This window comes from Enterococcus sp. BWR-S5 (genome assembly GCF_016745255.1).
Lineage (GTDB): Bacteria > Bacillota > Bacilli > Lactobacillales > Enterococcaceae > Enterococcus_L.
The window spans coordinates 1-54,560 of sequence record NZ_JADOEQ010000021.1; the positions used below are offsets into that span (position 1 = coordinate 1).

The 54,560-nt window shown below is 37.0% G+C and carries 68 protein-coding genes (1 of these 68 running past the window's edge); 11 read left to right on the forward strand and 57 right to left on the reverse strand.

The genetic code is table 11. The features are described from left to right. Positions 1 to 173: 173 nt before the first annotated feature. From topB to IW510_RS19020, 19 genes are all read right to left on the reverse strand, one after another. Entirely contained in the window at positions 174 to 2,339 is a 2,166-nt protein-coding gene (gene topB / locus IW510_RS18930) for a type IA DNA topoisomerase (RefSeq protein ID WP_202062327.1), read from the reverse strand. Between the two features lie 6 nt (positions 2,340 to 2,345). Beyond that, on the reverse strand, positions 2,346 to 3,536 hold the full coding sequence (locus IW510_RS18935) for a hypothetical protein (protein ID WP_202062329.1): 1,191 nt from the start codon (positions 3,534 to 3,536) through the stop codon (positions 2,346 to 2,348). After that, positions 3,533 to 4,600 (reverse strand): hypothetical protein, encoded by a 1,068-nt coding sequence (locus tag IW510_RS18940; protein ID WP_202062331.1) that lies wholly within the window; start codon positions 4,598 to 4,600, stop codon positions 3,533 to 3,535. Before IW510_RS18940 ends, IW510_RS18935 begins: the two co-directional genes overlap by 4 nt. Further along, positions 4,597 to 4,878, reverse strand: a complete 282-nt coding sequence (locus tag IW510_RS18945; protein WP_202062333.1) for a hypothetical protein — start codon at positions 4,876 to 4,878, stop codon at positions 4,597 to 4,599. The genes IW510_RS18940 and IW510_RS18945 overlap by 4 nt, the downstream gene beginning before the upstream one ends. A 4-nt stretch (positions 4,879 to 4,882) precedes the next feature. Next, positions 4,883 to 5,446 (reverse strand): hypothetical protein, encoded by a 564-nt coding sequence (locus IW510_RS18950; protein ID WP_202062335.1) that lies wholly within the window; start codon positions 5,444 to 5,446, stop codon positions 4,883 to 4,885. A gap of 20 nt (positions 5,447 to 5,466) precedes the next feature. Next, positions 5,467 to 6,549: a lysozyme family protein gene (locus IW510_RS18955; RefSeq protein WP_202062337.1), complete on the reverse strand. Its 1,083-nt coding sequence runs from the start codon at positions 6,547 to 6,549 to the stop codon at positions 5,467 to 5,469. A gap of 15 nt (positions 6,550 to 6,564) precedes the next feature. Then, positions 6,565 to 7,455: a conjugal transfer protein TrbL family protein gene (locus tag IW510_RS18960; protein ID WP_202062339.1), complete on the reverse strand. Its 891-nt coding sequence runs from the start codon at positions 7,453 to 7,455 to the stop codon at positions 6,565 to 6,567. A gap of 2 nt (positions 7,456 to 7,457) precedes the next feature. Then, a complete protein-coding gene (locus tag IW510_RS18965) occupies positions 7,458 to 8,705 on the reverse strand; it encodes a hypothetical protein (protein ID WP_202062341.1) in 1,248 nt (415 codons plus the stop codon). A 24-nt stretch (positions 8,706 to 8,729) separates the two neighbouring features. After that, positions 8,730 to 10,736, reverse strand: coding sequence for a VirD4-like conjugal transfer protein, CD1115 family (locus IW510_RS18970; protein WP_202062343.1), 2,007 nt, complete (start codon positions 10,734 to 10,736; stop codon positions 8,730 to 8,732). Positions 10,737 to 10,740: 4 nt separating this feature from the next. Beyond that, complete coding sequence (locus IW510_RS18975) at positions 10,741 to 12,636, reverse strand: VirB4 family type IV secretion system protein (RefSeq protein WP_202062345.1); 1,896 nt, start codon at positions 12,634 to 12,636, stop codon at positions 10,741 to 10,743. After that, on the reverse strand, positions 12,614 to 13,312 hold the full coding sequence (locus IW510_RS18980; protein WP_202062347.1) for a hypothetical protein: 699 nt from the start codon (positions 13,310 to 13,312) through the stop codon (positions 12,614 to 12,616). Before IW510_RS18980 ends, IW510_RS18975 begins: the two co-directional genes overlap by 23 nt. Positions 13,313 to 13,350: 38 nt before the next feature. Then, complete coding sequence (locus IW510_RS18985; RefSeq protein WP_202062349.1) at positions 13,351 to 13,713, reverse strand: hypothetical protein; 363 nt, start codon at positions 13,711 to 13,713, stop codon at positions 13,351 to 13,353. Between the two features lie 9 nt (positions 13,714 to 13,722). Next, entirely contained in the window at positions 13,723 to 14,079 is a 357-nt protein-coding gene (locus IW510_RS18990; protein WP_202062351.1) for a hypothetical protein, read from the reverse strand. Beyond that, complete coding sequence (locus IW510_RS18995; RefSeq protein WP_202062353.1) at positions 14,066 to 15,931, reverse strand: immunoglobulin-like domain-containing protein; 1,866 nt, start codon at positions 15,929 to 15,931, stop codon at positions 14,066 to 14,068. The genes IW510_RS18990 and IW510_RS18995 overlap by 14 nt, the downstream gene beginning before the upstream one ends. 184 nt (positions 15,932 to 16,115) lie before the next feature. Continuing rightward, entirely contained in the window at positions 16,116 to 16,448 is a 333-nt protein-coding gene (locus IW510_RS19000; RefSeq protein WP_202062354.1) for a hypothetical protein, read from the reverse strand. 49 nt (positions 16,449 to 16,497) lie between these two features. Then, entirely contained in the window at positions 16,498 to 17,814 is a 1,317-nt protein-coding gene (locus IW510_RS19005) for a glucosaminidase domain-containing protein (RefSeq protein ID WP_236674823.1), read from the reverse strand. Positions 17,815 to 17,921: 107 nt separating this feature from the next. Continuing rightward, positions 17,922 to 20,441 carry a SpaA isopeptide-forming pilin-related protein gene (locus tag IW510_RS19010; protein ID WP_202062356.1) on the reverse strand — a complete coding sequence of 840 codons (2,520 nt, stop codon included), beginning with the start codon at positions 20,439 to 20,441 and terminating at the stop codon, positions 17,922 to 17,924. 249 nt (positions 20,442 to 20,690) lie between these two features. After that, positions 20,691 to 22,166 carry a hypothetical protein gene (locus IW510_RS19015; protein ID WP_202062358.1) on the reverse strand — a complete coding sequence of 492 codons (1,476 nt, stop codon included), beginning with the start codon at positions 22,164 to 22,166 and terminating at the stop codon, positions 20,691 to 20,693. A 554-nt stretch (positions 22,167 to 22,720) separates the two neighbouring features. Continuing rightward, a complete protein-coding gene (locus IW510_RS19020; protein ID WP_202062360.1) occupies positions 22,721 to 23,053 on the reverse strand; it encodes a hypothetical protein in 333 nt (110 codons plus the stop codon). A gap of 1,019 nt (positions 23,054 to 24,072) precedes the next feature. Between IW510_RS19020 and IW510_RS19025 the strand changes: the two genes are divergently transcribed. Continuing rightward, a complete protein-coding gene (locus IW510_RS19025) occupies positions 24,073 to 24,981 on the forward strand; it encodes a helix-turn-helix domain-containing protein (protein WP_202062362.1) in 909 nt (302 codons plus the stop codon). A 71-nt stretch (positions 24,982 to 25,052) separates the two neighbouring features. Continuing rightward, a complete protein-coding gene (locus IW510_RS19030; protein ID WP_330932673.1) occupies positions 25,053 to 25,148 on the forward strand; it encodes a type I toxin-antitoxin system Fst family toxin in 96 nt (31 codons plus the stop codon). 175 nt (positions 25,149 to 25,323) lie between these two features. Here the strand turns inward: IW510_RS19030 and mobQ are convergent, their stop codons facing one another. Beyond that, positions 25,324 to 28,356, reverse strand: a complete 3,033-nt coding sequence (gene mobQ / locus IW510_RS19035; protein WP_202062364.1) for a MobQ family relaxase — start codon at positions 28,354 to 28,356, stop codon at positions 25,324 to 25,326. A 187-nt stretch (positions 28,357 to 28,543) separates the two neighbouring features. Between mobQ and IW510_RS19040 the strand changes: the two genes are divergently transcribed. The 3 genes from IW510_RS19040 to IW510_RS19050 all read left to right on the forward strand — a co-directional run bounded on the left by IW510_RS19040 (position 28,544) and on the right by IW510_RS19050 (position 30,776). Next, entirely contained in the window at positions 28,544 to 28,894 is a 351-nt protein-coding gene (locus IW510_RS19040; protein WP_202062366.1) for a hypothetical protein, read from the forward strand. Continuing rightward, on the forward strand, positions 28,872 to 29,171 hold the full coding sequence (locus tag IW510_RS19045) for a hypothetical protein (RefSeq protein WP_202062368.1): 300 nt from the start codon (positions 28,872 to 28,874) through the stop codon (positions 29,169 to 29,171). Before IW510_RS19040 ends, IW510_RS19045 begins: the two co-directional genes overlap by 23 nt. Before the next feature lie 459 nt (positions 29,172 to 29,630). Further along, positions 29,631 to 30,776, forward strand: a complete 1,146-nt coding sequence (locus IW510_RS19050; protein WP_202062370.1) for a replication initiation protein — start codon at positions 29,631 to 29,633, stop codon at positions 30,774 to 30,776. A 111-nt stretch (positions 30,777 to 30,887) separates the two neighbouring features. Here the strand turns inward: IW510_RS19050 and IW510_RS19055 are convergent, their stop codons facing one another. From IW510_RS19055 to IW510_RS19080, 6 genes are all read right to left on the reverse strand, one after another. Further along, positions 30,888 to 31,241 carry a hypothetical protein gene (locus IW510_RS19055; RefSeq protein WP_202062372.1) on the reverse strand — a complete coding sequence of 118 codons (354 nt, stop codon included), beginning with the start codon at positions 31,239 to 31,241 and terminating at the stop codon, positions 30,888 to 30,890. Next, positions 31,228 to 32,337, reverse strand: coding sequence for a ParM/StbA family protein (locus tag IW510_RS19060; protein WP_202062374.1), 1,110 nt, complete (start codon positions 32,335 to 32,337; stop codon positions 31,228 to 31,230). Before IW510_RS19060 ends, IW510_RS19055 begins: the two co-directional genes overlap by 14 nt. 37 nt (positions 32,338 to 32,374) lie before the next feature. Further along, entirely contained in the window at positions 32,375 to 32,911 is a 537-nt protein-coding gene (locus IW510_RS19065) for a hypothetical protein (RefSeq protein WP_202062376.1), read from the reverse strand. A 141-nt stretch (positions 32,912 to 33,052) separates the two neighbouring features. Next, a complete protein-coding gene (locus IW510_RS19070) occupies positions 33,053 to 33,400 on the reverse strand; it encodes a hypothetical protein (RefSeq protein WP_202062378.1) in 348 nt (115 codons plus the stop codon). Then, positions 33,384 to 34,418, reverse strand: a complete 1,035-nt coding sequence (locus IW510_RS19075) for a DUF3991 domain-containing protein (protein WP_202062380.1) — start codon at positions 34,416 to 34,418, stop codon at positions 33,384 to 33,386. The genes IW510_RS19070 and IW510_RS19075 overlap by 17 nt, the downstream gene beginning before the upstream one ends. A gap of 173 nt (positions 34,419 to 34,591) precedes the next feature. Next, on the reverse strand, positions 34,592 to 34,810 hold the full coding sequence (locus IW510_RS19080; protein ID WP_202062382.1) for a hypothetical protein: 219 nt from the start codon (positions 34,808 to 34,810) through the stop codon (positions 34,592 to 34,594). Positions 34,811 to 35,075: 265 nt separating this feature from the next. On the opposite strand from IW510_RS19080, the gene IW510_RS19085 reads away from it, so the two are divergent. Further along, a complete protein-coding gene (locus tag IW510_RS19085; RefSeq protein WP_202062384.1) occupies positions 35,076 to 35,282 on the forward strand; it encodes a hypothetical protein in 207 nt (68 codons plus the stop codon). A gap of 99 nt (positions 35,283 to 35,381) precedes the next feature. On the opposite strand, the gene IW510_RS19090 is transcribed toward IW510_RS19085, so the two are convergent. The 3 genes from IW510_RS19090 to IW510_RS19100 are packed head-to-tail and all read right to left on the reverse strand — an operon-like array spanning position 35,382 to position 37,406. After that, entirely contained in the window at positions 35,382 to 35,783 is a 402-nt protein-coding gene (locus IW510_RS19090) for a hypothetical protein (protein ID WP_202062385.1), read from the reverse strand. A gap of 10 nt (positions 35,784 to 35,793) precedes the next feature. Continuing rightward, positions 35,794 to 36,669 (reverse strand): hypothetical protein, encoded by an 876-nt coding sequence (locus IW510_RS19095; RefSeq protein WP_202062388.1) that lies wholly within the window; start codon positions 36,667 to 36,669, stop codon positions 35,794 to 35,796. A gap of 29 nt (positions 36,670 to 36,698) precedes the next feature. Beyond that, positions 36,699 to 37,406: a hypothetical protein gene (locus IW510_RS19100; protein ID WP_202062390.1), complete on the reverse strand. Its 708-nt coding sequence runs from the start codon at positions 37,404 to 37,406 to the stop codon at positions 36,699 to 36,701. Positions 37,407 to 37,676: 270 nt separating this feature from the next. Between IW510_RS19100 and IW510_RS19105 the strand changes: the two genes are divergently transcribed. After that, positions 37,677 to 38,018, forward strand: coding sequence for a hypothetical protein (locus tag IW510_RS19105; RefSeq protein ID WP_202062392.1), 342 nt, complete (start codon positions 37,677 to 37,679; stop codon positions 38,016 to 38,018). Positions 38,019 to 38,268: 250 nt separating this feature from the next. Here the strand turns inward: IW510_RS19105 and IW510_RS19110 are convergent, their stop codons facing one another. Continuing rightward, positions 38,269 to 38,781: a hypothetical protein gene (locus IW510_RS19110; protein WP_202062394.1), complete on the reverse strand. Its 513-nt coding sequence runs from the start codon at positions 38,779 to 38,781 to the stop codon at positions 38,269 to 38,271. Next, the gene (locus IW510_RS19115; protein WP_202062396.1) at positions 38,778 to 39,311 is read right to left on the reverse strand and encodes a hypothetical protein; all 534 of its coding nucleotides are present in this window, start codon (positions 39,309 to 39,311) and stop codon (positions 38,778 to 38,780) included. The genes IW510_RS19110 and IW510_RS19115 overlap by 4 nt, the downstream gene beginning before the upstream one ends. Before the next feature lie 265 nt (positions 39,312 to 39,576). On the opposite strand from IW510_RS19115, the gene IW510_RS19120 reads away from it, so the two are divergent. Next, a complete protein-coding gene (locus tag IW510_RS19120) occupies positions 39,577 to 39,765 on the forward strand; it encodes a hypothetical protein (protein ID WP_202062398.1) in 189 nt (62 codons plus the stop codon). Between the two features lie 139 nt (positions 39,766 to 39,904). Here IW510_RS19120 and IW510_RS19125 read toward each other — a convergent pair whose 3' ends face one another. The 5 genes from IW510_RS19125 to IW510_RS19145 all read right to left on the reverse strand — a co-directional run bounded on the left by IW510_RS19125 (position 39,905) and on the right by IW510_RS19145 (position 43,040). Next, entirely contained in the window at positions 39,905 to 40,993 is a 1,089-nt protein-coding gene (locus IW510_RS19125) for a DNA cytosine methyltransferase (protein WP_202062400.1), read from the reverse strand. 13 nt (positions 40,994 to 41,006) lie between these two features. Continuing rightward, positions 41,007 to 41,300 (reverse strand): hypothetical protein, encoded by a 294-nt coding sequence (locus IW510_RS19130; protein ID WP_202062402.1) that lies wholly within the window; start codon positions 41,298 to 41,300, stop codon positions 41,007 to 41,009. A 598-nt stretch (positions 41,301 to 41,898) separates the two neighbouring features. Next, the gene (locus tag IW510_RS19135; RefSeq protein ID WP_202062404.1) at positions 41,899 to 42,069 is read right to left on the reverse strand and encodes a hypothetical protein; all 171 of its coding nucleotides are present in this window, start codon (positions 42,067 to 42,069) and stop codon (positions 41,899 to 41,901) included. Positions 42,070 to 42,116: 47 nt separating this feature from the next. Then, on the reverse strand, positions 42,117 to 42,638 hold the full coding sequence (locus tag IW510_RS19140) for a hypothetical protein (protein WP_202062406.1): 522 nt from the start codon (positions 42,636 to 42,638) through the stop codon (positions 42,117 to 42,119). Between the two features lie 138 nt (positions 42,639 to 42,776). Then, on the reverse strand, positions 42,777 to 43,040 hold the full coding sequence (locus tag IW510_RS19145; RefSeq protein ID WP_202062408.1) for a hypothetical protein: 264 nt from the start codon (positions 43,038 to 43,040) through the stop codon (positions 42,777 to 42,779). Positions 43,041 to 43,290: 250 nt separating this feature from the next. On the opposite strand from IW510_RS19145, the gene IW510_RS19150 reads away from it, so the two are divergent. Continuing rightward, complete coding sequence (locus tag IW510_RS19150) at positions 43,291 to 43,623, forward strand: hypothetical protein (RefSeq protein ID WP_202062410.1); 333 nt, start codon at positions 43,291 to 43,293, stop codon at positions 43,621 to 43,623. A gap of 23 nt (positions 43,624 to 43,646) precedes the next feature. Here IW510_RS19150 and IW510_RS21405 read toward each other — a convergent pair whose 3' ends face one another. Continuing rightward, positions 43,647 to 44,009, reverse strand: a complete 363-nt coding sequence (locus IW510_RS21405; RefSeq protein ID WP_236674824.1) for a hypothetical protein — start codon at positions 44,007 to 44,009, stop codon at positions 43,647 to 43,649. A gap of 86 nt (positions 44,010 to 44,095) precedes the next feature. After that, positions 44,096 to 45,175 carry a DUF2786 domain-containing protein gene (locus IW510_RS19160; RefSeq protein WP_202062412.1) on the reverse strand — a complete coding sequence of 360 codons (1,080 nt, stop codon included), beginning with the start codon at positions 45,173 to 45,175 and terminating at the stop codon, positions 44,096 to 44,098. A 280-nt stretch (positions 45,176 to 45,455) separates the two neighbouring features. On the opposite strand from IW510_RS19160, the gene IW510_RS19165 reads away from it, so the two are divergent. Beyond that, the gene (locus IW510_RS19165; RefSeq protein WP_202062414.1) at positions 45,456 to 45,818 is read left to right on the forward strand and encodes a hypothetical protein; all 363 of its coding nucleotides are present in this window, start codon (positions 45,456 to 45,458) and stop codon (positions 45,816 to 45,818) included. Here IW510_RS19165 and IW510_RS19170 read toward each other — a convergent pair. Genes IW510_RS19170 through IW510_RS19190 form a run of 5 tightly spaced genes read right to left on the reverse strand, consistent with a single transcriptional unit; the run spans position 45,777 to position 47,558 of the window. Then, positions 45,777 to 46,061 carry an LPD28 domain-containing protein gene (locus IW510_RS19170; RefSeq protein WP_202062416.1) on the reverse strand — a complete coding sequence of 95 codons (285 nt, stop codon included), beginning with the start codon at positions 46,059 to 46,061 and terminating at the stop codon, positions 45,777 to 45,779. The genes IW510_RS19165 and IW510_RS19170 overlap by 42 nt on opposite strands. Before the next feature lie 25 nt (positions 46,062 to 46,086). Then, a complete protein-coding gene (locus IW510_RS19175) occupies positions 46,087 to 46,434 on the reverse strand; it encodes a hypothetical protein (protein ID WP_202062418.1) in 348 nt (115 codons plus the stop codon). Then, the gene (locus IW510_RS19180) at positions 46,424 to 46,624 is read right to left on the reverse strand and encodes a hypothetical protein (RefSeq protein WP_202062420.1); all 201 of its coding nucleotides are present in this window, start codon (positions 46,622 to 46,624) and stop codon (positions 46,424 to 46,426) included. Before IW510_RS19180 ends, IW510_RS19175 begins: the two co-directional genes overlap by 11 nt. Before the next feature lie 5 nt (positions 46,625 to 46,629). Further along, complete coding sequence (locus IW510_RS19185) at positions 46,630 to 46,932, reverse strand: hypothetical protein (protein ID WP_202062422.1); 303 nt, start codon at positions 46,930 to 46,932, stop codon at positions 46,630 to 46,632. Between the two features lie 2 nt (positions 46,933 to 46,934). Further along, positions 46,935 to 47,558, reverse strand: coding sequence for a hypothetical protein (locus IW510_RS19190; protein ID WP_202062424.1), 624 nt, complete (start codon positions 47,556 to 47,558; stop codon positions 46,935 to 46,937). Between the two features lie 248 nt (positions 47,559 to 47,806). On the opposite strand from IW510_RS19190, the gene IW510_RS19195 reads away from it, so the two are divergent. Continuing rightward, positions 47,807 to 48,136 (forward strand): hypothetical protein, encoded by a 330-nt coding sequence (locus IW510_RS19195; RefSeq protein WP_202062425.1) that lies wholly within the window; start codon positions 47,807 to 47,809, stop codon positions 48,134 to 48,136. Between the two features lie 36 nt (positions 48,137 to 48,172). Here IW510_RS19195 and IW510_RS19200 read toward each other — a convergent pair whose 3' ends face one another. From IW510_RS19200 to IW510_RS19265, 14 genes are all read right to left on the reverse strand, one after another. Then, positions 48,173 to 48,634, reverse strand: coding sequence for a hypothetical protein (locus IW510_RS19200; RefSeq protein ID WP_202062427.1), 462 nt, complete (start codon positions 48,632 to 48,634; stop codon positions 48,173 to 48,175). A gap of 43 nt (positions 48,635 to 48,677) precedes the next feature. Continuing rightward, the gene (locus tag IW510_RS19205) at positions 48,678 to 48,983 is read right to left on the reverse strand and encodes a DUF3850 domain-containing protein (RefSeq protein WP_202062429.1); all 306 of its coding nucleotides are present in this window, start codon (positions 48,981 to 48,983) and stop codon (positions 48,678 to 48,680) included. Next, positions 48,980 to 49,348 (reverse strand): YopX family protein, encoded by a 369-nt coding sequence (locus IW510_RS19210; protein ID WP_202062431.1) that lies wholly within the window; start codon positions 49,346 to 49,348, stop codon positions 48,980 to 48,982. Before IW510_RS19210 ends, IW510_RS19205 begins: the two co-directional genes overlap by 4 nt. A 101-nt stretch (positions 49,349 to 49,449) precedes the next feature. After that, positions 49,450 to 49,752, reverse strand: a complete 303-nt coding sequence (locus IW510_RS19215; RefSeq protein WP_202062433.1) for a hypothetical protein — start codon at positions 49,750 to 49,752, stop codon at positions 49,450 to 49,452. A 652-nt stretch (positions 49,753 to 50,404) separates the two neighbouring features. Next, positions 50,405 to 50,569 (reverse strand): hypothetical protein, encoded by a 165-nt coding sequence (locus tag IW510_RS19220; protein WP_202062435.1) that lies wholly within the window; start codon positions 50,567 to 50,569, stop codon positions 50,405 to 50,407. 12 nt (positions 50,570 to 50,581) lie between these two features. Beyond that, entirely contained in the window at positions 50,582 to 50,734 is a 153-nt protein-coding gene (locus tag IW510_RS19225) for a hypothetical protein (RefSeq protein ID WP_202062437.1), read from the reverse strand. A gap of 43 nt (positions 50,735 to 50,777) precedes the next feature. Next, positions 50,778 to 51,215 carry a DUF5348 domain-containing protein gene (locus IW510_RS19230; RefSeq protein WP_202062439.1) on the reverse strand — a complete coding sequence of 146 codons (438 nt, stop codon included), beginning with the start codon at positions 51,213 to 51,215 and terminating at the stop codon, positions 50,778 to 50,780. Between the two features lie 142 nt (positions 51,216 to 51,357). Next, entirely contained in the window at positions 51,358 to 51,639 is a 282-nt protein-coding gene (locus IW510_RS19235; protein WP_202062441.1) for a hypothetical protein, read from the reverse strand. A 27-nt stretch (positions 51,640 to 51,666) separates the two neighbouring features. Next, positions 51,667 to 51,954 (reverse strand): hypothetical protein, encoded by a 288-nt coding sequence (locus IW510_RS19240; RefSeq protein WP_202062443.1) that lies wholly within the window; start codon positions 51,952 to 51,954, stop codon positions 51,667 to 51,669. A gap of 25 nt (positions 51,955 to 51,979) precedes the next feature. Continuing rightward, positions 51,980 to 52,579: a site-specific integrase gene (locus IW510_RS19245; protein WP_202062445.1), complete on the reverse strand. Its 600-nt coding sequence runs from the start codon at positions 52,577 to 52,579 to the stop codon at positions 51,980 to 51,982. A 172-nt stretch (positions 52,580 to 52,751) separates the two neighbouring features. Next, positions 52,752 to 53,228, reverse strand: a complete 477-nt coding sequence (locus IW510_RS19250) for a hypothetical protein (RefSeq protein ID WP_202062447.1) — start codon at positions 53,226 to 53,228, stop codon at positions 52,752 to 52,754. Positions 53,229 to 53,255: 27 nt separating this feature from the next. Next, positions 53,256 to 53,480 (reverse strand): hypothetical protein, encoded by a 225-nt coding sequence (locus tag IW510_RS19255; protein ID WP_202062449.1) that lies wholly within the window; start codon positions 53,478 to 53,480, stop codon positions 53,256 to 53,258. A 49-nt stretch (positions 53,481 to 53,529) separates the two neighbouring features. Next, complete coding sequence (locus IW510_RS19260) at positions 53,530 to 53,793, reverse strand: hypothetical protein (RefSeq protein WP_236674825.1); 264 nt, start codon at positions 53,791 to 53,793, stop codon at positions 53,530 to 53,532. A 271-nt stretch (positions 53,794 to 54,064) separates the two neighbouring features. Continuing rightward, positions 54,065 to 54,560, reverse strand: the 3' portion of a protein-coding gene (locus tag IW510_RS19265) for a thermonuclease family protein (RefSeq protein ID WP_202062450.1). 47 nt of this gene lie beyond the right edge of the window; the window shows 496 of its 543 coding nt (coding positions 48-543); the start codon falls outside the window, past its right edge — the gene reads right to left on this strand; it ends in the stop codon at positions 54,065 to 54,067.

The window sequence follows — 54,560 nt, forward strand, 5'->3', positions numbered from 1 at the left end:
CCAAAGCAAAGCGACTGGGAGAAGGGACGACTCCCTCAAAGCTTAGGTACCTGGCAGTCAAAAGAGAAAGCATTCCGGTCTGATCAAGGACCCACTGGACCGCTGAGAAGGAATGTCTTTCTTGCTAAAAAGTATAAGAGCTGCCAACTTTATACTGGCAGCTCTTATATATGCTATTTTTTCTTTTCAACGAAACCAAGTTCCCCGTCCTTTATCTCTAATTTAGCTGAAAAACTTCCTCCTGATTTTCTTTTAAAACCTTTGATTGTTTTTGTAATTCCATCTTCCAGCAGCTGCTTTATTGCAGATTTTGGTAAAGTCTTTTTACTCCATTTTTTTGGTAGAGAAAATTTACAACTCGGATCATTCTTGTAGCCATCACAACCATAGAAAGTTCCTTTGTCCCTTACCTTTTCATTGCATATTGGGCAATCTCCTATAATAGAAGCGGCCGCCTGTTCCTCCTTTTCTTTTTCGAAAATGGAAAGAAGGTTTTTTACATCTTCTGACTCAAAAGCTAAAGGAACATTCTTTACCAAATGGTTTAGAAATCCTTGTATATCCTTTAAGAATTGATCTTGCTGACGTTCCCCCTTACCTATATCTTTGAGAGCTTTTTCCCAGACTGCAGTCATGCTTGGCGTGGAAAGTAATCTTTCATGTTTAGCTACAGAACATAAAAGCTCTCCTTTGTTTGTGATTTCTACTTTGTTTTTGACTACTTCAATGTATTTCCTATCTTTTAGTGATTCAATAATGGCCGATCGTGTAGACTCTTCTCCTAAGCCAAGTGTTTCGTTCAATATTTCTTTTTCTTCTTGATCTTCGGTATCTTTCCCAATATTTTCCATTTTAGCGAGCAAGCTACCTTCTGTGTATTTTTTAGGTGGTTTAGTTTCCTTTTCTTGCTGGAGAATGTCAATATCAACCTTCTCACCTTCGATTAAATCTGGGAGAATTTCTTGATTTGCTTCTTTATCCTTAGATCCAAACAATCTTTTCCAACCGTCGTTTTTGGGCGTAATTCCAATCGCTCTAAACTCTGTAGAGTTTACCTGTGCGGTGATAGTTTTTTCATCATACTTATATTTGGGCAGGAACATAGCAACTGTAGTTTTCAAAACCAGATCGTATATTTTTCTTTGTAACTCCGGCAATTTCTCCAGTTCCTCCGGCGAAGGAACCTTTTTTTGTGGAATAATTGCATAGTGTTCCTTCACCTTTTCATTGTCTACATACCGTTTTTCTGGAGAAAGTTGCAGACTTTCTTCTTGAATACCCAGTAAGTTAAGGTATTTACCTATGTTTTCCTTCAAGTAGTAGTGTTCTTTTTCAGTAATTTGTTTAATACTCGTTCTTGGATATGTGAGCAATTTATGAGTGTTGTATAATTCCTGTGCTGCTTCCAATGTTTCCTGGGGACTTACTTTGAATAACTTGTTGGCCTGCCCCTGTAACGCGTTAAGAGAGAAAAGAAGTGGACTTGACTCTTCCTTCTCTTTCATTTCTACCTTAGAAATAACTCCTGGGTTTTTACCAAGAGTAAAGTTCTTTTCTCCGGCAAATTTCTCTACTTCTTTACTGGAGTCAAATTTTTCATTAGGAATCATCTTTGCAGAAAAACTCTCTTTTCCATTACTTACTGTTGCGGATAGTTGGAAATATGGCTGCGATTTGAAATTTTTAATTTCTTGATCGCGTTCATATACAAGAAAGAGTGTTGGCGTTTGAACCCGACCAACAGAAAAGCTCTCTTTTACCCCATGCTCTTGTAGAAGTAATGTGTATAGTCGGCTGGCAGTCATTCCCACAAGCCAATCTGACTGTTGCCTTGTTTGAGCTTCAACGTAATAGTTGTATGTCTCCTTTGAATCTCTCAAATTTTTGAATCCGGTGTAAATCTCTTCTAAATCATTAGAATTCACCCATAAACGTTTTGTCACTTTTCTTTTATCTAAACCCATCAGATTAAAGCAGGACCATGCGACATTCTCACCTTCTCGGTCAATGTCGGTAGCAATAATGATTTCGTCGGCCTTTTTCAATATTTTCTCAGCATTTTTGAAAAGTTTTTCTTTATCTGGACTAACCTGGTAAACAAAGTTCTCAGGAATCAAAGGTAACTCCGAAAGATTCCAGTTTTTCCATTCTTCCTTGTACGTTTCTGGTTCAGCCAGACTTACTAAATGACCCAGTGCGTTCACTATGTAAACGTCTTTTCCTGAAAAAATAGGATCTTCAATTTTATAGTAACCACCTATTTTTTCCCGTTTTTGGAAACATTTTGCATAGTCATCAGCTTGATTTCTCTTCTCAGCAAAAATTACTGTAGTTGTCATTCTTAATCATTCCTTTCGCAGATTATCCTTGTTTAAAAAAACTTTGTATTCGCTATATAAATTGATAAGGTATACATACCAATCAACAATTTCAGAAGTTTTCTCATGAATGTTATCTTGGTTTATTAACCAATCCTTTTTGTTTTCAACTGTTTGAATCTGGTTGTAGAGTTTGGCCCACTCAGATCTGTACTCTTCGGCCATGGTACCTTCTCTCGAAATTGAATCAACTCTATCTTTTTCAGCCTGCAGCATTTCTTCCAATTGCTTTATGAAAAGTGATTGGCATGTTTTATCTGCTTCTTTTTTTGTGCTTGGCGATACTTCTGCTTGATCATCAACTACATGTGAAGAAAATGAACAACATTGAAGAGCTGGATCACTTGAGAAATACTCCCCGTATTCTTCAATAATTTGATCAAATTCTTCTTTGCTGCAGATTCTAGGAACCGTCATTCCTTCTCCAACTCCTACAAAATACTCACAGATTTCATACCCATCTTTATATTCTTCATGAAGGTGAAACTCGAATTTTTTGGTTTCTTGGGAATAGCTTACTCGCAACAAACTAGATAAATCAGAGAAAGTCTCTCCTACTTCCACCTTCTGTTCATTTAGAGTTTCACCTTGAAAAATGGTACCAAAGCGAACATAGAAAGAGATATCAGTTATGATCTCACCCGTTTTTTCTAGTTTAAAAGGGCGATCACATAATAAAACACGATCATATTCCAACTGATATTTCATGATTTCTCGCTTCTTTTCTTGTGCATATTTCCGAAGGCATATTGACATTTGACTAACTATTTTTTCCATTGCTTCGATTCCTAGTACGTTTTTTGTAGTCATGTCTACTTCATAATTAGGTATTTGTGGTGCTACGAGTTTTATATCTATATCAAATGGAGAATCGTAGAACGCCGCCGTTAAACTAATTAAATTTTCAAGCATTTTAACGTAAATAGGCTCACTACCTGTGGAAATTCTAAATTCTCCATTGTAATACCAGTCAACATCAAATGAATATTCGTGTAGATCTTCTGACCTGGTACTCAAATATACAGTGTAGTGACGTGCTATCTCTCTTGTTTGGCACCGGTGACGGTGGCAGGTTTCATCTTGAACTTTTCCATAAGTAGAGAGTATCGCTTCTACTTCTGCAGCTTTTTGATCAAATACTTTAGCTATTTTTCTCATGATTCCCCCTCCAACAATGATCTAATTGAAAAGGCATGACTAAACATCGGCAGGGCAATCACTTCGTTCAAAGGGTATGGATTCTTTACGGTCCACTTAGATTCTTGATTCACTTTGTAGGCTCTTCCTCCACCACGTCCCTTTGTGTTAATGAAGAAAATGCTATCATCCGGATTTAGGATATCCAAATCCAGCGTGATAAACATGTTTGATTCGTGAGAAGGTAATTCCTTTTCTCCTTGTATATCTCCGTGAATGTATGAAAACCTCATATCCTTCCTACCATGTCCTCCACCTCCAATGTCGGCTAATACAGGAGTATCTGCTGGTAAGTTTTGACTCTGTAACCACTCCGGTGAAAAGGCTTGGACCATAACCACCTTTGCAGCAACCATTTTAATTTTCTTCCCCTGAAATGGATAGTCCCACTCTTCCTGAATTCTAAACACGCCATATTTGTATTTCTTTTCGTTGTTGATCTCATCTCTGATTTTCTGAGATTCAGCAAGAACCTTCTTGTAATCACTACGATCGAAAAAGTTTAAAGGGTAATTTTTGTTAAAAGAATGCTGATCAAGCCGCCAATCATAAACGGGAAATTCTGAAACATATTTGAAGACTGCAGCGTTCATTTTTTTATCAAAAAAATCCTTATCGTCGAATTCCTCTTTGTAATGTAGACAAGAGTCAATTAAGATACTTGCTCCACCAAATACCTTGTTACCCCCTTTAATCGTTCCGTGAATGTATTGCTTGTTAGGAACTAAGCAGTCAATTCCCATGTCAATTGCTAGTTTCTTATTCCTGAACAGGTCAGTAATTGTAACTTTACAGCTTCCATTTTTCAGTTCTTCCGGATCATTCCAAATATCCTTTACAAATATTTGAGGAATAAAATCTAAGAAGTAATGACCGGTCTTGCAAAAACGGCCGTCTCTTTGGGAGCGAAAAATCTTCCTGTTGAAGTAATCGATTGCTTTCAAGTTATTTTCTGAACTAACATTCTCAGGATTTGTTACGTACTGATATTCGTTGTCCTGATCGATTTTAATGTGTTCTATCATTTGTCTACTCCTTCGCCTGATCCTAAGCTATCTATGCTTTCCGGTTTTCTGATCAGTTTGCTCAAAATAAAACCGTAAGCAATAGAAAGTACGATCATGATTACTGCAGTAACTATAATGTGGAATGACAACTGTTTATGTGCTACGAAAGATTTCCGGTATTGTTCAATGTACGCCATTAGTTTTGCTAAAAAAATGAAAATAGTGATTGGAAAAGCTACATTTGTAGCTATTGATAAGAAGATTCTTTTTTTTAGGTTTTGATTTTTTCTGTTCATTGGTTTACTCCTCTACTGGTTTATTTACTAACACTTCGAAACTGTCTACTTTTTTATCATTATTTAAGTGGATTTTAGCGACCGTCAGTGATTTGTACTTCAATGTTTCAGTTTCTGTGTATAGGGATACAAGCGAAATAAACTCAAAATCGTCTCCCAAAGATAGGAACGATTTACTCTCTTCCAGTTTATTTGATATTTTTGTGAAAAAGCCTTTCTGATTGTCAGTGTCTGCGGCAAGTTCCGGTAGGTTTGGGGAATCATTCCCTTGAAGTGCAGCCAGAAGTTCTTTTGTTGTCATTGCTTCTAGCTTCTCGAACCTAGTGTAGTAACTTTCTTCATTGTAGTTGTAGTAAATTTCGAGAAAATCATTTAAAATGTTTGCTGTTTCAGGATCTAGCAGTGCCTGCTCTTTAGATACTGCAGCTGTGTATTTTTCCTCTAGTTTTGTGTAACTTTCTTGAGAAGCCGCGACTTTCTTCTTTTCCCCTTGATAGAAGAACAGCAATGTCACTGCTGCAATTGCTGACGTTACTAATACTACAAATGGCATGTATTTTTTTATCATTGTGTTCCCTCTTTCGTTCATCATTTTTTCCTTACAATACTCGTTATAGAAGAACTCCAATTTCGCACGTAGATCGCGCATATGCGCCCTTGGCCTGCGTTCTGTTCATAGGTCACAATCATTTTTTTACCCACGTCTACCGACTTTATAATGCCTGTATGCCCATAAATAGAGTTTGCCAATTCTCCTTGGGACCAATTGATAACATCACCGGCTCTGAGATCAGTAAATTTCGGATTGAAAATTACTTGCCAACCGTATTTGGCCCAGTCGTAATCTATACCTATGTTTGCAGCACTCATAAATCCTGACCCCATTAGTTGCGGTCCGCCTAATTTGTCTACGTAAAAGGCTGTTAGGCCGTAACATTCACCGTTGTTGACATGTTGTCCCATCACTGTGTCTAAAACAGCTGTAGAAGCTGAACTGGTCCCAGAAGAGCCTGTGTTGACAGGAGCTAAATATTCTTTTACTAAATCAACGTAGTAGAAATTTCCTCCGTTTAAATACAGGTAATTTCCGTTACCATTCGCAATTGGGTTCGGGTAATCATATTTTGTTCCGCTGGTATTTCCTAAACTTGGAGCAACAACATCACGAGAAAAGCTTTCAGCAATTTTGAGTGTATGTTTTTTTCCGTTCTTTTCAACGTAATTAAGGTACCCACCACCGAAGTTGTAGCTGGCAAGTGCGGAGTCTTCATCACAGCCCTTATCTCTTGCTGCGCGAAGGAGTGAAGCGTAATATTTAACACCTTGTTTTATACTTTCCGCTGGGCTTAGACTGTTTACAGGAAGACCTAAGCTCTCACTTGACTGCATAACATCATTGCCCCGGCCTTTTGACTCTACCATCATGATTGCCAGCAATGTGTTTACCTTATCTGGAATATCATTTGCTTTTGCTTCTTTTTCAATAGCAGATTTCCATTGCAGAACATCTGGAGAGACAATAGCTTCTCCGGTTCCTGTTTCGTCATTTTTAAATGAGCTTGTGTCTGAAAATAGAAAAAATATTCCTAAAATAAGGACTGTAACAGCTGTTACAATCCTTATAATAGTTTTTCTGTTTTTTATCAGTGTCATTGTCAAATATGGGTCCATTTTATCACCTTCCTGTTACCTTATAAGCATAAGGGAACCAGTTGAAACTGCTTGTCTCACAATTCCCCCACCACCAGTGTTGTAGGCGAATTCCTTCATAACAGCAGGCGTTCTTATTGTAGAAATGAGTATTCCCATACCAATGATTCCGTGTCCTTCTAAAAGAAACTGAATACCAGCATATATTCCTATAAGCTGCAGCGACTGTCCGCCAATAACTGAGATCAGTTGTCTCCACCAGGTACTATACATATCCAAATCTCTTGAGAAAACTGTTATTGCAATTGGTGGAATGTACATGTATAAGAAAAATACGTCCCCGGTTCTAGTAATCAGTTGGAATAGGAGAACAACAAAGACTACGGCCATAATAACTGCAAAGAATGCAGTGATCAGCACCGAGTTTTCTCCAATTGAAAAAAGTGAACTGATTCTTTTTAAAAATGCTGTACTATCATCATTAGAGAGTTTTAAGTTATCTGCTATTGATTGTGAATCCAATCCAAATGCCTGGATCACTTTAATGAATCCAGAGTTTAGCTCTAATGCAACAAACAGAAAAAACGGCATAGCTAAAATTCTGTATCCATAAGAAAGAAATTTCCCTAGTATCTTGGTGATTGGCTCCCCTTCCCCTCCGGTAGCGATATCCAATACATTCGAAAATAGATAATAGCTGGCAACAGCTGTTGCCAGTATTCCGCAAGAGTAATTAATCAGTAGAAATAGCTCTTGAGTGAATTTCACCTCAGCAAAGGTGTCTGTGAGCTTCATAACGTTTATAAGCTGCCCTAGACACCAGTTAAGAGCTTCTACAGCTAATTGCATTAAGAAGGCCATTAGCGTATCAATTGGGTTTGTAACGTAGTTAAAAAAATCACCTATGCTTGATAACCAATCCAACATTATCACTTCCCTTCTTTTATTACTTTTTCTAATTCTTCATTTTTTTTGATCAGTTCCTTTATAATCTTTACGTTTTCGTCAAGTTCTTTTCCGATTTCCTCGTTTGAATCCGTCAAGGATTTATTCTCCTCTTCCAAACTACTGTTTGTTGTTTCATGTTTTTCGATTTTATCCTGGAGATCCTTGTTATCCTTTTTCAAAAAAGAGACGTTACTGGGATAAGTGGCTTTATCATAAATAAAGAAAATGTTCCCCAGAACTGAAATCGTTAATAATGAGAGAATTGACAGGTTAATCAGTCTTTCTTTTTTACTCTTTTGCTTTTTCCCAAGCTTCTCCAGATTTTTTTCTCTCAGCTGCAGCTCTTGCTCCTTTTTTAAAAGGCTGCTTTCATGCAACTTTACAGTTTTAAGCTTTTGATCTACTCTTAATCGTTGAGATTCAATCTGCTCCGCTTTCTCATTTAAGCTAATTCCTTCTGGCTCTTTTAACCTAAATTTTCTAGTTGATTTTGACACCTTAGCATTTGAAGACTCCTCAGTTTGCCGGTGCAGTGATTGTTCTTGTTCCTGCAAGCTTTTTTCTTTGGAGTTACTTAGTTCCTTGTCTGGAAAATCAGTGCTTTCTTCTGATTCTAAGAGTTCTGGGCTAATTTCTTTTTGAAATAGTATTTTGTAGAGTTCTTGAAAGTTCTTCGCCGTAGATATATCTAAAAGCACAGCACTTTCAGTTGGGATCTTTCCTCTTCCAGTGAGTTCTTTAAAATCGTAATTACCATATAAATAAGCGACTAAAGTTTTTACATGATCAAATAGACTGTTGTAGTTGTAGCCAGTAATCGGAAGACCTTCAACACCTTTGTAGAGAAAATAAACTTTGTTGTTTTCAGAAAGAAAGAAGTTTTCAGGAATTGGTAAAACAAAAAATCCTTTCTCGATTTGATCATAAGTAATTTTTATTACTTGCTCTACAATGCTATCCAGAGATTCTTGATATTGCTTTCTTTTCTTGTTCTTTTTGAACGTTGTAAGAAGAGAAAGCTCCTCCGGTTTCTGATAGGTTAAAACAACCCAGTCTGGATTTTCCTTGTTTACACTTACTAACCGGCATTCATAGTCTTCCTGTTCTGAAATCAAGTTTTCGAACAATTCTTCCCTTTTTACATTCTTTTTTTCAATCGAGTAAATGAATTTTTCGTCTTGATCATTTTCTTCAAGAATTCCGTCAGCAAAAACGATCATTCCTCCCATTTAAATCACTCCTTTCCTTTCAATTTAGTACGGCAGGGTACTATCAAAGTCCATTTCTTGTTCTTTTTCCTTTGGTATACTGGAAGTTGGTCCTTTTTTTAAATCAACCGAAGTAGAAATATCAGTGTTATCTGAGACTTCTCCTTTTTCAACCTCTGGTTCTTGTTTAGGAACTGGATTGCTTTTCTCAATCTCCTGCTCTAAATCTTGAGACAGTTTTTCTTTGGTAGCTGTAGCTGGACCTGGCTCCTCAGTTGGTTGTATAGTGTCGTCAAAGCTTTCTCTTTGCAGGTGCCAGTTAAATGGAGCTTCTTCGAGATCAAACAACTTGTAACTCCAGACTTTTCTAAATCTTATTGGTTTAGTTTTACTTGCAAAGTAAAGTCCTTCTTCCTGGTCCAGATCTAAAACTTCCCTTTTTGTCATTAAGTTTCTCTTAGCATAATTGTATTGTTGTGATTCATTGGAAAGGGATTCTGTAGCAACTTTATCACTTTCGTTTCTTAAAATAATCGTTGTTTCACCGAGCTTATCCATAATTGTTTGTGCTGTGTTCGATTCCTCGTTTGTTCCTAAAAATACGAAGTTGTCGCAGTTGGCAATTATACTCTTAGTGTTGTGTTCTCCGTAGGTTTCTACTAACTGGGCAATATCCTGAACAAAAGGCATTATGTTTAGACCTAACGCTCTTACAAACGATAGCATAGCTTGGAAGTTTGGAATTTCACCGACATTGGTAAATTCATCTAAAACAAAATCAATATTTACTGGATATCTTCCGCCAAACCGATCAACTTCTTCAATAAGAGTGTTGAACAATTGTTTGAAAAAAGTGTTGATTAAACCACGGAAAGTTTTATCCGTTGGGTGAATTCTTAGATATAGCGCGATTTTCTCAGTTCCCAAGTCTGTAAAATCGAAATCAGAAGTTTCAGTAAATCTTCTGATTCGCTCTTGTTTCCAGAATCTTGTTGCTGATTTTGCTGTAGACATAATACCAGTCCAAGTGTTTCCAGACGCGTCTGCTACTTCACTAAAGTAATCTTTTGCAATAGAATCATCTGGTAAATCTTCGAACAGTTCTTTTACCTCTTCTTCTCCCAGGTTCATGATTTGTCTAACATGTTTCATGTTTCTTTTAATAGGAGATAACTCTTCCATTACGTAGGCAATACAAGCTGAAATGTAGTTTATTGCTTGGTTCCCCCAAATATCGTTGGCATCATCATTTGTGGACTCTACTAAAGCTGTTGAGAAATTATCTATTTCATCAAATGTCAATACTTTTAAAGGATTCCAGCAGTTTCCACTAAATTTCACAAAATCAATATATATGATTTTGAACCCTTGTTTTGCTTTTTCTTTACTGGTTAGTTTGTACAGCTCTCCTTTTCCATCACTAGCCACAATACTTCTGAACTTATTCAGTATGATTTGACTAATACAAAAAGCTGTTGTTTTCCCTGATCCAGAACCAGCAACACCCAGAGTGTGAGAATTTATCTTACTTGAAGCTTTCCTGATAATATACTCATTAGTTTCAGGAATTTGACCTATCAGAGAACCAAACTCTTTTTCATTCTTTAGATCAGAATGGAAGTTTTTTTTACCTTTTTCGAAAATATCTTTTTTCGTTGCAAAGCTGGCTGTTCCGTATGCACCGTAATCACTCGCATCTTCGACCTTGTGTGGCTTCACTTTTTTGTATGTCTCAAAAAATCTCATTAGGTATACAAAAAGAAGCGCGCCCTCAACAACGCTAATTATTTTCAATAAATCTGGTTTGTTTATCAGTTTAAGTAGTGCAGCAATTGGGTGTTGCAGGTTATTAAGAAATGCTCTCCCTACATTTTCAAATACTGCTGTATCAGAAAAATTGATATGGCCTTCCCTTAAATCAATAATCGTAACGATTAGGAAAAACGCAAAGAGCATTAGAAAGACCGTTGAAAAAGTCAAGAACTTCAAATGTCCGTAAGTCTTTAAGAATCGACTCTTTCTTCGCTTGTTTCTTTTCTTTGTCTCGTACATTTAATCACCCAGCTTTTTTGTGATTTTTTGGCTGCTTACCAAGAAGCTCCCACTCGTAGGGAGTAAGCTCAAATTTCACTGGAGTTTTTTTGTTAGCGTAGAGAAGTAAGCCTTCACCTACTTTGTGTTCCATAATTGTGAGTATCTTTACTTCTTCATCAGTAAACTGCATACTGGCTTCTTCTTTCAGTAGTTGCAGTGATTTTGGCTTCATTGGCAACAGTATCTGGATTGTGCTGTTGTCAAATACTGCAGTTCCGTAATTTACCCCGTTAATTTCGATACTCAATGTATCTGCTGGTTGCTGCGTTGCTGAAATAGCTCCACTTTGACCATACTTTCTTATTCTTTTGTATATTGATCGTAACAGAGCTGCAGATTGAGGTGAGTTCGGGTTGTTTAAGACGTGCATTTCATCAATAAAAAAGTATGTTTCTTTGACATTGTTCGTAATGAGATCCCAAATGTATTGAACCAGGTTAGACATGGCTGCTATTTGCATTGGTGTGTTTTCGCCTAGATCTTTAATGTTGAAACAAATTAAATCGCTGTCAAGATTAACATTTGTGTACCCATTAAATATTTTTTTGTTTATTCCATAAACATATTGCTTCAAAATCACTTGGAAATTTCTTAAAATCTCAAATCGACCTGCAGGATCGGCTAGTCTTTTTTCGACTACTTCGTATAGATCTTTCAAAATTGGGTAGTCTTCTGGAGACAAATTCTCGAAGTTGGTGTTTTCGTCAATGTTGAAATTGTTGTATACTTCACTCAAACAATCGTCTACATATGACATGGTTGTTTCATCACAGTTGGGCGCTAATATCCGGAAAAACTCTTGTTTGTTCTGTAGGTGAATTGAAAAAACGTCTCGTTCCTCCAGTTCTTCGGCTAATTCTTCCAGACCACCTTCTTCATCAGCGGCATTTTCTGTATTTTCATAAAATACCTGTAATGGGTTGATTACATCTTTAGTACCGTTTGAAATAGTAATTGTAGTACCACCCATTTTTCTGACTGATCGGCCATACTCATTTTCTGGATCGATAATAATTACTCGAACATCATCAGATTTTTTGTAGACTCTACATATCAGTTCCCATAAAGTTACTGATTTACCTTGTCCTGAGTCTCCGAAAATAACTATGTTTTTGTTAGGTAGCGAATCCAAGTCTATGTTAATCTTAGTTTCTTTGTTGTTTGGATTTACTCCTAAAACAAAGCCATCTTTGACACCAAAATTTTGTGAATCAAAATGGTAAAAAGAAGCTAATGATTCGGAGTCCATTTCTCGATTTGTGTATCTCTCCAGTCTATTCTCTCCATACGGCAGCGCAGTGACAAAACCATCCATTAAGGACCCCACCGGAACAAAGGGAGTGATTCCTGCTCCTAAGAGCTTGTTTTCTACACGACTTTTGAGAAGAGATAGTTCTTGTAAGGTGTAGGCCTGGAGTTTTACAGTAAGCCCTATTCTAAAGAATCCTCTTGCACTTGAATCCAGTAAATTCTCGATTGCTTTAGTCATTTTCTTGATATTCTTTTTCAGTCTAAGGGTGTCACTTGCTTCAATTTTTGGGTCATTAAGGTTTCGTTGGTCTTTCTTAATTGTTTTGTTCAACTTATCAAGAGCTAGACCTGTACCTGTCGGCACCACATGTAGGTTTACAGAGTCATTTCCAGCCATATCATATAATTCTGCCAACCAACCGCAAGGTTGCTCAGGTGGCAAATCAACGGCCATTACAGTCGTTTCATAAACTTCTCCGATACGAAGGTAATCAAGGTCCTTTTTTTGAATCTTTTCAGTACCTTCTCTTATTTCCATTGGAGAAATTTGATCTGCAAGGTCGAAGGTAGCTAAAGTCTCTATTTTATCTTTTTTCTTTTTGAACAACTTCGTCTACTCCTTCCATTTCTTTGTACTCTCTTATTTGGCGATCCAATTCGTTTTCATCTACAAGTGAGTCTGAAATTATGAACTCCGGACTTGAGCTGATAAATCTGTTGAATCTTCCTCTCAAGCTGTTCAAGTTTTTTTCTAATATTTGAACCAACTCAGTCCCCGTCAGTCTCTTTGGTGAATATCCTTCATCAAGAATTGATTGCATATTAGAAATCAACTCACTTACTCGTTCGAACAGCAACATATACTTTTCTTCATGATCTTCTTCACTATAGAAGTTTTCAAAAAGTAAAATGTATGCTTTTTTTTCGGTCATGTTTGCTTCCTGAGTGTCCTTTTTTAAATAGTTTACGTAACTATCTTGAAGAAGTTTTTTTGTTTCGTTTTTAAGCGAGTTGATTTTTTCTTCTTCTGTCCTGATAAGATCTGACATGTCTACAGGCATGTTTTCTCTCTTAAACTGCATTTTACCAGCACGTTTGTATGCTAAGCCCAACTGCTTAACTAAAGAGTTTTTTTGTGCTTTGGTTAGTAGCTTACTATTAACATCCGGACAAAAAACTCCAGCTACTAAGAATTTCTTTTCTTCTTTTCCTTTTTTATCAATAGTTACAGAATCTTGGTTCATTCTGGTGATCCATACATATTTTTGTGTCGATTCTTCCATGTAGGGGTCTTTATCCTTGGAGAACGGCCAAAACATTGTCATTCCTCCTTTGCCCTCAGTTTGTTGTACCGGGAAACGTTCTTCCCGGTTTTCATTCTTCTTTTAAATCTCATTTTATCTTCCAAAATATCTACTTGAGTAACTTCACAGCCTGCAAATCTTTTGATTTTTACAAGGTTGTAGCCAACAATCCCTATTGCAGCAATCGCTACAAGTCTCATTAGGAAATTTACAACTACATTAGGGTGTTTTAATGGGAAGAACCAAATAAGAAGCAGCAAGGGAAGAACTAAAACAACAAAATGTCTCAGCTGCTTTAGCCCAAACCCTCTCGAAAATTCATAAGAACTGTCAACATCAATATTTATCAGGTATTTCTTTTCTTCTTTCTCCTGCTCCATTTTTCACCACTACTTCCCTGTGACTAACATTACAAGAGCTGAAACTACAGTAATTGCTAAACCAATGTACATAGCGTTTGTAGCATTTTTCTTAGCTTTCTTTTGTTCAGCTTCATCTGGATAAAATTGACCACTCAAAAGCGACACGGCAACAGCGAGAACTGTTACAGCTCCCCCTAACCAGACAGTAATATTCGTAACAGCATTGGCAGCTGCAGTAAACTCATTTTTCAATTCCTTCTCGGCCTGGGCGCGATCTGCATGTGCGATAATTGGAAAATTTATTAGTAAAAATATCCCAACTGAAACCCATAAGTAGTTGATCTTATCTTTCGCTTTCAAAAATGCTCCCTTAATTCTTTTCATGTTCTTCTATCCTTTCGGTTGTTTCATCAGTCTCTTCTTTTTTTTCTGAATTCATGGTTGTAGAATCCTCTTCTTTTCTTTCTTCGCTAGTTTCCACCGTGCCAATCTTTTCAACATACTCATTTGTTGGGGATTGTTTTGTTTCATTAGTGATAAATGGAACCGGAGAAGAAAGAATTTTACTATCTAGCGCTTTGACAGTTACTTTTCTTGTGTAGGTATCCGATTTTTTTCCGTGGCTATCAACTACAGAATAAGTTAGCGTGTATTCACCAGGAATGTTGCTGTTGACTGTACCACCAACGGTAATGCTTGTTACCGGAATGTCTCCGTCTTCGTAATCAGTAGCAGTTACTCCAGCTAACGGATTGAAGTTATCTCCAACTGAAATTTCTGTATCTTCTACACCCGTTATAGTCGGTTTATCATTGATAATTTTGATTGTTCCTGTAATGGTTGTTTCCTTACCATGTGAGTCAACAGCTTTTATTGAAATACTGAATTCTTTTTCTTCGGTTGTAGAAACAAGGTTCAGTGCTGCTTCATCAAAAGTAATTTCAATGTCCTTCCCATTCTTGTCGTCTTCACGGTCTGTTACATTGATTGTTTTTTTGTATGCTTCCTTATCGAAGGAATCGCCTATGTGTAAAGTGAATTCTGGTGCAGAAATCTTCGGAGCTTCATTTACTACCTTAACTTTTATAGAAACATCAGCTGCTGCTTTTCCTTGAGAGTCTTTTACGTTGCCGTATTTGACTGTGTACGTCCCCTCAGAAGTAACATCTACCGTGTTTTCAAGTATGTTTTCCGTTGTCAATTCAATGTTTTCACCTTCTCGGTCGTAAACTCTAGCATGCTCCAGTGGGTTAAATGGTTGATCAATTTCGATCTCAATATCTTTTGCAATAATCTCCGGTGCTGCATTAGTAACATGGAAAGTAATTTGTTTAGGTATAGCGCTAAACTGCAGGGAGTCTTTAACATAATATGTCACGACGAACTCACCCTCTTTACTCGTTGTGAACCCTCCAGAATCAACAGCAATATATCCTGATATATCTCCATCTTCAAAATCTGTTGCACTCACATAATCAAGAAGGTTTACATTGCTTCCCATAGGAATTTCAACGTGAGAGTTTGAAACTGTAATTTGTGGAAAGGCATTTACAAATACTCGCAAGACTGCAGTAGCTGTGTTGCCAAATTTATTTTGAACATAAATGTTTACTGTTTGCCAACCAAGTACAAATGTGTCTATCTCAGTTACACTAGCTTTTGGAGCGCTATCTCCGGAGTCTGCTACAGTAAAATAATTGAACGCACTGAAAGCAGTTCCTTGACCAATAACAATTTCGCTGGCAGCCAAAATGATTTGTGGTGTTGACTGTACTGGCGGAGTTGGTAGTTCCGGTAATGGATTTTCTGGAGCTGGCGGATTATTCTGAACTGGCGTTTCTGGAACTGGTGTTGTTGGTGTGTTAGATACTGCAGGTTTTGGAAGTATTGACGATATATCTTGATTCAAAACTCTAGTGACGTGGTTAGAATCCGAAAGTCCTAATCGTTCGGTCGTGTACTCCCCTAACGTAGTTGAATTTGAAATGATCTGGTCAATTTTTTTCCGTTCTTTATCCGTGATCACTTCTTTAGAACTTTTTTCTTTTTCCTTCTTGCCTTTTTCCGGCTCTACACTGCTTGTCGTCTTCTTCTCTGAACCAGAACTGCTTGAAACAGTCGGATCATTTTCTTTACCTGAAATATTGTTACATTGGGTAAAGGCTATAGCAGAAGCACAAACGAGAGTTACAAAACTTGCGACTAAAGCCTGCTTTTTAGTAACTTTTGTAGTCATTTAAAAATCTCCTTCCTTAGCATTTATCTACATTTGTTAAAATCTAAACTTTTTAATGCTTTTAAGTGGCCGTGTTCAAACTGTTTGAGGCCTCAACTGCAGGAATGACTGCAGCAACATTTTAAACCGCTCCTTTTTGGCATTTTTAAGGTCCAGATAGTAAGTTATGCTTTTGCTTAGTTGTTCATTCGTTAAAGTATTTTTCTATCTCTTCTTTAGTAATCCGCTCACGAACATTGAACTGAGCAATGTTTACCTCTTCTTTCGTTGAAGTGTATTTTCCAATACAGACTTTTATGGCCATTGATCTTTTTGCTTTAATCAAATTGACTGTGTGAATCAATGAAATTGATTCCCTGGATAGTAGTTTGTTTTCTTCAAGCTCTAAAAGCTTGTTGTGCTTAACAAAAATATTTTTTAAAATCCCTTTGGGGTTGTATTCGAGTCTAATTTCTTTCTTGTTGTTGATTAGACTAATTTCTTCCTTTGCACTTGCTTGTAAACATTTCTTACACAAAAATCTCACCTCAATAACTTTTTTTAAAAAAAGTTATTCTAGTCACCTATCACAACGGAACAATGTAATCAATTGATCTCGCAATACTGGCTGGAATAACTCTAAATGATACTTGATTCAGACCAATTACATTAGACTCAGAAATCAAAATTGATTGATCCTCATAAACGTGTTCGACAAAGGCTACATGACCGTATCTACTGTCGGCCCCAGCAACTCCTGGTTGGAAACAAACAACTGATCCACTTACAGGCTTGTTTTTAACTGTTAAACCAGATACAACTGCGTTGTACGTCCAATCCATTCCGTTTCCTAAAGTAGCAGGAATTGTTTTACCTAATTGGAAAACACGGTTGTAAGCGTAAGCTGTACAGTTCCCATAAGCATATGCTCCCATTTCTGTTCCGTCGTAATCTTCAAAATCACTGTCTTCATGTGTTGCAGTGTTGATAACACTTGTTGCTGCAGGTGCTGCTTCTTCTTTTTTGTTGTCAAAACGCGTTAGATCATATGTCTCAATCAAGCCATTAAGCTTTTGATTGTACTCAATATCTGTCGCGTATGTTCCCGTCAAAGCTTCTGTGGCTTCTTGGTAGCTGCTCGCATTGCTTTTCCATGTGCCGGCATAGATTTCAGCATTCCATGAAACACCTTCTGTCAGTAACTCAGAGTAATCTTGGAAAGATTCCTTGTAAGAAGGATACTGACGGAACATAGATTCAATTTGGTAAGATTCTCCTTGTTCTGTTTGTTCAAAAGTAGGGAATACTACGAATTGACCTTCATATTCACCTTTAATACCAAATAGATTGTAGTAAGGTTCTTGGCTTAGTTGACTTGATCCAGACCCACTTTCCAAAATTGCTTGAGCAATCATAACAGAAGCAAATAGATCCGTTTCTTGGCCGATTTCACGCGCATGTTCTCCAATTTGTTCTACAAACTCTTCTGTAGTTGTTGATTTTTCAAAGTGGAAGCTGCTTGGATCTACTTTTATTGTTACTGAATTTTCATTTTGCGGTACTACAGCTGCAGGTTGCTCGCTAATGTATCCGTTTGATCCAGTATCCGGCTCCACAGGAGTTGTAGGGGCAGGCGTTGGTGTTTCATTTGTTGTAGGCGGTGTTGGTGTCGGAACAGGCTCAGGGCTTTCTGTAGAACTTTCTGGCGTTTCCGGCTCTGGGTTAGACACAGACTCTTCTGTACTAGAATCTGTTGTTTCACTTGATCCTGTCTCTTCTGTTTCTGTAGTTGTTTCTTCTGTTACAGGATTTTCTGGCACGTTCCCCATTTCAGCGTAAGTTGTAATTGGGAATGAACTTGCTAGTAATACTGATACTGATAGTAATGCTAATGTTTTTTTCAAAATGGTTCCTCCTTGTTTGGCGCTTCGCTCAGCGGTTTCAGGCGTTGTCCTTTTAAAAAAGGACAATGATTTAGCTAATCATTGTCCTCATACAATCTTCAAATATCTTACACAGTTTCTTTTTTTCTTTTTAATAGAATAAAGCCAGCAGCTGCAGCAATTACGATTCCCATAATTGTTAGTGCAGCTTTTGCTTCTTCCCCTGTATTTGGGTAAGATCCTGAGCTAGTTCCTCCACTTGGGTTTGATACATTACTTGAGTGGCCTTTCCAGAAAACTGTTTGTCCGTAGTCGCCTTTTCCATCATGCTTACAATACAAATCTTCTTTTTCTTTGTCATTGTATGCTGCTTCATCGAAGTAGACATTTTCATTCTGAATAGTATTCGCTGGAATTACTGTTTTTACTAGCATTTTCCCGTTTTCGTCAATAACTACTTCACCATCGAATTCATCGTAGACGGTTCCTGTTCTCTCGCCTACTAATTTAGTTACTAACCATTTTCCTTCTTCAAAGTTACTGCTAAACTCAATTTCATCATAAAATACGTTTTCGACTGTTGAATCAAATTCTTTCCCACCGCCGTTGACATACGCTTTAGTTCCCATGCTAGGAATAAGCTCTGTGTTATTCCAGTTGATTTCAATGTCTTCTTTATCCTTGATTTCAAAAATCATTACCGCTGTTTGTGTTTGAGACAATGTAAAGCCATCAGGGTATTTTACTTCTGTTGCACGGTATGTCCCAGCTTTCAACTTCAATTCGTTTGTTGTAGTTGTAGTAGTAAACACGAAGTTTACGTCTTTTGTGTTTTCACTGATTCCTTCAATATGAATTTCAGCACCAGGAACATTTAGAATTGCAGTTAGATCTAAATCATTTTTCTTGTTGAACGAAAGAACAGCTGTTTTCAGTTCATTCTTAAAGGTTCCAAGGTCGTATTCAGCAATTGCTACCTCATTTGATTCGTAAGGTACAGCGTATTCTACCGCTTCAAACTCACGGTAATTTTCTGGTTCGTTTTCTTCATCAAAAATGTAGAAGTTTTGTTCACCGTTTACGAATGGAACGTTGCTCTTTCCATTACCTTCACTGTCAGTTAAGATAGAATCAAGGTACTCGCCAGCTGGAACCATAACTGTCTCTTGGTCGGGTGCAGTTGTGTCATTTACATTTTTGTTAGTGAACTCAAGTCCTTCTGCGGGTACCTCTTCATAAACAGGGGTACCTTCTTCTGTTGTCTTTTCAGCATTGAAAATTTCTTTTGTTTTGTTAAATGTAATAACCGCGTTTTGCTGGTTGTTACGTTGAGTAATTTTTGTCAGTTCTCCACCTACAATTTGACCAGTAATCGGAGTTCTGTTGATAGTGTATCCAGCAGGTACATCAGTTTCTACTAAAGAATAATCTGAACCGTGAATGTAGTCATTTGAAATTGGTGCCCAACCATCTTCACCAGTTGTAAAGGACACTTTTTCTCCACCGATCGTTCCTTCAAACGTAGTGTTTGGAACCATGTTTCCAGTTTGGTTGTCTTGTTTTCCGATTTGCAATTGACCTACACCAATAATTTTTACTTTATAGGTTACTACTCCTTTGTAGCTTGTTGGATCACTCCAAATTGCTAGTTTTTGAGTGGCACTAGCGTACTGTGCTTCTGTTGCACCTTCACCGATACCAATGTCTCCTCCAGGATTAACCGGTGGTGTACCAGCCCTAGGAGAAATAAGAGAATCAGCCAAAATACCTTTTGCTGTAACTGTTACTTCTACGTTGTTTAATGCTTTTAAATCAGCATTTTCATCTAATGTCAGTTCGAATTGACCATTTTTGATTGTAGCTGAAACTCCAGCCTGGTCTACTACGACCGCAGGGTTTGTTAAACGGCTCAATACAGAAGAGCTTTCAGATCTTACGATTTCACCTTTCTTCAACTCTTGAATAGGTGTTTGAGTCAAATCTTCTTTTAAAGATTTTTTATCTCTTTCAGCCACCATTGCATTTGCTGTTCTCACAGCCCAATCATCTTGGCTCAAGTGACCACTGATATCAGCATTTAAAGCCGACGGCTTCCACTGCTTCAAGATATTTGCAATTTCCGCAGCACTCAATAAATCAAAGTTCCGATTATCAGGAATGTTGTTCGTCGCCAAGCTGTTTCCGGCTACTTGTTGAATGTATCCCCACACTGCAGCTTGCATGTACGCATAGTTTGATAAATTTACAGGATTGTCATATCTTTTCCCAACAGATTCTGCTCCATAACCAAAATGATAGAGATAGGCTAACTGCTGATCAAGCTGCTTAGATAAGCCAATGTCCGTTGGTTGGGAGTAAATAGTAGCTGTTTCTCCTTGAGTGTTGGTTTTACCAGCTTCTAAACAGGTCCATAAATTCCCTTGCACTTCGTCTGGTACAGTAAGTCCAGATTGCATAATGCTCTGGGGTACGATTCCATGTCCTGAGTAATACCCTAGTGGCCCACTTGTGTTAGTGAGTTGCCATTCTGCCACGAAATACTGCCCAACAAGTCCACGGCTTGAATCAAGCAAATAATTCTGTGGTACAGTTGCTTCAATGTTTGCAGGTGTAACAGGAGATTCATTTTCAGCTGCTTCGACTACCATAGAACCTACATTTATTAAACTAGACGATAGCATAATGCCTAAAGTAGCTAAAGTTTTACTTTTCTTAAATAACTTTTTCAATCTATTAGATTTCATTCTTTTTCTCTCTCTTTCTGTTTTTTGTTTTTTTGAGATCCCATTCTACTGGTTGAGGTTGGCGCTCTAGGTTGATTTGTCATTACTTTTCATTCCTTTCTGGTAAAAACAAAGGGAGAAGAACAATGTAAATGTTCTTCTCCCTTATTGTGCTTAATAATTTAAGCTGTATGTCCATTTATAAGTTCCATCTGATTGAATGGCACCCCAGTGACTTGCAGAAGTAGCATTATCATCTGCCAGAAGTGCTGCATTTTTGGCTGCTATACAAGCTGCTTCGGAATCAAACCAAACACCAGAGTTTCCTGGAGACGGCTGTTGAATGACTGGGGGTTGTGGTGTTTCAGTTCCACTGCCACCAGTTCCGCCTGATCCTGTTCCTGATCCGCCACCTGTACTTCCTCCGGCAGATCCACCTCCAGTAGCGCCTGATCCACCCGATCCTGCTCCGTAGTCCGGAGTGTAGCTGTTGTTGCCTGCATTTCCTGTATTTGTGTCATTTCCAGCAGTGTAGTCATTTGTTGGATTGTATGACTCTGGATTTCCACCAGCTTCTGTAGGTTGATCTACCTGGTTATCTGAATTACTTTGGTTGTTGTCTTCTGCAGAAGCTTCTCCAGTCGCGGTTTCTTTTTCTTTTGATTCTTGTTCTGCCTTTTTCTTGTCAATTTCAGTTTTAACCTTCGTAAGTTGATCCGATAAATCTTTTTTCAATTTTGAATCTTTGTGTAGTGAATCTACGGCTTTTTTCGCTTCGTCATAAAGCTTGGTGTCTGTACTGATCACTTTTTCCTTGTACACTTTCAAAACCTTCTCTTTAGCTGTTGAAACCTGTTCTGCTTGCTTAACAGCTTGGTTTGCTAAATCGGTCATGTTTTTGTACCAAAAATTTTCAGAAGCCGCTGTTTTCATTTGTTCTGGGTGTAGTTCAATGTATTCCAAGTAACTGTACTCACCTTCCAGGTTTTCCAGTCGCATGTTGTAATACTTGTCTGCTTGGTCTTGATCTTCAATCGCTGCAATCATGTTACTAATATGTTTGCCTTCTTTAGCAGTAAAAGTTGCTGAGAAATTTCCTTCTTTTACATTTGGATCATTTTTTAGCTGTTCAACAATCTTGTCGATATCTTCTTTTTTGACATCATCTTTAATAGAAATAGATTTTTGAACTTTAGTTCCTGAAATAACTGATTCACCATCTTTAGTGTTGTAGACTGCATTTAAGTCTCTTTGCAGTTCGTATTTGTAAGTAATTTCTTCAATCATTTTGGTTCGGAACGTTTCCTGCAGCTTAGTGTTCTCATGCTCATTTTCAAATTTGGTTCCTTTGATCACGCTAGAAATTGAAGCTTTCTTGTCATAGTTTTGAATTTTTTCTACCACTTCGCTATCCACTGAACTTTGAAGTGCTGATAATTGTTCAGAATCAAAGTAACCACTCAATTCTTTGAGATCGTCCTCAATTGTTTGCTCGGTTTTCTTTATTTCTTCTGTTGTTTTCTTTTCAGCAGCTGCAGCCTTACTTTGTTCACTCAGGTACCAACCAGCGCCGGCTAATACACCAACTGATAATGTGACTACCCCACCAATCATGATATTTTTGTTTTTATTCATTTTCTTCTCTTCCATTCTTTTCCCTCCTGCTTAGGTAAAATGATAATTCATTAAAATTATTTTACCACGGCAAACCGAAAAATACAAACGGAATACCGAATAATTATTTTTCGTTATTAATAATTAGTTTATACATTTTCATGTTGTAAATAAACCCTATGATAAGAATAATTGTACTAAGCAGCCAAAATGTTTCAAATGAAAGTAGTAGTAAAAACATGCTAACTCCAATAGAACCATAGCTGATCCTATGTTTGATTACTAGCTTTTTCAATTAATCGATCTCCTTGTCAATAAAGGCTCCCTTTACTCATTAGTGAATTCACTTTTAGGAATCAAAGTGTACCAGGCTTATTTTAGGGAATAAGCACCCATTTATGACTTTCCCTTCTTCCCTAAAAAGGTAATTGTCTCTGCCTTTCCTCTTGGGTATCATCAGGCCGACAGAAGCTCTAATGAATTACGAATTTTTTTATCCCTTATTCGGTTTTCAAAGATCCAGTGTTTTGGTTTTTGGTTTTTGCAGGGAATCTTCACTAATCAATAAAAAGAGCCTTTTTCTTTATTTACTAGCCGATTTTTTTCTTAGCATGTAATGGCCGACGATACTTCAATCGTTGTACACTTTCATACTTGGCTAACCTCTCTGCAAAAATGGAGTATTCCTTAACTACAGTTTTAATATCATTGTAAAGTTCAGAAATACTTTTGATCTCCGGTGTTTTATTTCCTTCGTAGACTCTTTCAATAAAAGTCCCATCACCTCTGTTACACCAAACTCTCTTGTCATATGTTTTGACAGTTATTGCTTCTTTAGAGATATCCAGCGCGGTACAAATACCAGTGATTTGTACTGCCGCCTTCCGATTGCTGCGTGTTGCTTTTTTATTTTTTGCTTCCAAACTCCTCACCCTTTCTTTAAGATTGACAAGTTAACGGATAACAAAAAAAGAAGGGCACACATGAACTGTGTACCCTCCCAAATTTGTCGCAACTTAAGCACTCCAAGAGACAATTATATACAAAAAAAACTGTTACAAAAGCACACACCTTTTAGACAAAGTTATTCGATCAAACCGACCAACTTTCCTAAAAAAATGGCATGACCCCTCCTGTTACTTTTACAGAATTTCTGTTATAATTATCCGTGTTGTACATTTGTTACAACAAAAATGAGCCGAGATCAGTTCATAGGGTTATACTATGAATTGCTCAACCTGATTTTCCGCTGACTGTAAAAAGAGTTGGCGCTCCTTTTACACGAGGGATTTCAGGTCTGGCTCTATTTTGTTATCCGCTAATCTCTCAATCTTAGCAGTTTTTATTTTGTGAATTATGTTTGTTAAAAATAAATTTTTTACATACATAGCCTAGCACAAGAAATTGAACTTTGCAATTCATTTTCAGTTAAACCTTTTTCAACCTTTAGTAATCAACAACAAAATTTCTTTAAAAAACTGACTTTTCTCAAGCAGTTCATGCACTTTCTGTTAAGTAATTTTCATCTAAAGTTGAAAAATTTGTTAAACATTAGATAACACTGTTTACTTCAAATTTACTGCGTTAAAAATAATTAGTTGTAGTATAATAAGACATAGCTTTTTTGAATACTCTTCAACTCTATTTCTTAATTATTAAATTCAGTATTTGAAGTAACTGTCGCTTTTATCCACCTACTACTTGTACTCTTGGTTGGATTTCCAACAGAATCAACATAAGTTCAACCATTAAAATCAACTCCTTTCTTTCGATACTCTAATTTTAACAAATTGGTAGAATAACAGCATCAATTTTTTGAGTTTGTAAAAATTTAGAACATTTCGGAATTTTTAGTGATCTTTGTAACAGTATTAGAACAAAAAAATGTCTTTTTCTACAAATTTTTATTTCGAAACAAAATAAAATAACAAGGAGTATTAAAATGAACAAGCCTGGAGATATTCTAAAAAAATTTCGTTTACTTAGAAATTTTAATCAAACCGTTCTTTCTAAAGGAATAATTTCAAGACCTGCGTACTCTAAAATCGAAAATAACTGGCAAGAACCAAATTATGAAATTTTGACAGCATTACTAGCTAGACTCAATTACGAAATCACTGATTTTTGGAGAGAGCTAAATAGAGACAATGTAGTAGATCAGTGTTACAAGCTTTTTCTAAAAGGACTTGAAGGTGACTTAACGGAACAAGAGGCGAGAAACTTGATACAAGTATTAGAAGATTCTAAATTCCTAAGCAATCGACACTATCATCTGTATGGTATGACCAAATCTTACCTTCACAATTCTTTTCCTAGTATCATTTCTTCGCTAGAAGATTCTGATAAAGAATATTTTAGAACTTACATAAATTCTTTAAAAAATAGCTACAGCTTGTATGACTTGAAGATAATTGGAGACTTTGCTACTCATGTCTTACCTTATTCAGAGATCAAGAAGCTTTACAACCGCTTACCAGAATTTAGTCCCTATGATTATGCTGAGGACACTCAACTCTATAGAACTCAGATACATAAAATCTACAATAATATATGTGATATTGCTGTGTTAGAAAATGATTTGGAACTAGCAAGCGAGCTTTTAGTGAAACATAAAAAGTTTGCAAAAGTCCACTCTGATCTTAGGTATTTACTATACATTCAGATCAACGAAGCTATGATTCTATTTAAAAAGTCAGGAAATATCTGTGACTTAGATAAGTTAAAAGAGGTTGCAAAAATCTTTAATCAGATTGGAGACATAAAAACTTCCGAAGCTGTTTTGTATCAGTATAATTCTTATGTCGGTGAAGATACTTATAAACCTGATTCAGCAATCACACACGATTTTTAGGTTTTTTCCTGCTGTAATTTATTTTGTGCTATACTGTTAAAGGCAACTTGCCCCCAAAGGGGGTGTCGTTTGTGGATCAGTTAATCTCATTGGTTATCGCGCCTATTCTTGTAGGCTTAGTGGTAGCACTATTTTCTCACTGGTTAGAAGAGAAAGACGATAACTAAGCAAGTTGTCTCTAGCCCACACGCTCAACGTCGCTGAGTGAATAAAAAAAGCCAATTCCTGTATCTCTGACCAGATACATTAAGGAATTGGCTTTTGTGCCGTTGTTAACAGCTAATCTCATTGTCGCAAGGATAGTATAACACAAAAAGTCTGTAACGTCACATTCAATAGTTTTTATTCGGATTTTCGCTTCTTGGTAAGTTCCAATCCAACCTCTTTTTCTTTTTCGATTGATTTTAGTCGTTTCATTCTTTCCTGGTTCTTCTCCGCTTCGCTTACCTTCAGTTTAATACCTTCAAGCATTTTAGCCATGTTGTTTCCTACTCTCACAGCTGACTTAGCTTGTTGTGTGTGGCTACGTTGCTCATTGATCTTCTTCTGTTCACGATTAATAAGCGATTCCAGATCCTTCATTTCCGTTTTTCTAAGATCTCTCAAATCATTTAGCTTTTGCTGTCTTTCAGCTACCGGCACTGTCATTGAACCATTAGAAAGTGATTCTATACGTCTATCAATCATTGCTACTGTAGCTTTTCTTCTTTCGATTTCCTGGTTTAAGACTGAATCCAAGTTTGTCTCTTTCCGTTCTTCTTCCTTCCACTTTTCAGTGTTTGCAGCAATTGATCTTTCAAGCTTTTGAACATCTAAGTGATCAGCACCTAATGTCTTTTTAAGCTCAGAATAGGCAATGATCGTTTCCTTTTCCTGCTCTGAGAGCTTAATTGAGTATTGGAATGTTAGTTTTAAGCCGAAATCTCGTTCTACTGTTGCTAAAGCTTTTTGCTCTGCAATAACTTTCATATTCTCTAATGCTGGCACCTTAACCTCTTGAGCAGCCTTAAGCTGATTGTATTGATAAAGGTCATTATTCATCAAATATCTGGCCTGCTTGTAGGTTCCCATCAAAGATTTAGCTGTCAAATCACGTTCCGAAAACCAATTCTCTAACTCCGCTAATTGCTTAGCTTTTGGAGCTTGTGCAATTTTTGGTAGCTTAACGATAGAGTCACGTTCTTTCCACTTGGTTTCTAGGGTTTCTAACGTGCTACTATGCTTCTCAATTTTCTTTTCGTATTCCTGAATTGTCGTTGGGCTTTCCTTTATAGTTCGCTTGTAGTTATCCAGGTTAGAAACGATTGCCCTGTAACTTTCGTACTCTGATTTTCTAAGAACACCTTTTGATTCTCGTTCAATCTCAAACTCTTTCAGTTCAAGTATATTGGTAAACATTTTCGCTTTTAGATCCTCTGGAGCGTATCGTTCAGCACTGTTGAATAGTCCGTAATTGGCTTCTATTTTGTAGTCTAAAGAGAGTGGATCACTTAAGCGCTGCTTCGGAGACAATTGCAGCTCTTTAAGAATATCCTTAATCTCAGGATTCGCCTTAAGAAACTCGTTAGCACGAACTTTCAAAATATTCTTTGTTTCGTTCAGCAACTGAATGTTTTGTTTCACAGTCTTCAAATTCTCTTCAATAGCGGAAAGTTTTGATTTTTGGGCTTCCGTCAAATCGACTACACCATTTTTATCAGTAAATGACTTGAGCTGCCTTTCAAGACTGCCTTTCCACGAATCATAACTTAGCAGGCGTTTCTCCAGGTTAGTTCCAGTTAAATCACCTCGAACAAGATCCTGTGCTTTTCTGATTTTGAAATTGTTAATCACTCTGTTTTCTAACTGCAGCGAAGTCATTTTTTGATCACCTTGTCTTATAAGTTCCTCATGAAGACCTACAATGACAGCTTGGTATTTAGGTGAGTCGTATTTATCAATAAGGTTGTGGTATCCGCCTGATTTAAGAGCATGAACAGCTTGTAATTCATAAAACTGTTTGGTGTACTCCAGTATAGAAATGTCTTTAATAACTTTAATTTTTTGATCATTGTTAAGCGCTGGTAATTTTTCTCGTAGTTCAGCAATCTTTTTAGTAACAGTCTCGTGGTTAGTCCAACCTTTAACAATAAATTTGGCTTTGTTGAAGTAAAGATCCTTCTCCACTTGAGAGATAATCGTCTTGAAATCAGTAGTGTTTAACTCTTTGATTTTCGAAGAGAATCGAACAATCATTTCGTCCCTGTATCTGTTCGAAATTCTTTGTAAATCGTTATCGGTTAGTTTTCGACTGTTTACCTGTTTGGAGTTTTCTTCCTTAATTTTTTTTGCTTCATGATCTCCAAATTCTTGAGCAAACTTGTAAAAAATGCTGTTCTTTCCATCTAAGAAATCTCTAACATGTTTCAAGTAATCAAACTTGTTTTTTGTTGACTCTTTCAGTTCATTCTTGGCATTTTCCAAACTTGATTTTTCGAAATCAAGGAGCTGCTTACCCTGCTTCTTTAAATCCTTTTCTTTCTTTTCATAGTAGTTGATTTTGTTCAAAGCAACCCGAATATCTCGTTGGTTCCCCATGTACATGGTATACGAAATAACCAGTGAATGCCGATCCTTTTCAACATTAGTTTCGACTGCACCTTTTTCGACAAGTTCTTGTCTTTTTTGTTCAAGAGAAATGATCTTATCATTGTATTGCTTAATCATGTTATTTCGATTTTGTTTCTCCGTTTTTATCCCTTTTGATTCCATTGCATTTGCAGCAACTCCAACGTGTTTAGTTGGTAATGCTTCAATGCCTCTTTCTTTAAAACTTCTGTGGTCAATTCGCTCCAAAGAATTAGCCATTTCTAAATGCTTGTTACAAGTTTTTGCCCATTCTTCTCTTAGTTCATTTAGGTATTCTTTTTTATTCCAGTCCCTGTTTTTTGTAGTAAATCCATCTGCAGATATTTCCCTTGTAGTTAACATGACGTGTGCGTGTGGATTTTCTGGGTGATCCCGGTGAATTCCTACATCAGCAATCATACCTTTTCCAACACAGTTTGATTGCAAAAAGTCCTTCATCAATTCCCTTTGCTGCTCTTCATTCAATTCGATTGGCAACGCTATTTGTAATTCCCTTGATAGTTGTGAGTTAACTCTCTTTTCTGCCTTTTCTACTTCGTTCCACAAGCGTTGTCTATCGTAAACCCAAGAAGGAGAAGAATCAGGGGCTAAAATCATTGTCTCAGGCATTACTTCTCTTTTGTAGAACTTAGTTTCTCCAGTATTTTCATCAATTAATTTCTCACCACTACGGTATGCAGCAGAAGCAACAGCATTCTGACCGCTACCTCTGGAAATAATTTTCATTGAAAAATGATAAATTGCCATTTCCTTCTCCTCCTTTCGAATTAATAGGCATAAACGTCGTAGACCATCATATCGAATAGATAGGATAAATGATCTTAGCACACAAACGGAGTTTGTATAAGTGCGCCCTTACCCTACGGTTAAGGGGTGTCTTCTCTTGGTTTGTCTGACCATTATACCATATCTTGTTGAATATTTGGAAGTCCTTGTGTATACTAAAATAAAATACCTTTCCAAAAAGATTGAGGTGATTCATATTTCCAAGGAATTAAATGCAATTGAAAAAAAATTAGAAGAAATTCGGAGAGAAAGGGAAAGGGCCGATAGGGAATTTAAGAGTCTTATATATCAACAAAAGTTGGCTGACTCAAAACAAGAGCGAAGAGAGCGTACTCACCGTATCGCTACTAAAGGAGCTATGTTAGAAAAGTATTTTGATTGTGAATCCTACTCTTTCGACGATACCGAAGAACTGTTAAAGACTTTCGCTAATTTTGTAAAAGAAAATAGGCCAAAAAAATTTAAGGAGAAATATCATGGACCAAAACAAAACGAATGAAAATACACTAATTGAACCTGCTAGGAATCCTAGGAAGAAAAGAACACTTGAAGAAAGAATTTTAGAAGCTGAACAGAAAAGAGAAGCTGCTGATCTTGAGCTAAAAGAACTCCAAAAGAAACAGAAAGCTGAACTCAAAAAGCTGCATGCGAAAAAAGATAAGGTGGTAGGGGACGTTTTGAGAAAGGAAGTACCTGGTTTTGAAGCTTACTCTGACACTGATTTAAAGAAGTTAGCACTTTTGTTTGCTTCTAAGCTAAAAAGCGGTGATCAGTAGTCACCTGGTTGCGTGATTTTGACCTTGTCTTTGGGTTTTAGGTTTGAAATCCGTTGAGAACTGATTGTGTACACCTGGTACGTAGTGCCAGCTTTATATTTATATTATATATTTTTAAGCTTTTTTCTTTTTAAGATATTTTAGCTTTTTAATCTTTTAAACCTTTTTAGAGCCGGATAAACCTTTTAGTACCAATGGTTTCCGGCTCTTAATGTGTACAAAAATGAATGTGTATGTGTACAAAAATGAATGCAAGTGCGTACAAAAATGAATGTGTATGTGTACAAAAATGAATGCAAGTGTGTACAAAAATGAATGTGTATGTGTACAAAAATGAATGCAAGTGCGTACAAAAATGAATGCAAGTGTGTACTTTTTATTTACAAAGTACACGTTTGGTGCTAAGATAAAAGACATAGAGAAATCTATCTCAAAACAAGTTAAGAAAGGGAGTTCTCCATGTCTACGTCTGATTTTAGTTTATCAAATAAGGTTGCTCAACACAATGATTTGATCACAAGTGTGTCTACGTTAAATATTGTTCCGTTAAAAATATTTGAAATCATAGTATCATGTGTGGATACAAAAAATCCCAAAAGGGAAATAACACTTAGGAAAGACGATATCTATGCTGTATTTGAAACAAAATCTACAGCAAAATCTAATTATTTTAAAAATCATTTGCACACTGTAATGCAGCAGGGAATGATTATCGAACTTCCAAATGAAAAGGAAGCAATTGTCCTCTTATCAAGTTATGCAGAGTGGGAAAAAAATGGGGACTTACTTACAATAGAGTTGAATGAAAGAATTATGCCATTTCTAATCGGGTTGAAAGACAATTTTACGCAATATCCAATCAGCGAAATAATTCATCTAAATACAAAGTATGCCATCATTTTGTACAAATGGTTATCTATGAATCTTCGAATGTTTGAAGAATATAGAAATAAGAAATTTGAGAATCCATGTATATCCATTGAAGAATTTAGAACTATGGCAAATGTTCAAAATAAGTATACGGATAACAGGAATCTGGATCGAGCAGTAATTAAAAAAGCAATTGCGGATATTAATAAGCAAACAAGCATTAATGTTGAATATGAAAAAATGAAAAAGGGAAACCTTATCTACGGATTTTCTTTCCACATTTCAAGGAAAAAGGTTGCTCCAGAATTGAAGAACCCTGAAATTTTGGAACAAAAAGAATTGTCAGATTCAGAAATTTATGCAGAATCACTGCAGAGTAAATATACCGATTATTTGTTGGAGTTAATGCTTATTGCTCCTACTACGTTGCGAGATAGGAAAGTAATGATTAGGTTATACAAGCAAGTATATTCTCTGTATGATCAAATGCGCGAGCTATTGCCTAAAGGTTACAGGGAGATCCGGGAACATTTAATTGATCTGAAAGAGAATATGATTCCTGCTGAGGAAGGGAAGGAGAACATAGTTAAATACTTAAGAGTTTCAGCAGAAGGACAACTAGAGAAGCTTAAGATTATGGCTGCAGTATCAATAGACGGGTATGTGGTTAATGAAAAAGGGCCACGTTTTGACCAGCATTCAGCCGAAGTAGCTAATGACGTGACAATATACTAAATCAACATTCGCAGGAAACGCTCTTAAAATTCGATTTGAGCGTTTCTTTTTGTTTGTGGGTAAAATATCATTTGTTTGGTTGAAAGGCCTTAAAACGAAAAAGAAGGGCTTTTAAGCACCTTCTTTTTCGTTTCCTATACCTAAATCCTTACTTCCGATTGTTTGGAAGCCTGTGAATCCAAGCTCATTTAAAATTGGTTTATCATTGTCTGTTGCTGCTGCAGGTTTTTGATCACCAGCAAAGCTCTCTATTTGCTCCTCCTGGTGCGTGTGAATAGGGTTTGCTGGAGAATACCCCAGGTTATTCATAAGCAGCTGTATAGCCTTTTTAGCAGTGTAGGTGTAATCTCTACGCTCCAGTCTTTCAGAAACCAGGAAATCGAACATGATTTTTTCTTCCGGTTTTTTTAAATCAAGAGTGAAAGTGATTCGTTCTTTATCAGGATCTTTTTTAGACTTCGCCATTTGAATCACCTTGCTCTCGTTGCTTTTGCTGCAACCGGCCAAGTTTGTAAAAACCTTCAACGTTTGAAAATTCACTGTCTTTAGCAAACTCGCAATTTGGAATGGCTTTTTCCACTAATTCCTTGATAAGTATGTTGCTGCCGCCCCCAGTGAAAATAATAAGATCAAACTTACCGAGATTTTTGAATGTGGATTTAACAGTTTGAATTATGAGTTCAGTGTATATTTGCCGCTCTCTTTGGACCAGCTCTGTGATATCTTCTGAGATTTTAGCAGTTGGTGAGTAGTAAAATTTGTTTTCACCAGACTCAATGCCGGCACGTAAAATGTGTTCAACTTCATACTGGTTTGGTGGGTCATATTTGCCAGAGTAATTGTTTATGATACGGTTGTACAGAGTGTATATCCCTGTTTCTTGCTGCTCGCGATCAATTTCTTCAAAGTCAAAGTTTTTCTTGATAGAATCCATTAAAATGGTTCCGCCACCAATATCAACTAAGCCAATTGTCTGTTCAAGCAACTGATCATCTGTAAGGTTCAGTTTTTCATTTAATAATTTTGCATATAAAGTTCCAACAGGCTGTGGAACAACGATAACATTAGTTACTTTGACATTTATTTGTTTCCCATCAACTAACAAAGAATGCTGCTTGTGTAAGGCTTCCATTAGGGACATCATTACTGATTTAGTACGGTCCTCTGTAGGAACACCAATCACGATTTCTGCTTCGATCATTTCGCTTCCTGCAGCTTTGAAAGAGTTTGCTAGAAGACCTATTGAATATGAGCATAGTTTCAAGAATAGTGGATCTGAGTAACGTTGAACCCCAAATTGAATTGTGTCTGTTACCAAATCATCTTTTCCAAGCTGGTCGATATCATTTCCTAACAAGAATGTTTCAGAATCGTTTAGCAGCTGATACTCATGTATATCTAGTTCTTTTTGCTGCGTTAGCAATTTTCCGAAATCATTGAATTTCCCACTGTTTGCTAAGTGTTTATTTAGTAACCGGGAAGGGAATCTAACGCGGTCCTTGCTGCTTTTTAGTTTAACTTGCTTATTTCCTAAATCTAATGCGAATATTTTTGCTGTCATTTTTCCACCTCAATTGTTTTTTTTTGTAAAATTTGTGTCAAGTAGTTGCTAGTAAATGAATTCCAAATGGTTCAGGTTTGATAGCGATATCAAGAACATTCACAACAATTCTTTTCCCATCAATAACCATAAAATGTTGTTTAAGCAAAGCTTTTTTCAACTTGTTTTCCAATGAGTCAGTGTAGGTATCTGGAGAGATCCCAATTGTAACCTTTGCGTTGACTTCTCCATTTTCATCAGGAGGACATTCTTTGGCTAGTAGTCCAAGAGAGAATGAACTAAGTTTCAAGAAATATGGATCGGAATAATGCTGAACTGAAAGCTCAATTGTGTCAGTAATTTGGGCGTTCTTTTCAAGTGTGTAAATGTCATTTCCTAAAAAATACGTGTCAAGTTCCCCAACCAGCTGACATTCATAAATCCCTGAGTGTGATTTAAAGGAGTTAACTTCTGCAGTAGAAGCCAGGTTTCTGTTCAATAATTTGGTAGGGATTTTGAGTTGAAAACTATTTATGTTGCTGCCCATTCTAATTTGTACGTTACCCAAATCTAATGTAAGGTCATATACAATCATTTTTTCACCTCTTTATAATGTTTGTTATAATCTATTATAACACATTATAATAGATATTTCAATGATAGTTATAACGCTTTATACTAGTTATTACAACTATTATTATAATCAGTTATAACGCGTTATAATGAATGTTGTAATTTAGCTGTATTTTTTTCTACATGCTTCATGTTTTTTTATTTCTTTGGCAATCATACTTTGATCAACTCGGTATGGAAAGTAACCTTGCTTCTCAATCAACAAATTTTCAATTTGTTCCAAGTAAGTTTCGGTTTTTTTTAAGTTGTCTTTATCAATTTGATCACTTGATCTGTTTTTAGTCCGGTAAATTTTTTCAGAAAGTCTTCGATTTTCTTTGCGCAGCAGGTAGAGTCTCTTAGTTAGTTCAATCGAATTCATAGTAGACAGTTCTCCAGCAGATTCATACTGGTAAAACGAAGGATCTTCTGTAAGATCTAGTGTTCTAAAGATTCTAGTTCGATTTTTCATTTTTCTCTCCTTTCCCAGCTATTTCCGATTGGTAAACTATTTCGCTGTTCCAATCTGCTGTTTCTTCTTCTCTTCGTAATGGTGGTATGTTGTCCGTCCATTGAACTTTCTTTTGATCTTTCCGACTGTATTGTCGTGTTTGTAAAAAGGCAAGCATTTCTGATCCAGTTTTATCGTTATCATAGCAGCAATGAAGAGACTCAATATCATAATCTGAATCATTTAGCATTTGGTTAGCAGCTGCAATGAAGGAGTAAATTTTTTCACCAACAACACCATCTGTAAAAATTAGCCAGAAATCTCCCTTATTCATCAGATCTTCATAGTAAAGTGAAAGGAAACTCATTAGATCGACCCCACCTTCAAAAAAGTATAAGTTTAGTGGTTTTCCAACTAAAAAGTTAAATCCCCAGTAGGTATCCTTTTTTGTTGTAGGAGCCACGTACTTGAGATAATCTCTTTTGTAGTGGTATTTGTTTTTTTCTTCTTCTGTTAATTTCTGCGTTCCTTGTTTGGAAAATCCAACAATCTTGCTATCTCTGTACCATTTAAAAATGATTTCGTCTTTGTTGTTCATTGCAATTAGATCCTGTTTCATGAATAAATCAACGACTCTGGCAGAAATTTTTCTTTTTGCCATTAGGTATCGTTTAAGCTGCAAAGATTTATGTGATTCCTTAACACGATAATAGAAATTTTTCGGATATTTTTTCTCCGGAATTTTGACTAGTTCAAAATTAGTGTTGTTAAAATCTGCAGTAATTTTTTTCAAAGCTTCGACAAATGTAAGTTCGTACATGATCATTAAATATTGAGCAACGCCGCCATATGAGTTCTTTTCAGCTCTGCGGCTGTTCCAAACGAAATAATTGTGTTTAGTGTTAACTTTCAAGCTATCATGTTCTTTATGTTGATAGTAAAAGTTGCTTATCTGAACTAGTGGTTCACCAATGCTTAAAAGATACTCAGCAACAGGAATTGATTTTAGATCAATTTGCTTGTTTTGATTTTGCTTCATAATGTTCTCCTTCCAATTCGTATTATATGCAATGATTTGTCGAAATTGTTCGCTTATTTACAAGGTAATTTCAAACTGCAGCTGGAGATCTCCCCTGGTATTTCGCTAAAAACACGAATAATAGGGTAGGGGAGACGAAAAAGAATCAGCATACTATATTATACAACACTGTATTACTCAATATTGCACTCAATTTGACAAATGATCAGTTGAGTTTGGCAGTATTCTCCTCCATATTTTTGATAGATTTTAGTCTTGAAAACTTCATTCCAATTTCCCGTTAACATGGCAGTAATAATCAAAGAGAACTCCTTTTTTGTTAAGTGGACTTTTGCTCTCTCTTTCCTTAATCTTTGAATTACTTGTTTATAGGTAATTTGATTTAATTCCATAGTTTTTTCTCCTTTAATTTTTTATGTTTCAGCGCTATGCAGTTGTTAGTCGAAAGGCTGAATTTTTGCCGTTTCGTTGCGGAGCTTTTACCATGCCCCAGAAAATACACAAGGGCAGCGCCAGCTGTTCATTTTACCCTTGTGTATTTTCGAAGGTCCTTACGAGAAACAGGGTGAACTGACCAAAGGGAAGAAGCTTCGACCTGCTTTCGCAGTTAGGAACCGTGGGCAATGGTAAAAATGTAGCGCGAAATGGAAAAAATGGGTGATCCTGGAAACGAGAGCTGCAGGCGAACGTTTCCTACCGCTTTTCTGGCCGGAAGAGTCTGAGCTATGCTCTGACGGCCCTGGTCTTGACCTGATACAATCCTTTTGCGAAAAGGGACTGGTGCTGACTGGCGTAGGCACGGAGCCACCAAAGCAAAGCGACTGGGAGAAGGGACGACTCCCTCAAAGCTTAGGTACCTGGTAGTCAAAAGAGAAAGCATTCCGGTCTGATCAAGGACCCACTGGACCGCTGAGAAGGAATGTCTTTCTTTCCCTTTGTTGAGCTTAAATAGGATTATCCTATTTAAGCTACTTGTAAAGCTGTTTTGTTTTTGAAACGGTCAATTATTTCAAAGTGATTTTCTTCTTCTAGTTCCTGCCGTTCTTTTGATTTTAGCTGGAAGAGTTTAACGGTTTGTATTTTGTCATGGTCAATAAATTCTAGGGTTAATTCGTGATTTTCTGTTTCTTTTATAATTAATCTGTCCCTAGTTATTTCAAGTAAATCGGAAAATTTTCTAAAAAATTTATATCCTTTTAGACCGTTTCCGCAGATTGACCCGTAATGTGAGCTAATTTCTGAAATAGCAATAAATCCTCCAGTGTATCTCTTATCTATTTTTAGCAAGTTGACAACGAATGAGTATTCATAAGAAATTGAATCAAACTCATGAAAATCTTCTGAATCAAAAAGTATGTTCTCCATGTGTACCTCCTTAAACTGCTAGTTCCCAGTAGTCTTCATTTTTTTTGAAGCACTCTGAATTGTTCAATGTTTGCCTAATTTTTTCTCTAATGTGGTTGTTGTTTTTCCCCTTTTCGGAGTCTTGTAAAAGTTGGTAAATATCTGAAACAGTTGCTTGATTCAAATGTTCTAAGGCTGCTTGTATCAGATTCTTCCATGTTACATTTACCATTTTTTTCAATTCATACAGGAAATCTTTAGTGTATTTTATTGGTACATTCCAAATGGAATTCTTTTTGAATATAAGTAAATGTTCATGTGTAATAAAGATAATGTTACTTTTTTTGTATGAGTTTTTGTCACTCATACAGTTGTGCTGCACTTTGATAATATGAGATTCTAAATCTCCAAACCAGGTCATGTCTTTTTGAATGCTGTAATATTTGTTGTTTTTTCTTACATCACCAACTAAAAACGCGTGCCGACCGCCGTTTAGTAAGTTGTGATAGATTTTTTCATTTACTCTATCCAGCTTTTTTATGAAATCTTCGTAACTCATGTTGTTGGATAAATCGTCTTCTGAATACTGTCCACGTTGGCTTTCATATTTTATTATGTCCCAGTAAGGGGGGTGTGAAAATGTAAAATCACTGCCTTTTGGTAATTCATCTGTTAGTGCATTCCAACCATTTATTAAATCAAGGTGAGTGCTATTTTGAAGCCCTAACTCTTTCGCTACATCTTTTCCAGTACCACCGCCACTAAACACTTCTAAGAAGTGTTTAGGCGCTTTGCTGGGGTAATAATGTTCAAGCAATTCTTTGATAACATAACCGCTACAATTTCCTCTATATCCAGATTTCCCCCATTTTCCTCGGTTGGGAAAGTTCATTATACTGTTGTTCATATTTTTTCTCCTTTTAAATTTTGTTAAAGTCATTTTGAAAATGCAGAAGCTAATCGTTTCCATTCTCCCCAAAAGGAACCAAGTCTTTTACGGTAATACCAGCTGCTATCTAAGCGTTGTAAATATTGAAACTGTTCTCCACCATAGGTTTTAGGTTCTTTCAGATTTAGTTTATTCATAGAGACTTCTACAGGATTTTCTTTTTCGTCTCCCCTGTCTCTGTGGTATGCGACAGTTGAATCGCTACCGTTTCTATCAAGCTCTTTGAAAGGTGTAGAATTTCGTTCGAATTTAAATTTTTCTCCTCCAGTGTATTGTGGATAGGGAAGAATCTTTTCAGCGTATTCGTAAAGGAAGTTATTTACTTCTTGCTGGTTCATATTTTTAAAAGGTGTTGCTGCATTTTCTGAAACGTATTCATAGTAAATACCTTCGGTTGTGAATCTTTCTTTGTATCCAAAACTTTTTTCGATAATCTTAATAGCTCTAAAAATTTCGTTAGAATACCAAGAAAATCCACCTAAATATTTCACCACAAAAGTGGCTGAAACTTCTTTTCCTAAACTAGCCAAGTGACCTAAATCAAGCAAATCAGAAACTTTTTTTCTGTCACTGTAATAATTCCAAAGAGTGTAACCAACACCTATATGTGGCATTGTGTAACCATCTGCATGTACAAAAATTCCTTTGCTTGTTCCATTTTCTTGTTCTTGAAAAATCATTGCTGGTGTAGACATTTTCCATCACTCCGGTTCTTTATTTTTTATATTTCAGCGCTATGCAGTTGTTAGTCGAAAGGCTGAATTTTTGCCGTTTCGTTGCGGAGCTTTTACCATGCTCCAGAAAATATGCAAGGGCAGCGCCAGCTGTTCACTTTACCCTTGTGTATTTTCGAAGGTCCTTACGAGAAACAGGGTGAACTGACCAAAGGGAAGAAGCTTCGACCTGCTTTTGCAGTTAGGAACCGTGGGCAATGGTAAAAATGTAGCGCGAAATGGAAAAAATGGGTGATCTTGGAAACGGGAGCTGCAGGCGAACGTTTCCTACCACTTTTCTGGCCGGAAGAGTCTGAGCTATGCTCTGACGGCCCTGGTCTTGACCTGATACAATCCTTTTGCGAAAAGGGACCGGTGCTGACTGGCGCAGGCACGGAGCCACCAAAGCAAAGCGACTGGGAGAAGGAACGACTCCCTCAAAGCTTAGGTACCTGGCAGTCAAAAGAGAAAGCATTCCGGTCTGATCAAGGACCTACCGGACCGCAGAGAAGGAATGTCTTTCTTTCCCTTGGTTGCTATAAAAAAGAGAAGTTATCAGAAAAAGTAATTTCTGACAGCTTCCCTGGTTTATAGAACGATTCTTTCGCTGAGTATTTTATGACTTTCAGACATTCTTTTTATAGTTTTTTCATCAGTGATCAATGTGTAATCATCCCTGCTGTAAATTGTAGTACGTGGGTCATTCAAGCAATTTGTAACCTCTTCTTGAAAAATTCTATTTTGATCACTTGGATCTAAAAATGTGAAAACTTTGGTTGTGCAGTCGAAATAATTGGTTACGACTACTAAATAAACTGTTACTGAATTAATGTGATTACCTCCTTTATTTTAGACTTACAAAGTCAATATCATCTCTATAGGCAATGAAGTCGTTGAAAAGCTTTATGTCTGCACGATATCCAGAACATGTTTTTTTCATATCTTCAAGAATGGTTAAGCACATTGAGTTAAGCTTTGTACTTAAGCAGTGAAGGGTAATATCTTCTGCAAATGTAGTAGAATACCGGCGAATTTTGAGAACATCAAAATAATCACGGATTATTACAACATTGTCATACGCTCTCAAGCTTTTGCTAATCAAATCAGCAGAAGAAGTTCCCAAATAGGAAAAGGAAATAGTTGATTCTAATTCTTCTGTAAAACGAATCTTGTTTTTTAAAGCCCAGAGTCTGGAATCAGTGATTTCTTCGGTTGCCAGACATAGAAGACTAGTCCAGTCCTCTACAAATTTGTTGTGAGCAGCTTCTGCAGTTGGAAGCTCTGCAAGATAATCAGCATAGTTTAAAATAGTGACCTCGTTAGGTTCTGTTAATTCTAAATATTCTTTGTAATTCATTTTTCATTCTCCTTTTCCTCTTTTAGTATGTTTAAGTAGTTGTTTTCGTACATGTATTTCGCGATTGATTTTGAGATATCTTTAGATAAACTCTGCAGGTCTTCTCTTTCAGGAATATATCGCATTTTGACATGCTCCTTTTTTGGCTCCACGGTGTAAATATTTAAAAATTCATTGGAATAAATAAAAGTGAAATTTCCTAAACGCATTTCTTGGTGTGGAGCTGTTGCAAGAGAATCAGACAGTTGTTTGAATATTTCCCCAGTCTCTTCCATAAATTTGTCGTCAAACTTAATAGTTACGAATGTGTTCCCACCTTTTAGGATATCTCCATTTTGATAATCTACTTTTCTAAGTCCATTGATTGTTATCAAAACTAAATCGAGGTTATTAAGTGGTCCTTTTATTAAGCAATCAACAGCTGTTTCAGTAGAATGTGAGTAAACTCTAACAGAAAGATTCTTAACGTTATCACCACGCTTTTTTAGTTCCTTTTTCAGTTCTGAAATGGTTTCTCTGATTTCTTTCATTGGGTTGCTCCTTTAAGATTTTTTATATTTCAGCGCTATACAGTGCTAGTCGAAAGGCTGAATTTTTGCCGTTTCGTTGCGGAGCTTTTACCATGCTCCAGAAAATACACAAGGGCAGCGCCAGCTGTTCATTTTACCCTTGTGTTTTTTCGAAGGTCCTTGCGAGAAACAGGGTGAACTGACCATAGGGAAGAAGCTTCGACCTGCTTTCGCAGTTAGGAACCGTGGGCAATGGTAAAAATGTAGCGCGAAATGGAAAAAATGGGTGATCTTGGAAACGGGAGCTGCAGGCGAACATTTCCCACCACTTTTCTGGCCGGAAGAGTCTGAGCTATGCTCTGACGGCCCTGGTCTTGACCTGATACAATCCTTTTGCGAAAAGGTGCTGGTGCTGACTGGCGCAGGCACGGAGCCACCAAAGCAAAGCGACTGGGAGAAGGAACGACTCCCTTAAAGCTTAAGTACCTGGCAGTCAAAAGAGAAAGCATTCCGGTCTGATCAAGGACCCACTGGACCGTTGAGAAGGAATGTCTTTCTTTCTTATATGGATCTGCAGGAAATTTGATATTTGTATCTCCCCTGCAGGTAGGCTGTTAAAAGCCATGTGAATGTTCAAATAAATCTAGTTGCGGTTCCTCCCTATCTATTTGAATTTTTAAGTAGTTTTCTATTAACGATTCATAAATAGCAACCAGTACATCAACAACGATACTGTTTCCAGCTTGTTTGTATAGAGTGTAGTTCATTGCACCTTGTCTCTTAACGGGGTGTGCTTTTTCCAAAATATCAAAATCGTAGTCGCTGTATCCCATAAGCCGGAAAGTTTCTCTCTCTGTTAAATATCTGTAATCACCATTTTCTCTTTTTATCACTCCAGAATTAGGGCAACGATCCTGTCTTGTTGTTATAGTCCAAGCGAAATCTTTAATTGTTGGAATGAATCTTTGATAGTTTTTATTTGTGTGATCGGTGTTTAAATCAGCTAGTTTGTTTAACATAGAAGGTTGCTTAACTGTGTAACGATCGCTGACCTCCTCGTCAGGTTCTAAGAAATCGCTGATTGGTCTACAAGGTTTTCTCTTTAAGGTGCTAAAGTCAAAGCTTTCGCCATTTAAAAGTGAAATTACGTATATTCTATTTCTATTCTGTGGAATCCCAAAGTCCATAGAATTAAGGACTTCATATGAATTTTCGTACCCTAAATTTTCTAATTCTTTTAGATATTGTTGAAACCCTTGTATCATGTCTTTATCTAAAACACCTGCTACATTTTCCCAAATAATGACTTCTGGTTTGTGTCTTCCCATACTCTCAACAATTCTTAACGTTTCGTGCATTAAAGACGATCGTGTCTTGTCTTCGTCTTTTCCTCCCCATCTTTGCCCAGATCGGCTGTAATCTTGGCAAGGAGATCCGTGTATTAATATGTGTGGTGTTAAGTGTGCAATATAATCTAAAACAGATAACGCGTCTGCCTGATTGGTTCTCCAATTTGTAGAAAGAGCATTGTATGAGCGAACTGCTTTTGTGTCAATTTCTACATAATCTAGGCTCTTGTAAAGAATTCCCATTTTTAACAATGCCTTACTAGCAGAAGCGATTCCACCAAACAATTCCAGAATTTTAAGGTATTTACCTTGTTCAAGTAATATTGGATTTTTTAGAGTAGTCTGCAGTATCATAAATTTCTCCTTTCTAGCTAAATCGTAAGTAAAGAGTGGAATTACCAATCTTAAATTTGGCTTTTCTTTTTTTGGTGTGGTGCCAGTATCTGTAATTTGAAAACAGGTAATCTGATAAATCGTCTTCATTTTTTATTGGGCGATCAATTTCAAACTCTGATTCTTCTCGGCCAATTACATCATCAGATTTCTTTAGTTTCAACGTGTCTATTTGACTAGAAAGGTATGTAAGAATTTTCCAGTAATCAATATCTTCATCGGCAATCTCTTTTCCATCTATAATTGCTTTCTCAATGGTAATAAACATATTTGTTCTCCTTTTATTTTTTATATTTCAGCGCTATGCAGTGCTAGTCGAAAGGCTGAATTTTTGCCGTTTCGTTGCGGAGCTTTTACCATGCTCCAGAAAATATGCAAGGGCAGCGCCAGCTGTTCATTTTACCCTTGTGTATTTTCGAAGGTCCTTACGAGAAACAGGGTGAACTGACCAAAGGGAAGAAGCTTCGACCTGCTTTCGCAGTTAGGAACCGTGAGCAATGGTAAAAATGTAGCGCGAAATGGAAAAAATGGGTGATTCTGGAAACGGGAGCTGCAGGCGAATGTTTCCTACCACTTTTCTGGCCGGAAGAGTCTGAGCTATGCTCTGACGGCCTGGTCTTGACCTGATACAATCCTTTTGCGAAAAGGTGCTGGTGCTGACTGGTGCAGGCACGGAGCCACCAAAGCAAAGCGACTGGGAGAAGGGACGACTCCCTCAAAGCTTAGGTACCTGGTAGTCAAAAGAGAAAGCATTCCGGTCTGATCAAGGACCCACTGGACCGCTGAGAAGGAATGTCTTTCTTTCCTTAAAAGATAATGAAAAAGAAAAACCACAAAACAAAAGTCTGCTTTGTGGTGATCTTTTCTTACTTCTCTATACCGAAGCCTTCACATTCATCATGATTGTGAATATCCTGTACTTCTTGAACAGCTCCTTCCGTTTGATCATCATACAGACAAAAGACTGTTTCCCCAGATTTGAAAAGAGTAAGGGCTTTTTCTTTGCTAATTTTTATCATTCCGTCCCAAGAATACATAAATTGATACCCTCCATTTGGTTTTATTTGTTGAGTCATGCTAAATTCTAAAAAAAGTGATCAGCCAATTCTTTTCCAGTTTCCAAGTAAGCTGAATATAGATCCAAGTCGTCCACAATACCGCTACATCTGTGTACGTACTGGCTACCTATAAAGAAAAGCACTCCTTCCAGTTGCTTTAGTATTGCTAAAGTAGAATCCCTGATAAGTATTTCTCTTTGGATAACCATTTCCTGCAGTTGTAATTTTTTTGGTTCCAAAATGATTGTAGAATGCCGAAAAATGACCTCGTTTTTTGGGTAATTCGTATCAATGCTCAAATTGGCATTCAGACAATTTTCTCTGGTGGATTTGTACAAAGAGACTAGGGTGTTGATTCTCTCTTTTTCTTCATTTGAAAGGGATTCTTGATCAATTGCTTGTAATTTTTTGTAAGTTTTTAGTAGAAGCTCTGTTCTGTCTTCTGAAAAGGCAACACCATTTCCAGCGAAAATCATGGTCAATGCGCTTCGATTGATTGAGCCTAAAAGTGTAAGCTCCAAAGTGAAATCGTCCCAGTTTGAGTACATTGTATTCTCTCCTTCTATTGTTTGGTTTTTCTTGTCTTTTTCTTCAAATTTATCACCTGCAGCCAACCTATACGTAAATAAAACACGAATAAAATATCATGCCGGTAATTTGAAAAAGAAATTATTCACGAACATTATCTAAATTTCAGCGACTACTTTATTGTTTATTGATAAAGTAATTAGATCATCTGTAAGATCTATCCGATCAACAACAATTTTTAGATTGTCTATACAAAACGAATTTATAGAAAATACTCCTGTAGTGTCGTCAAAAAGTATTTCTGTTTCATTGAGATAGTTTTTAATCCCCTCTTCCGATTGGTGAAATAGTTCCTGCCCACTTGCTATATTGACTGCCATAATGTGACCCAAAATGATAATTTCTTGTTCCTCAATTTGCATTAAATTTTTCCTCCAGTTTTTTGTAATTAAGCGTTATGCAGTGCTAGTCGAAAGGCTGAATTTTTGCCGTTTCGTTGCGGAGCTTTTACTATGCCCCAGAAAATACACAAGGGCAGCGCCAGCTGTTCATTTTACCCTTGTGTATTTTCGAAGGTCCTTACGAGAAACAGGGGGAACTGACCATAGGGAAGAAGCTTCGACCTGCTTTCGCAGTTAGGAACTGTGGGCAATGGTAAAAATGTAGCGCGAAATGGGAAAAATGGTGATCCTGGAAACAGGAGCTGCAGGCGAACGTTTCCTACCGCTTTTCTGGACGGAAGAGTCTGAGCTATGCTCTGACGGCCCTGGTCTTGACCTGATACAATCCTTTTGCGAAAAGGGACTGGTGCTGACTGGCGTAGGCACGGAGCCACCAAAGCAAAGCGACTGGGAGAAGGGACGACTCCCTCAAAGCTTAGGTACCTGGCAGTCAAAAGAGAAAGCATTCCGGTCTGATCAAGGACCCACTGGACCGCTGAGAAGGAATGTCTTTCTTTCCCTCCAGCCGGAACTGCTGCAAACAAAAAAAGCTATCATAGGATAGCTTTGAATAATATTGTGTTGCTTCTATTTCAGTTTTTTTAGGGTATCTTGAATATATTTCTTATTTTGATATACGGAAATGTGAATTTTATCAAGTGAATCAATTTTTTCCTGTAGTGTATCTTTGGTCTTTGTAAAAACATCTTCTAACAATTCTTCTGGACTTTTTTCTAGTAATTCCTCAAGTTCTTGATTCTTTATTTTTTCTAACGCGTAACTAGTGAGTTTAGCAGCATTCGAGAAGTTCATATTTTCAATTTTTGTTTTCCCATTTTTGAGATCGTAGAGTGTTCCTATTTTAACCCCAGATTTCTTGCTGATCTCTTTTATGTCAGTGTTGTCGTTCTCTAAGCTTAGCCATTCGATTAGTTGCTTGTCAGCGTACATTTAAACAACCCCTATCTATTAAATATTATTAATAGATATATTTTACTATGGTATTCCGTGAGAAGTCAACGGAATACCATAGTTAATCAATAGCGCGACAAAGCTCTTAAGGCTTCTTGTATGTTCGTCTCAAACATGTTTAGCCGACTTTCACGATAAGATTCGTGAATGTTTTTTTTGAAGAAATCTAAATCTTTCTTTTCATATGCCTTGAACCATTCGATTTCCTTTTCAGAAGCTGCTTCAAAGTCATGTTCCACATGGAGCGACCAATCATAAAAAGCTGGTGTTTCTAAGCTAGAGCCTTCTGACGTGTAATTCATTATCAATAGGTGAAAATATTTTTCTTTCACATCAATAATTTTAGCCACTAAACCACGAGTAACACCCTCATTAAATTTTATGAAGTTTCCAACCAGACTAGAATAATCAGTGCTTATGCTGCTTTTAGTAAAATCAATACTTTCGCCTTCTGAAACGCCTTTGTAGTAAGCTTCGGATATTTCTGGGTTAGGTTCATTGTAAGTGTTACTTCCAGTTTCTCCATCAAAATTGTTGAAAAAATCGTCGTATGCTTCTTCAACTTCTTTAGGAATTATGACCATCAAGCCATATTCTTCTGTAAGTTGCGCCCTTTGCTCTTCAAATCGGCTTTCTAACCCATTTAGAAAGCCCGTTATGTAACTACTCTTAAGGCTTTCGGTGAAGTACCTGTTTCTTTTTAGGTGATTTTCCTCATAGTAGGAGTCAACGAATTTTTTGCTGTAGAAAATAAGTGCTTCATAAGCTAAAATGTACAATTCTTTTCCAAGTTCCAAATCACTTTGGTTCCCAATGAACTTGAGCTGTTTGGTTCTTCTTTGATTACCTGGAAGAACTTCACCAGAAACAAAAACTTTGAGTCTGAAATTTTCTGCAATAATCAGAGCTAGACTCTTTTCCCACCAGAAGAGTTTCTTACTAACAGTGATACTTTCTTGATTGATTGGCTCTTTATCTAGTTCGGGATCATGGATATCTTCCTTACTGATATCATATTTCATTCTCAATTTTTGAGCTAATAAGAATGCTGACTGACATTCTCCATCATCGTGTTTATCCTTTGAAATTGCCAGTAGTCCACGTATTTTCTTTACTATTTCATCATATTTTTTTCGGTTAGTCATGCTTGTTCCCCATTTCTTTTTTGATTTTAGCACTTTTTTGTAATTAAGCGCTATGCAGTGCTAGTCGAAAGGCTGAATTTTTGCCGTTTCGTTGCGGAGCTTTTACCATGCTCCAGAAAATATGCAAGGGCAGCGCCAGCTGTTCATTTTACCCTTGTGTATTTTTGAAGGTCCTTACGAGGAACAGGGTGAACTGACCAAAGGGAAGAAGCTTCGACCTGCTTTCGCAGTTAGGAACCGTGGGCAATGGTAAAAATGTAGCGCGAAATGGAAAAAATGGGTGATCCTGGAAACGGGAGCTGCAGGCGAACGTTTCCTACCGCTTTTCTGGCCGGAAGAGTCTGAGCTATGCTCTGACGGCCCTGTTCTTGATCTGATACAATCCTTTTGCGAAAAGGGACCGGTGCTGACTGGCGAAGGTACGGAGCCACCAAAGCAAAGCGACTGGGAGAAGGAACGACTCCCTCAAAGCTTAGGAACCTGGCAGTCAAAAGAGAAAGCATTCCGGTCTGATCAAGGACCCACTGGACCGCTGAGAAGGAATGTCTTTCTTTCTCTCCAGCTGGAGAAGCTATCAAAACTTGACAGCTTCATTTTGTTATTAAGTTTCTTCTTTATGCAGCGGAATGTAATTTTTATTTGATTGCTCCAAGAAATCAATGCAGTGATCCGCTAGTACATCATGGTAATGATTTACTACGACTTTTTTCTCTAAAGTCACTGGAATGTTTTCGCTGTAATCAGCATGACGAATCCTGTATCTGTGATACCCTTCTGGGACCTCCTCAAGTTCGATTCGTTTTTCTTTAGTCCAGAAAAATTTTATATTTTTCGTGTGTGGATTGGTAACCAAGAACTTACTTTTGAATGGTTTCAAATTGTTCATGTTGTCCTCCTTGATAATTTTCTAATTAAAAAATGTTGATAATCATATCCTGTAAATTCTTAGCAAATTCGACACCATTAGAATTCCCTAGGTTATTTTCTATGAAATACAAAATATCTGCTTTATCATCATCATAAGTCCAGTCTCGCCTTTTAAAGTTGTAAATGTGAAGGGTTATTTCCTCTGCCAGTTTCTCCATTTCTTCTTTTTGTTCAGCGAGAATCAAATGTTTTCTTTGTTGTAAAACAGACTTTAGGTTTTTTTGAAGTAACCGCCGTTCAGCACTATCGTAATGCTTTCTACTTGTGATTTGTTGCTCCATGATTTCCAATGTTTCTTGGTCGGATTTAGTCCAGATTTGTTCAATCATCATTTTCTCCTTCTGGTTGTTCTTCAAATATTACTTGGTATTTACTACAGGATTCATTTTCTGGGTAGTATATCCTGCAGTCTGTAACAGTATCACCAAATTCATTTTTTAGGCAAAACTCTGAATCAGTTTCAGAGTTTTGCACAATTTCAACTAAATTCTTGAGTGCTTCTAAGAAATCTTCTTTTTTCATGCTCTTTAACATGAAGTCAAACGTACTACTTTTTCACTACGAAGTATGACCATAGCATTATGCTTCAAAAACTCTTCTGTGTTGCTTTCGAGAATTGCCGTGAGTGAACCACGTGGAACCATGCTCTCAAGCGCACTTTCCAAATCTTCATATACTTCGGAGTGGTCGGCTAAATAGGTTCCAATGTACTCATAATCATGCTTAGTTAAGACATGTAACGACGTAATCGCTTCGATTATTTCTTCAAATGTCAAGCCTAATTTTTCTGCAGTTTCGATTATGGGTTGTAAAAAGTAATCATATTCCATGTTTATAACTCTCCTTTTTGATAAATGCTGATTTCCTTGGGCTTAATGTAAAACTCAATACGTGAACGATTATCCAGATTTCCAATTACGAAAGAGTCTTCCTCTATTTGTCCATCGTATTCAATACCTTCTTTGAAGTATTTCATGATAAGTTTTTGACATTCCTGCAAACAGCAGGCAACTGCTTCATCTTTATCAAAGAACGATTTGACAATTGATTCTGTTTCCTCTCCTTCCCAGTCTTCTTCGTTTCTAATAACCGAGAAGACAACTGTTTTTACAGCACTAAGCGGAATTTCAATTGATTTATCTGATTCAATTGCTTCTGTAGGCTCCTTCCCTTGCTTTTCGAGCATTTTTACAATGTTTTCGCCGTAGTGATCCCCAAACTGCTCTAAGAACTCCTCACATGTCAATTCTGATAGGTTCTCTGCAAGATTCTGTGCTTCTGTTACAGCGTAGTGTTTTTTCCCCTCATCTGATAAATTTTGGTAGTATTTCACCTTTGGAGAACTTTCATCATGACACCAATCTTCTTTGAGAATTAAGTAATATTCTTCAAGAAATATGGCACTCTGTAAGTTTTTCAAATCTCTTTTTTCTAAAGTTTCATGTAATGGTTGCATGTTTATTCCTCCTGTTTTTGTAATTTCAGCGCTATGCAGTGCTAGTCGAAAGGCTGAATTTTTACCGTTTCGTTGCGGAGCTTTTACCATGCTCCAGAAAATGCACAAGGGCAGCGCCAGCTGTTCATTTTACCCTTGTGTATTTTCGAAGGTCCTTACGAGAAACAGGGTGAACTGACCAAAGGGAAGAAGCTTCGACCTGCTTTCGCAGTTAGGAACCGTGGGCAATGGTAAAAATGTAGCGCGAAATGGAAAAAATGGGTGATCTTGGAAACGGAAGCTGCAGGCGAATGTTTCCTACCGCTTTCTGGCCGGAAGAGTCTGAGCTATGCTCTGACGGCTCTGGTCTTGACCTGATACAATCCTTTTGCGAAAAGGGACCGGTGCTGACTGGCGTAGGCACGGAGCCACCAAAGCAAAGCGACTGGGAGAAGGAACGACTCCCTCAAAGCTTAGGTACCTGGCAGTCAAAAGAGAAAGCATTCCGGTCTGATCAAGGACCTACCGGACCGCTGAGAAGGAATGTCTTTCTTTCCCTCCAGCTGGAACAGCTGCAAATAAAAAAACTGCTTGAATAATGAAAAATTCAAGCAGCTTGTTCTATTCTTGTTTATTTATGTCTCCCAATCGATTCTGTTAACGGCCAATTCAAAGTCTGCGAATACGCCTAAAACTTCATACTGTTCTTTTTGGCTCAATTTATTGAACGCATTTACAACCCTTTTTTTCTTGTATTCAGTTGTGACAATCTCACATAATTCCATGATTGCAAAAAAGGGTTTTTTGTTCATTTCTATGGCTGTTTCGGTTAAATAAGTATAGACTACCTCCTGTTTTCTGTTTAATTCTATCCATGTCATGTTGTGGTGATCTAGCAGGTGGGCAGCCACCTCTTTTAAAATTTCGTATTGTTCTTTTATAGATAGTTTTCTGTAAGTATCCAGAATAACTGTGTAACCAAAACCGACTAAAATATTTTTATGAAAATCGTTGAGTGTGAAGAAAATAGACTGACTCCTGTTTTGTAGAGTAGTTTCTTTTAAATGCTCAAAAATAATAATCTGATCTTTTGTCATGGGCATATTTTTCAATAGATTTCCTGCCTTTCTTTTAAGAGTCTCAATCCTGAACATATCTACTTTTAATCAACTCAATTGATAAAATTACATACCCGTCTTTTACAAAGTCCTTTTCCTTCTCCTTCCTACCGAAAATTCCAACAATGATTGCGAAAACCATTGATCCGGTGTATTCCTTAGATTTTTGATCGAAACTCTGTAAGAGTAACAAGTCGTTGACTCGAAAGGGTCTATCATCTTTTCTGACCTCAAAAGTTTTAGATCCCAACTCTAAATCTCTGAAATAATCTGGATCAATTTTCAAATCATGGACTATTCTTTGGTTTTTGAATCGAATATCGTTCATGCTTCGACCCCTCTTCTCCAATCAAATATGTTTTCTGTTACTGTAGAATCCTTTTCAATTTCTGATAGGTCTGTACTTGTGTTATCCCAATTGAACGAAAATTTTCCATTCTTAAATGAAATGACACCATAAGTATCCCAGTAGTTATTCCAAAGACGATCATGTTCGTAAATTTCAATCCCTGCACAATCGTTTCGGCCAGAATATTGACATAAGGTTTCTCGGATAATTGGAATTGCTATGACTTTATTCTCCTTTTCACTGTAATATACAATTAGGTGGTTCCCCAAGCCTTCGTCTACATAGTAACCATATACCCATTCACCTGTCTTAATGCTTTTTGCTTTAAACTTGATTTCTCTCACTTCATATTCTCCTTTCGTATGTTTTTTTCTATTCTCCGGAGAGAAAATATCCAGTTGATCAAGAGCGCAATTACTAATAACTCAGGAATACTCATATCCAATCACTCGCTCCTTTCATTGCTATGATTGTGAACCGCTTTAATAATATGGGTAGGTGTTTCACGACTACAGAAATCCTCAAATTCTACATCTGTGCATTTTATAAGATAAGGTTTAACACTTAAAATCTGTTCTTCCTCGTTGCCTTCATACTCATTTGTGGAGTATATGACATGTGCCACATTTTCTTTTTCGATTACCTCGGCTGCAGACTTTCTTAATTCTCGCATAATACTTGAATAGTCTTCTTTACTTACGGTTTCCCAACCGGAATTTGGGCTTAGTATTCTAATTGTTTTTATCATTGTGTTCCCTCCAACACTAATTTTTTATATTTCAGCGCTATGCAGTGCTAGTCGAAAGGCTGAATTTTTGCCGTTTCGTTGCGGAGCTTTTACCATGCTCCAGAAAATACACAAGGGCAGCGCCAGCTGTTCACTTTACCCTTGTGTATTTTCGAAGGTCCTTACGAGAAACAGGGTGAACTGACCAAAGGGAAGAAGCTTCGACCTGCTTTCGCAGTTAGGAACCGTGGGCAATGGTAAAAATGTAGCGCGAAATGGAAAAAATGGGTGATCCTGGAAACAGGAGTGCAGGCGAACGTTTCCCACCACTTTCTGGCCGGAAGAGTCTGAGCTATGCTCTGACGGCCCTGGTCTTGACCTGATACAATCCCTTTGCGAAAAGGGACCGGTGCTGACTGGCGCAGGCACGAAGCCACCAAAGCAAAGCGACTGGGAGAAGGAACGTCTCCCTCAAAGCTTAGGTACCAGGCAGTCAAAAGAGAAAGCATTCCGGTCTGATCAAGGACCCACCGGACCGCTGAGAAGGAATGTCTTTCTTTCCCTCCAGTTGGAACAGCTGCAAATAAAAAGGATCACTTGAATTGTGTGGAATTCAAGCGGTCCTCTTTTCTGTTCCAGTTTTTTTGATACTGGCCGTTAATCTCAATTAATACTATTCTTCTAAATCCGGTCGATCTGTAAATTTATCTGAGCTGGAGCTGCAAAACGGGCAAAAGTTCAGACTGTTTTCATCATCACTAAAAACCTTAAATGATACTCCACATGCTAGACATTGCTGTGCGCCATCTACATTTATTAAATCGTTATGGTCATTCATGTTTTTAACCCCCTATTCCTTTGTGGATACATTGTCACATTCCCAATCTAACTCAGCTATTTCAACTGCTTTGTCTAATGCTGCTTCCAATGCTTCTTCTTCATTTTCTGCTTGAATTGTAAACGTTTCGCTACATTGTAAAGTAACCTTGTACTCCTTTAGCATTTTTCCACCGCTTTCTGGCAACTAGTGTTGTTTGTAGTTTTTTCTATCTTATTCTGACTTTCAAACCCTCCATAGAAACATTTCTGTAGCCAACAAGATAGTAGCCGTTTGTGTTACTCTCAACGGACGTTCGAACCCATATATCCTTATCGTAAAAATCATCATATATCAGTGCTTCAATCCTGCTGCCGCTGGTAAACTCATAGTAATTCTCAAGTTCAAAACGCCCATTTTCATTTTCACGAATAATTCCTTCTTTTTTTACTGGTGTTTCAAGGTATTGTACTAAATAATTGAAGTCTTCCAGTTTGTCAAAAGCCTTTCTCAGTTCATTGTAGGCTAACATTTCGTCTGGAGTAAAAGAATCAATGTCAATATCTTGGAAACTTTCTTCATTTTTGTACCCCAATTTTCGGAACGATCGCTCAATCTCTTCATTTAAAACTTTGCTTGCTGCAAGATATTCTTGAATTGTTTTCATTTGTTTTCCTTCTTTCGTCTTTTCTGTGTTGGCCGTTGCCCTGGTGTTGATAATTGTTCGTTTTCAAAAAAGTTATCATGGAAGATCCACAGTTGCTGTTGGAGAATTTTCTGGCTGCAGATAGAGAATTGTTTGTCATAAATCAATACTCAATTTCTTTCCCTTGTGCATTCCATGCACATTCATGTGTCTTATTGCTCTTAAAATAAGCAGCCATATCAGAGTCAACTGAGACATATCTAAACCATTCAATATCAAAAATATCGAATTCATATCTTTCGCTGTTCGAAGTGAAGTGTAAAGCCTGCTCATCATTAATAAGGTCTTGCACTAGCATAAGAGAAGAAACGTTCTCGTAGGTAACTTTCACCTGTTCGTCTCCGTTATCTTCGATCATGATACATAAAACTTTTTGTGTTTCCATTTGCTGTCCCTCCAGGTACTTGTTGTATTATTTTTTTAAAATGGAATACAACACTTCATTTAAATGTTTGATTAGTTGCTCTTCCTCAGCTATAGTAAATTGATTTTCTTCTCCAACAAAGTATGCTAAGGGTGTGATCGACTCGCAGTAATCGGTTTTGTTTATAGAAATTAACTCAATAATGTGCATTTGATCATTGTTGTTCGCAGATTCAACAGATTTTCCAATGTGTAAAAAGTTTGAATGTTTTCGCCTGTTGACAATGTCTAGTAAAGCCTCAACATTTGATTCTTGTTTGTAAATTATTGTTTTCATTTGTTATCCTCGCTTTCTGGGTACCTTACAAGTCTAAACTCATAACAGCAACGTCTTTGTCCTCTTGGGTGATTCCAATGTATCTTAATGTTTCACGTTGTGAAGAATGGTTCAGCAAATCTTGAATGATCTCAATGTCAATTCCATTTTTGTACAACGAATAACCAAACGTTTTTCTCATGGAGTGACTACCAATATTTTCTAAACCGATTTTCTTTGCTGCTTCACTCAAAATTCTCCAAACCTGTTCTCGGCTAATTGGTTGATCAATTCCCTTTCTACTGGTAAATAAATAGTGATCAAAGTTTTGAGTGGCCATTACTCCGGGGAAAAATTCTGTTACATATTCCAAGATTGCTTTTTTTAATTTGTTCGATATGATTATCGAATTATGTTTGCCGGTCTTTTTTTCTTTCATTTCTAAACGATCCTTAATGACTACCTTGTTTCGTGAGATAGTCAGAACATCAGATAATTTTAACCGACGTAAATCAGAAATTCTGTAAGCTGTGTTTATTCCGATTGAAAACAGCAGCACATTTCTTTGCCCCATTTTTCCAGCTGCTAAAATGGCCTTCATGTTGTCAATCTGTTTTCTATCTCGGATAGGTTCTACAATTTTCATGATTTTCACCTTTCTAATCGAATGTAACATAACTACATTATAACATAGTTTATGTTGCGTTCAAAGCTCTTGAAATAAAAAGGCTACTCACGAATGGTGAATTAGCCCTAGAGCCATAAGGGGTTTCTCATTTTCGCCAATGTAACACAATCCGATTGTGTTGCATTCGTTATCAACGATCTTTTTCAAAAAATTGATTCATTTCCGATACAGCAGAATCAGTCTTGTTATATAGTGTCGTCGCAAATCTGTTTCTAAGCTCTTTTGGGATAGCTGGATACATACGATACTTTTTTTTCAAGAGTATGTATTGATATCCCAGCAAAAAATTAGTGTAACATATCGGAAAATTTGCCTTTAGAAAGGATAGCATAAAATAGTCAATACTCACGAATATTTGCAAGTCTAATTCTTTGCCACCTAACACATCAATCATTCCCCAATTTGATTCTATATAATGATTCTTAAAGGTCTCTTTAATGGACTCTTGCTTATTTTTAGGAAAATGACTAATTGCAAAGAATTCTATCCAGGATAATGTGTAGGCACTTTGAGGATAAATGTATGTGTCCGGATCGATAAGAGTGCTATACCTTTCTCTTTTTATTGAGTTCAAATAGCTACGACCTCTAAATTTTTTTTTGTTCATAAACTCCTCCTTCTCAAGACTATTATTTCAATCAATTAAATCATTAACAGTGCATTTTAAGGCATGAGCTAGAGCTGCATACTCATAAGTCCTACGTGGTTTTGGACAAGCTGCAATACCTGTTTCAATGAATTCTATTGTTAGCTTCATATGTCCGGAGCAACCTGCCATAATACCTACTGCTGACTTTTCAGCTAATTCTAATATTGACAAATTAGCCTGTTCCCTTTTGGTTTGTAATTTTGACTTCATTGTGCCGTTCCTTTCCTCTGCGTTCTCGTTGTTTCTTCATTGTGTTGAATTATGGGTTTAAAAATCCTGCTTTTATAAGTTCGTAGTGTGCCTTAATGAGTCTTTCCATTGTGTGTGCTGGATAGTATCGCTTTTTATTTGGACTGTGTTTCTTTTCATGTTCAACAATCTGTTCCCACATAAGACGGGCTTCATCAGAAACTTTGCAAGTGATCTTGCTATTTAGGTGCGAACCTGATTTATCTAGGTTTGCACCTATTTCATCATTCTCTACCTCTAGGATCAATTCCTGTGTTTTTACTTTCGATTTCAATTGAAAATACCTCCTACTCTAATTAATTGTTGTGTCAGAGAGCAATTCTAAGAGCGTTTCAAAATATTTTTAACAGGATTGTACATAAAAACTTTTTAGACGTGCCTGTTCTTTTGTGCTAGAATCGTTATTTGTGAAAACTAGCAAATTATTAACACCCCCTCTATTGTTCGGGATCTATCTGCTTTTTCCGGGTGATCATTCACCTGCAGAACCTGTGTAACTAGGTTAAACACGAATGAAAAATCATGCCGGTTGTTCGGCCAACCTCTTAATCACGAATATTAGTTGATATACTCCAAATCCCTAGTTTGTTTTCTTTTGCCTGCTGCTCCTTCATTTCTAAATCTTTTAAGAATTTCGTGTTTTCTGAATCAATGTATGCAATTTTAGCCAATCCTTCTCTAATAAGAATTTCTTGTACCAAATTTCCATCAACAAAAACATAGGCCAAATATCTTGGTTCCCATTTTTTTGTATCTTCCAGGATTTTACCCTGGTCAAACATTAGTTCAACTTTCTTTGCATTTTCCAAAAGTTCTTTTGTTCGGTGACTAGCTTCTTTTCCGAAAGGCTGCACCTCCGTGTTGGGCTTAACAGTTTCTGGTGTATCAATGAGCAAGAAACGAACCATCATTTTTTCTCCATTATGAATAAATTCTGTTGTATCTCCATCAACAAATTTACTAATAGAAACGGTAATAAGCTCCTCTCTAGGAAGTTCCTTATTCCCAGATTCTTTACTTTGACTAAAAATTGTAGCAGCT

Excerpts from the sequence above, each read along its gene's own strand:
- topB (WP_202062327.1), bottom strand. The coding sequence starts at position 2,339 with ATGACAACTACAGTAATTTTTGCTGAGAAGAGAAATCAAGCTGATGAC.
- IW510_RS18935 (WP_202062329.1), bottom strand. The coding sequence starts at position 3,536 with ATGAGAAAAATAGCTAAAGTATTTGATCAAAAAGCTGCAGAAGTAGAA.
- IW510_RS18940 (WP_202062331.1), bottom strand. The coding sequence starts at position 4,600 with ATGATAGAACACATTAAAATCGATCAGGACAACGAATATCAGTACGTA.
- IW510_RS18945 (WP_202062333.1), bottom strand. The coding sequence starts at position 4,878 with ATGAACAGAAAAAATCAAAACCTAAAAAAAAGAATCTTCTTATCAATA.
- IW510_RS18950 (WP_202062335.1), bottom strand. The coding sequence starts at position 5,446 with ATGATAAAAAAATACATGCCATTTGTAGTATTAGTAACGTCAGCAATT.
- IW510_RS18955 (WP_202062337.1), bottom strand. The coding sequence starts at position 6,549 with ATGGACCCATATTTGACAATGACACTGATAAAAAACAGAAAAACTATT.
- IW510_RS18960 (WP_202062339.1), bottom strand. The coding sequence starts at position 7,455 with ATGTTGGATTGGTTATCAAGCATAGGTGATTTTTTTAACTACGTTACA.
- IW510_RS18965 (WP_202062341.1), bottom strand. The coding sequence starts at position 8,705 with ATGGGAGGAATGATCGTTTTTGCTGACGGAATTCTTGAAGAAAATGAT.
- IW510_RS18970 (WP_202062343.1), bottom strand. The coding sequence starts at position 10,736 with ATGTACGAGACAAAGAAAAGAAACAAGCGAAGAAAGAGTCGATTCTTA.
- IW510_RS18980 (WP_202062347.1), bottom strand. The coding sequence starts at position 13,312 with ATGGAAGAATCGACACAAAAATATGTATGGATCACCAGAATGAACCAA.
- IW510_RS18985 (WP_202062349.1), bottom strand. The coding sequence starts at position 13,713 with ATGGAGCAGGAGAAAGAAGAAAAGAAATACCTGATAAATATTGATGTT.
- IW510_RS18990 (WP_202062351.1), bottom strand. The coding sequence starts at position 14,079 with ATGAAAAGAATTAAGGGAGCATTTTTGAAAGCGAAAGATAAGATCAAC.
- IW510_RS18995 (WP_202062353.1), bottom strand. The coding sequence starts at position 15,931 with ATGACTACAAAAGTTACTAAAAAGCAGGCTTTAGTCGCAAGTTTTGTA.
- IW510_RS19010 (WP_202062356.1), bottom strand. The coding sequence starts at position 20,441 with ATGGTAGTCGAAGCAGCTGAAAATGAATCTCCTGTTACACCTGCAAAC.
- IW510_RS19015 (WP_202062358.1), bottom strand. The coding sequence starts at position 22,166 with ATGGAAGAGAAGAAAATGAATAAAAACAAAAATATCATGATTGGTGGG.
- IW510_RS19025 (WP_202062362.1), top strand. The coding sequence starts at position 24,073 with ATGAACAAGCCTGGAGATATTCTAAAAAAATTTCGTTTACTTAGAAAT.
- mobQ (WP_202062364.1), bottom strand. The coding sequence starts at position 28,356 with ATGGCAATTTATCATTTTTCAATGAAAATTATTTCCAGAGGTAGCGGT.
- IW510_RS19045 (WP_202062368.1), top strand. The coding sequence starts at position 28,872 with ATGGACCAAAACAAAACGAATGAAAATACACTAATTGAACCTGCTAGG.
- IW510_RS19050 (WP_202062370.1), top strand. The coding sequence starts at position 29,631 with ATGTCTACGTCTGATTTTAGTTTATCAAATAAGGTTGCTCAACACAAT.
- IW510_RS19055 (WP_202062372.1), bottom strand. The coding sequence starts at position 31,241 with ATGGCGAAGTCTAAAAAAGATCCTGATAAAGAACGAATCACTTTCACT.
- IW510_RS19060 (WP_202062374.1), bottom strand. The coding sequence starts at position 32,337 with ATGACAGCAAAAATATTCGCATTAGATTTAGGAAATAAGCAAGTTAAA.
- IW510_RS19065 (WP_202062376.1), bottom strand. The coding sequence starts at position 32,911 with ATGATTGTATATGACCTTACATTAGATTTGGGTAACGTACAAATTAGA.
- IW510_RS19070 (WP_202062378.1), bottom strand. The coding sequence starts at position 33,400 with ATGAAAAATCGAACTAGAATCTTTAGAACACTAGATCTTACAGAAGAT.
- IW510_RS19075 (WP_202062380.1), bottom strand. The coding sequence starts at position 34,418 with ATGAAGCAAAATCAAAACAAGCAAATTGATCTAAAATCAATTCCTGTT.
- IW510_RS19080 (WP_202062382.1), bottom strand. The coding sequence starts at position 34,810 with ATGGAATTAAATCAAATTACCTATAAACAAGTAATTCAAAGATTAAGG.
- IW510_RS19090 (WP_202062385.1), bottom strand. The coding sequence starts at position 35,783 with ATGGAGAACATACTTTTTGATTCAGAAGATTTTCATGAGTTTGATTCA.
- IW510_RS19095 (WP_202062388.1), bottom strand. The coding sequence starts at position 36,669 with ATGAACAACAGTATAATGAACTTTCCCAACCGAGGAAAATGGGGGAAA.
- IW510_RS19100 (WP_202062390.1), bottom strand. The coding sequence starts at position 37,406 with ATGTCTACACCAGCAATGATTTTTCAAGAACAAGAAAATGGAACAAGC.
- IW510_RS19110 (WP_202062394.1), bottom strand. The coding sequence starts at position 38,781 with ATGAATTACAAAGAATATTTAGAATTAACAGAACCTAACGAGGTCACT.
- IW510_RS19115 (WP_202062396.1), bottom strand. The coding sequence starts at position 39,311 with ATGAAAGAAATCAGAGAAACCATTTCAGAACTGAAAAAGGAACTAAAA.
- IW510_RS19125 (WP_202062400.1), bottom strand. The coding sequence starts at position 40,993 with ATGATACTGCAGACTACTCTAAAAAATCCAATATTACTTGAACAAGGT.
- IW510_RS19130 (WP_202062402.1), bottom strand. The coding sequence starts at position 41,300 with ATGTTTATTACCATTGAGAAAGCAATTATAGATGGAAAAGAGATTGCC.
- IW510_RS19135 (WP_202062404.1), bottom strand. The coding sequence starts at position 42,069 with ATGTATTCTTGGGACGGAATGATAAAAATTAGCAAAGAAAAAGCCCTT.
- IW510_RS19140 (WP_202062406.1), bottom strand. The coding sequence starts at position 42,638 with ATGTACTCAAACTGGGACGATTTCACTTTGGAGCTTACACTTTTAGGC.
- IW510_RS19145 (WP_202062408.1), bottom strand. The coding sequence starts at position 43,040 with ATGCAAATTGAGGAACAAGAAATTATCATTTTGGGTCACATTATGGCA.
- IW510_RS19150 (WP_202062410.1), top strand. The coding sequence starts at position 43,291 with ATGGGAAAAATGGTGATCCTGGAAACAGGAGCTGCAGGCGAACGTTTC.
- IW510_RS21405 (WP_236674824.1), bottom strand. The coding sequence starts at position 44,009 with ATGTACGCTGACAAGCAACTAATCGAATGGCTAAGCTTAGAGAACGAC.
- IW510_RS19160 (WP_202062412.1), bottom strand. The coding sequence starts at position 45,175 with ATGACTAACCGAAAAAAATATGATGAAATAGTAAAGAAAATACGTGGA.
- IW510_RS19170 (WP_202062416.1), bottom strand. The coding sequence starts at position 46,061 with ATGAACAATTTGAAACCATTCAAAAGTAAGTTCTTGGTTACCAATCCA.
- IW510_RS19175 (WP_202062418.1), bottom strand. The coding sequence starts at position 46,434 with ATGATGATTGAACAAATCTGGACTAAATCCGACCAAGAAACATTGGAA.
- IW510_RS19180 (WP_202062420.1), bottom strand. The coding sequence starts at position 46,624 with ATGAAAAAAGAAGATTTCTTAGAAGCACTCAAGAATTTAGTTGAAATT.
- IW510_RS19185 (WP_202062422.1), bottom strand. The coding sequence starts at position 46,932 with ATGGAATATGATTACTTTTTACAACCCATAATCGAAACTGCAGAAAAA.
- IW510_RS19190 (WP_202062424.1), bottom strand. The coding sequence starts at position 47,558 with ATGCAACCATTACATGAAACTTTAGAAAAAAGAGATTTGAAAAACTTA.
- IW510_RS19195 (WP_202062425.1), top strand. The coding sequence starts at position 47,807 with ATGGAAAAAATGGGTGATCTTGGAAACGGAAGCTGCAGGCGAATGTTT.
- IW510_RS19200 (WP_202062427.1), bottom strand. The coding sequence starts at position 48,634 with ATGACAAAAGATCAGATTATTATTTTTGAGCATTTAAAAGAAACTACT.
- IW510_RS19205 (WP_202062429.1), bottom strand. The coding sequence starts at position 48,983 with ATGAACGATATTCGATTCAAAAACCAAAGAATAGTCCATGATTTGAAA.
- IW510_RS19215 (WP_202062433.1), bottom strand. The coding sequence starts at position 49,752 with ATGATAAAAACAATTAGAATACTAAGCCCAAATTCCGGTTGGGAAACC.
- IW510_RS19220 (WP_202062435.1), bottom strand. The coding sequence starts at position 50,569 with ATGAATGACCATAACGATTTAATAAATGTAGATGGCGCACAGCAATGT.
- IW510_RS19225 (WP_202062437.1), bottom strand. The coding sequence starts at position 50,734 with ATGCTAAAGGAGTACAAGGTTACTTTACAATGTAGCGAAACGTTTACA.
- IW510_RS19230 (WP_202062439.1), bottom strand. The coding sequence starts at position 51,215 with ATGAAAACAATTCAAGAATATCTTGCAGCAAGCAAAGTTTTAAATGAA.
- IW510_RS19235 (WP_202062441.1), bottom strand. The coding sequence starts at position 51,639 with ATGGAAACACAAAAAGTTTTATGTATCATGATCGAAGATAACGGAGAC.
- IW510_RS19240 (WP_202062443.1), bottom strand. The coding sequence starts at position 51,954 with ATGAAAACAATAATTTACAAACAAGAATCAAATGTTGAGGCTTTACTA.
- IW510_RS19245 (WP_202062445.1), bottom strand. The coding sequence starts at position 52,579 with ATGAAAATTGTAGAACCTATCCGAGATAGAAAACAGATTGACAACATG.
- IW510_RS19250 (WP_202062447.1), bottom strand. The coding sequence starts at position 53,228 with ATGAACAAAAAAAAATTTAGAGGTCGTAGCTATTTGAACTCAATAAAA.
- IW510_RS19255 (WP_202062449.1), bottom strand. The coding sequence starts at position 53,480 with ATGAAGTCAAAATTACAAACCAAAAGGGAACAGGCTAATTTGTCAATA.